Here is a 57671-nt window from a genome sequence, read left to right on the forward strand (position 1 = left end):
TAAGGGGCTGTTTCAGGGCTGTCTTGACGAGTAATGATAAAACGTACTTTTTTGTTTTCACTCATCATTTATTTCCCCCTTTTTTCTTAGAATAGTCGCGCTTACGAGGTGCGATCAAGGATGTATCTACTTCTTCATAATGGAATTCAGGTGAATTCGTTGATGCATTGTATTTTGCCATTGTCGTTTTCAGGAACTCCTCATCATTACGTTCAGGGAATTCCGGCTTATAGTGTGCACCGCGGCTTTCATTACGGTTAAGTGCCCCGATTGTGATGACTCGTGCAAGCTGAAGCATATTCCACAGCTGACGCGTAAACATAGCCCCCTGATTGCTCCACTTAGCCGTATCATTGATATTGATATTTTTATAGCGCTCCATAAGCTCGACAATTTTCGCATCTGTTTCTTTCAGCTTGTCATTATGACGCACAACCGTTACGTTGTCAGTCATCCATTCGCCAAGCTCTTTGTGGATCACATATGCGTTTTCAGTACCGTTCATGGACATAATTTCGTTCCATTTGTCTTCTTCTTGCTTCACATAGCGCTCGAAAACGGATGAAGGTACAGATTCACTTGTTTTTTCCAAACCACTGATATATTTGATCGCATTAGGACCTGCCACCATACCGCCGTAAATGGCTGATAGCAGAGAGTTAGCTCCCAATCGGTTACCGCCGTGCTGGGAGTAATCACACTCACCGGCTGCAAACAGACCAGGAATGTTCGTCATTTGATCATAATCAACCCATAGTCCACCCATTGAATAGTGAACGGCAGGGAAGATTTTCATCGGTACTTTACGTGGGTCATCACCCATGAATTTTTCATAGATTTCAATGATTCCACCAAGTTTGATATCAAGCTCTTTGGAATCTTTATGAGATAAATCAAGGTATACCATGTTTTCCCCGTTGATTCCAAGTTTCTGATTAACGCAGACGTCGAAGATTTCACGCGTCGCGATATCACGTGGTACCAGGTTTCCGTATGCAGGATACTTTTCTTCAAGGAAGTACCACGGCTTACCATCTTTATACGTCCATACACGTCCGCCTTCCCCACGTGCAGATTCACTCATCAGACGCAATTTGTCGTCTCCAGGAATCGCTGTCGGGTGGATTTGGATGAACTCACCGTTTGCATAGTATGCACCTTGCTGATAAACGATCGATGCCGCAGAACCTGTGTTGATGACAGAGTTTGTGGACTTACCGAAGATGATTCCAGGTCCCCCTGTGGCCATGATCACAGCGTCTGCCGCGAACGATTTAATTTCCATTGTTTGAAGGTTTTGCGCTACAATTCCGCGGGCAACTCCCTCGTCATCCACGACCACTCCAAGGAATTCCCATCCTTCGAATTTATTGACAAGACCTGCTACTTCATGACGGCGGACCTGTTCGTCCAATGCATAAAGAAGCTGCTGCCCTGTTGTTGCACCGGCAAACGCAGTACGGTGATGCTGAGTTCCTCCGAAACGTCGGAAATCGAGCAGCCCTTCAGGTGTACGGTTGAACATGACTCCCATACGGTCCAGTAAGTGGATAATACCCGGTGCTGCTTCTGTCATTGCTTTAACCGGAGGCTGGTTCGCTAAGAAATCCCCTCCGTATACAGTATCATCAAAATGTTCCCAAGGAGAATCCCCTTCTCCTTTGGTGTTTACGGCTCCATTAATACCACCTTGAGCACATACAGAGTGGGAGCGTTTAACGGGTACAAGTGAGAATAAATCTACTTCCGCTCCAACTTCTGCTGCTTTGATTGTGGCCATCAAGCCGGCTAATCCGCCGCCGACTACAATGATTTTGCCTTTACTCATCGTGACTCACTCCTTTTCCTACCAAAGTTGCCAGCTGATTTCTATCAGACTTCTATATTTTCGACTCTTATACAAATGCGAAGATTGCGCGCATACCAACAACCGATAACGCTACAAAAATTCCGATCGTTACATATGTAGCTATTAATTGAGAACGTGGCGAAACGGTGATTCCCCAGCTCACACAGAATGACCATAAGCCATTGGCAAAGTGGAAAATCGTTGAAAGTACTCCAATAACATAGAATACAAGCATGAATGGATTAGATAAAATGTTCTCCATCATTTGAAAGTTCACTTCTGCTCCGAATGCAGCAGCAACCCTTGTTTCCCACACATGCCATGTCACAAAGATAAACGTGATTACCCCTGAGACACGCTGAAGCAGGAACATCCAGTTACGGAAATAGCCGTATTTAGTGGCGTTATTCTTAGATGTGAACGCAATGTAGATTCCATAGATCGCATGGAAATACAATGGTAGGAAGATGATAAAGATCTCAAGGAAATAACGGAAAGGCAGACTTTCCATGAAATGTGCCGCTTGATTGAATGATTCTTCCCCGCCTGTTGCAAAATGGTTCACGACTAAATGTTGAGTTAAAAATAATCCAACTGGAATAACACCTAGTAATGAATGAAGCCTGCGATAATTGAATTCTCGATTTCCAGCCATGATTTACCCCCCTTAATCATAAAATATGAGGCCGTTTTCTAATCAACATTTTCATTAGACTACGATACATACTTTATGTTGTAACAATTATGTGACAAGTTTCATTTTACTCCCCTGAAGTGGAAGCGTCAAGAAAACGGATACATAAATTCGACAATATCGCTAAAATATTTTTAATATAAAGATAACAAATAAAACCGACCAAATACGCGTTTAATAGTTAGAAAATTCTCATTATTAAACAAAAACATTATACCACCAAAATATCCCAACTTTCATTTTAGATGTTTGGGATGATAAATCCTCTTTACATGTATATAATAGTTTTATAGAAAGAGGGGATTTACTTGGAACAAAAAAAAGAAGAAATCTATGAACCGACCGTTCCAATTTTTGGCTACGAAATGATAAGGGATATCCTGCTTCCGGATATTTTAGGAAAACACACTCCCGAGATCTTATATTGGGGAGGCAAGCAGCTCTCCAGAAAATTCCCCCTTCAATCAATGGATGAATGCTCATCCTTTTTTGATGAAGCAGGCTGGGGAACACTGACGGTTGTCGAACAAAAGAAAAACGAAATGACCTTTGAATTGCGCGGTTCGTTTGTCGAAAGACGATTATCACTAAAGTCGGACGTTACATTTAAATTGGAAGCCGGTTTTCTTGCAGAGCAAATCCAGCTCCAAAAGAAATGCACCACTGAAGCAGCTGAAGAAATACATAAACGAAATCAATCCGTGAAGATCACGGCCCGCTGGGATGAAAAAGATAAAGTCGAATAGGTGCACGAACGAAATAGATGAATGGGAAAAGGGTTGACTCTGTTGAGGAGTCAACCCTTTGTTTGTTTCTTACAGTGTCACTTCTTCGACTTGGACGGCATCCAATTTGAACGCCGTATGTAAGACTCCGGCAGCTTTCTGTAAATTTTCCTGATCGACCACGGCCGACACCTTGATTTCAGACGTACTGACCATTTTGACTACAATGTCATTTTTGGCAAGGACCTCGAACATCTCAGCAGCCACACCCGGATTTGAAATCATCCCGGATCCGACAATGGATACCTTCGCAAGATCGCGTTCATGTTCGATATGAGTGAAGCCCAGTTCTCCCTGGTTCTTTTCCAATACAGCGAGCGCTTCATCGAGGTCATGCTCCTTGATTGAAAATGATAGATTCGTTGTATTCCGGTCTGTCTGACTTTGGATGATGATGTCTACGTTCAAATGGTTCTTGGCCAGTGTCGTGAACACTGAAGACAGGCCTGTCAGGGCATTTCCGAGTCCGAAGACGGTCACCCGTACAATTTCATCTTCGAATGCGACACCTCTTACCACTAAATTCTGTTCCATGCTTGCTTCCTCCTCAATATACGTACCTTCCACTTTTTCAAGACTTGATCTGACTTCTAATGGGATTTGATAATTTTTTGCAAATTCAACAGCCCTCGGGTGAAGGACCCCTGCACCCAGATTGGCGAGTTCGAGCATTTCATCATACGAAATGGAAGGCAGTTTGCGCGCACCTTCAATATAACGCGGGTCAGACGTATAAACTCCGTCGACATCGGTATAAATATCGCACCGGTCAGCTTTTAATGCAGCTGCGATGGCCACCGCTGTCGTATCGGAACCTCCTCGTCCGAGGGTCGTGATTTCCCCGGATGGTGTCATCCCCTGGAATCCTGCTACAATGACGACTTTTCCGCTTTGAAGCTGTGTTGTCATTTTTTCGGTATGGATATTGGTGATACGTGCATTGCTATGAACGGATTCTGTCTCGATCCCGGCCTGCCATCCAGTATACGAAATGGCCTCCTGACCGGCTTGGAGCAATGCCATCGTCAATAGAGAAATTGTCACCTGTTCGCCTGTTGATAAAAGCATATCCATTTCTCTTTTACTTGGGTGAGAAGTGATTTCCCTTGCTAAACCGACTAGTGTATCAGTTGTTTTACCCATAGCGGACACGACAACCACAACATCATTTCCCCGATTCTTCTCCTCCAAAATCCTTGACGCAACATTTTGAATTTTTTCAACAGAACCTACTGAAGTTCCACCGAATTTTTGAACGATAATACTCACAGCTTCTCCTTCTTTCTCTTTGAGTGTAGAAATTAAATCTTTTTCTGAAGAGAATCATCTGACTGCTGCAAATCCCGCTGCCTGCTGAATGACTTTAACGCCGGCAGTCCCATGCCAAATAATAAAAAAAGCAATGAGACGGATATCTCATTGCTTTATGAACTTAGAGTAAAAAATACTTAATCGTTCATCGGCATTGTGAGATAGCTCTCCAAGATTGATTCATCTTGACAATCCTGCATTTCTTAAACGCAGAACCAGCGGAATTAGTATGAGCCTAATACCACTTCGGCGACTCTCCCCTTTCCAGACATCTCGACGGAGCCCATACTCCTCTTTGCCTGTACTCTTGAAGTTCGCACCTCTATCACCACTATTTAAAGTGATAATGTTTTAAATTATCGATAATTATAGCACACGAAAATAATGGAAGCAATGAGTTTTTTCAGAATTTTTTCAGTTTAAATTTTTTCGTTTATATACCTTCAAATACCGCTTTTGATCTCCGTGCAGGACTTCGCTTTCCGCGGGTGACCCGTGAGCCTCCTCGGCTTCGCCTGCGGGGTCTCACATTGGCCACTTCTCCCGCATGAGACCTTCGTCCTGCACTCCAATCAAAAGCTGGAGCAGGGTAATATTTCAACGTGTACAGTGAACCGCGAAAATCTCCACTGCTATTCCTGCAGTTTCTCGTGCAGTACTTTTGCTACACCTTCCGGAATCCCGATATCCTGAAATTCCTCAACCGTTGCTTCTTTCATTTTCTTCATGGAACCAAAATGTTTAAGAAGCTGCTTTTTCCGCTTGGGTCCGATTCCATCGATTTCATCCAGTATGGACTGGAAGACGCTTTTCCCGCGGAGCTGCCGGTGGAAGGTGATGGCAAAGCGGTGGACTTCGTCCTGGATGCGCTGAAGCAGATAGAATTCCTGACTCCGTTTTTCAAGAGGGACGATCTGCAGCGGATTCCCGTACAGCAGCTCGGATGTCTGATGCTTTTCATCCTTCGCGAGGCCGCCGATGGGTATATCAAGACCCAGTTCATTTTCAATCACATCACGGGCTGCTTCTATCTGTCCTTTCCCGCCGTCAATGATAATGAGATCAGGGAGAGGAAGACCATCCTTCAATACTCTTGAATATCTTCTCCTCACCACTTCCCGCATCGATTCATAATCATCCGGTCCTTTGACGGTTTTTATTTTATACTTTCGATACTCTTTCTTTGCAGGCTTTCCGTCTATGAAGACAATCATGGCCGAGACAGGAGCGGATCCCTGTATGTTCGAGTTATCAAATGCTTCGATTCGGAAGGGCGTATAAATCCCCATTTGTTCCCCTAATCTTTCAATCGCTTTGATGGTTCGCTCCTCGTCCCGCTCAATCAAGGCGAATTTCTCATCAAGCGCCTGTTTGGCATTTTTCTCAGCCAATTTCACCAGCTCTTTTTTCTTTCCCCTCTTCGGTTGTGTGATTTTGACTTCAAGTAATTTTGATGCCATCTCTTCATCGATTTCTTCAGGAAGGAAGATTTCCCGAGGTTTGAAATGGTTCGCTTTTGAATAGAACTGGCCCAAGAACGTAAGAAATTCATCTTCCGGTTCGTTGTAAAGGGGAAACAGCGAAACATCGCGTTCAATGAGTTTTCCCTGTCTTACAAAGAATACCTGTACACACATCCACCCTTTATCGACTGCAAAACCAAACACATCACGGTCGGTAAAATCCGTCATCGTCATCTTCTGCTTTTCCATCGTTGCTTCGATGTGAAGGATTTGATCACGGAATTCCTTGGCGCGCTCAAACTCGAGGTTTTCAGATGCTTCTTTCATCTTTTCGGATAATTCCTTCTTGATTTCTTTGTATCCTCCGTTTAAAAATCTGGCAATTTCATCGGTCATTTCCCTGTACGTATCCTTGCTTACTTCTTTCACACAAGGGGCCAGGCATTGTCCCATGTGATAATATAGACAGACTCTGTCAGGAAGGGTTGTGCATTTTCGTAATGGATAAAGGCGATCCAGGAGCTTTTTCGTCTCGTTTGCCGCGCCTACATTCGGGTAGGGTCCGAAATACTTGCCTTTTCCCCGCTGCACTTTACGAGTCGTGATCAATCGGGGATGTCGTTCATTTGTCAACTTAATGAATGGGTAGCTCTTGTCGTCTTTCAACATCACGTTGTATTTCGGATCATATTTTTTTATCAGATTCATCTCGAGCACAAGTGCTTCCAGGTCCGAAGAAGTCATAATATATTCAAAGTCTTCTATTTCCCCTACCAGCCTCTGTGTTTTGGCATCATGTGAACCTGTAAAATAAGAACGCACACGATTTTTTAATACTTTTGCTTTTCCAACGTAAATAATCGTGCCCTGTCTGTCTTTCATCAAGTAGCAGCCCGGCTGATCGGGCAGCAAAGCCAATTTATTTGTAATGACAGGATTCACGGTCTCTCCCCCTTTTTATCTTCCCACTTATAAACTTTTATCGTTGAGTATACGGGATCCAATATCTCCTGGGAGTGAAATGATTTCACTTCTTTGATCCTGGAGCCGATATCCGCTCCCTGTTGTTTAAATCCGTTTACAACTTGATTCGTTATATATATATCCTTCCCGGTATGTCTAGTATCCTGCAGGAATTGTGAGTAAGTTAAGACACGTTTATGGGAAAAGTCTGCATTTAAATAAGAGAAAACCCTCGTTTCTTCCCAAGTATAGACAATGATCGGCGAATCATCATTTTTCCCGGATAAGTAGTCGGCTGCCTGATAGACTGCCGGAGGCTCTTCATGATACTCATGCAGGATGTTTAATCCTGTCCCCAAATGAATGAACAGCCACAGAATCAATAAGCCTCCGATGGCTTTGGTCATCTTTTTCATCCAGCCGGTAATCAAGAAAAAGGCAAGCAGTACAGCCAAAGGCAGGATATGTCTGGGTTTATCTATATTTTGGGCAAACAGGCCCCAGAAGAAATATGAGAAAAAAGAAACCAGCAGTAAAATTGTGCCCGGATCCAGATTCTTCAATCGCAGGAAGCGCAGATTCTTTATCGTCAGTAAAAATAGCAGTACCGATATGATCATAATCAAAAGGGATTGGGTAAAAAGGCCGTTCCAAAGGATATTCGTCATGATATAGGTACCCAGTCTCTCAACAATAGGTGAACCAGACTCTGCAGTACCACCCCATTCAGTAAAGTGGCCGCCGGTAAAACCGAAGGCAATTTGCAGCAGCGTTGAAAGACTTCCTGTATTTGCAGCCAAAGCAGAAACCCATATTCCTTGGGATAGGATAATCAGAACAAGGTGAAAGCTTATTGCCTTCAACTTGAAAGAAATCTGTTTGTGTTCCCTCCAGAATATATACCAAAAATAGATAAGCCCTATTCCAAATCCAATATAAGACAGCCTTACCCCCATCAATAATGAAAACAAGATAATGGGAAGGATGGCGGAATCTTTCGTACGAAGTGAAACCGCTCGATGAAGGCTCCATAGATACCACCACAGAATGGACACTGCTGCCCCTTCACTCATCGGAAGCACCAGCATGATGCCCGGATAAGAAAGGGAAAATAATAATACAGCGGCAATGACCGCTTTTTCTTTAACGAGATATTGACGGAAAAGCCAGTATACCGGAAGGATGGAGCTGATCCATAAAATTGTATTAAATGCTTGTAGCGAACGGACGGGATCATCTATAACGAAATGCAGCAGCATGCCCCCCAAAATAAAAAATGGGTATCCTGGAAAATGAGGCTGCATTTTTAAAACATCAAAGTCCAGGACCCCATAGGCATAATCGACTTCATCCCAGCTGGATGCATAGGGAGGAAGCAGTAAAAGCCTGAATACAAAATAAAGCAGGAACACACTGACTGATGCGATCATCCATTTTCTAAATTGCTTCTCATTCAACATGATACTATCTCCTATACTGTCCAGTAAAAATAAAAAACCAACTGGATCAGAAACAAGCTTCTTAGCCTATTGTAAGGCTTTCAAAGGATTGTTTCCAATCATTAGTTGGTTTAAAGGGGTCAAGCATTGATTGATTTCATATCATCGGATTTTTTTATCGTTTTTTTCTGTTGTTCGGGTCCCGCGGGAACTGAGGATTTCCGAAAAGGATTGATGATCTTATCGGTCCTGATCAGGTATATCCACAAGAAGACAAATCCGAAGTAGAACCAGTAAGCCAATACCTGTTCAATGGTAGGATTATGGCTGTACCCGAACATCGCTGCCATAAACAGACCAACCTGTCCGCTTATGAGGACTTCCTCACCGGTATCACGTTCGTAATGAAGCTCATCCTGATAATGCTCAGGCATGATTTCTACAATATCATATACAGCAGCCGGCTTGCCTTCTGCCGTTGTATAAAGGGAGCCCATTTTTCCAAGATCCTGGAGTATCCCTACTCCTTGAACAAGTAACCCTGCAGCAATCAGCATGATCAGGACTCCGGTTACATTGAAGAATGTTTTCAGCTTGAACTTCATCGTACCAGAGAAGAAAGCATAACCGAGAACCAGTGCCAATAGCAGCCCGCTCAAAGCTCCATAGCTTGTGAATACTTTGGTGACATCCCCGCCGCTGATAGCCGCAAAGAAGAACACGGTCTCGACACCTTCACGTAAAACGATCAAATAAGAATGAATGATCATGGCCGATACGCTTCCGGCGGTCAGAGCGGCATTGATTTTTTTCTCCATTTCCGTATTGATCCCTTTGGACTGCTTCTTCATCCAGCCGACCATATGTGTCAACAGGAATACCGAAGCAAACATGATTCCGACCTTCAGGTAAACCTCCGCTCCGAAACTTGAGAAGCCGGTAAGGACCACTTGGAATAACAACGCAACGAGAAAGCTCGACACGAGAGCAAGGCCAACCCCTACATATACCCATTTTTTATACTGATCGGCGTTTAGCCTTGTCAGGTATGAAATAATCAATCCAACGATAAGAATCGCTTCTAAACATTCTCTCAATGTAATTAAAAATGCCTGAAAATCCAACTTCCTTCCCCCTTTGTTGCTTCATTACTTTTTATTTTTACGTTTGTTTAAAACAATAAGAACGATTAACAGCAGAATAAGTGCTATTGAGAAAAACAGCCAGAAGCTTGAACTCCCACCTTCACTTAAACCATTCAGCAACCCAAGGTTTTCTTCGTTCAAGTGGCTTTGATCTGCTTCTTCTGAAGGAATCGGAAACAACGGACGCAGTTCATCAATAATGGATTCTACTTCTTTATTGAATGCTTCAGGGTCATTATCTTTACTCCCGATTCCGAATAAACCGGGATTTCCCAATGATTTCAATGCTGTATCGAATGACGCATAGATTTTGTCTGCCCGTTCCTGATTTTCTTCCTCCACTACGTAAGGCTCAAGGACGTTATACGTTCCTCTCGCTTTGGCAAGGAGTAGCTTGGCTTGACCGTAATCATCAAATTGTTCCTGGGCAAAGTGCAGCCTTCTTTCGATATTGAGCATCAAGGCAGCTCTCCAGCACTTTAATAGCAGTTCTTTATCCTTTTCTTCAAAAGCCTTATTTATGTCAGGTTTAACTTTTGAGAAATACAAGTCAAAATCTTTTTCATAGGAATCATATATTTTTTTGGCGCTATCCCAATCGTCATTTTCCAGATTTGTTTCAAGCTCTTTATAGGCTTCTGCAATTTTTTCTTCTCCCGGATCTCCATAGGAGTAGGCTGAAGCCTGCGATGGGATAAATATGTAATTGAGAATAAATATCAACGTAAGACCAAAAAAAAGACTCTTTTTCATATACGGAAATCCTCCTGTCTATTCAATGATAATGATTATCATTATGATTGTCAATACAGTATCAAAGGCTTTCAGCCCCTGATTGTGACACTTTGTGAACGTTTTCTTCCACTTTCACCTTTTCAACCGGTCTCTTCATCTCTTTGATAATGGCCGGAATGACATTGAACATATAGGCCTTGAACTTGATGAATGATTGTCCTTTGGTCCGGACCTTGTACGTGATCGGGACCTCCTTCATCCTGAATCCTTTTCGCATGATGTTTAAGGTAACGACTTGAGCATAATTGTAATCATGGATGATTTCGGCATGCTCCATCACTTGTTTTGAAAAAGCCCTCATACCGGACTGGCCGTCATAGATCCACGTTCTCAGCAAAAGGGATTGTAATAGGGTAAAGCAATAATTACCTAGCCGGCGGTGTATTTTCATCCCGTCAATCGTGCCTTTGAATCTCGAACCCATTGTATAGTCGGCTCTATTATTAAATATGGGCTGGAGGATATCAGGGATTTGATCTGCAGGATATTCCCCGTCCGCATCAATCATGACGCCGATATCAGCTCCCCGGTTCAGCGATTCTTTCAATCCTCTTCTGACAGCAGCCCCAAGACCTGAGTTCCTGTCCATATGTACGATATAATCCGCACCTGCTTCCTTTGCGACGTTGACGGTACTGTCAGTCGATCCGTCATTGATGACCAATACCTCAACCGTCACATCGGGATGAAACGTCCTGGGAATGTCACGGATGACATCCCCTATCGTTTCCTCTTCGTTGTAAGCAGGCAAAAAAACAATCACTTTTTGCTTATTCACGATGCTCTTCCTTTCTTATAAATGCTTCTTCCAAAACGGGCCCGCGCGCATGACTCGGAAAAGGAGCCCCAAGAAGATGCGCAATTGTACTTGCCATGGAAACAAGGCTATGTCTATCCTCTACCTTACGGCCCTTGTGAATGGTAGGGCCATGCATGATAAATGGTACGAATCGTTCACCTTCATCGAGGTGCCCGTGCCCTCCGATTCCATCCGCCTGGCCGTGATCCGCACAAATGATCAACGTTGTATCTTCCATCTTTCCTTCTTCTTTCATCCAGCCGACGAAATCCTCGATCAGACGGTCCGCTTCTTTTATCTTTTGCAAGTATTCGTCATATAACACACCTCGGCTGTGACCGGTCTGGTCCGTACCGATCATTTGTACAATAAACAAATCAGGATCCTGCTCTTTCATGATATGTTTTGCTTTTTTCATAATGGTGGGATCAGCCTTATCATTGTGCATAACGGCAGTATAGGTTTCAACGTCATCCCCCATGGAATCCACGAGGTGGGCGACCCCGAGCAGCCTTCCTTTTTTGCCTGCCTTGCGTAATGAATCAAAAATGCTTTCCACTTTGATCCCGAGCTTCCACACCATATTGGACGTTATGCCATGTTCATGAGGATAGGTCCCTGTGAACATGGAAGAAAAGCAAACGACCGTTCTTGCAGGATAGACGGTTTCCATATTGGTGAATTCGGTTCCTTCTGCTTTCAATGAATCAAGAAAAGGTGTGTCTGCATCCTGAAACCGTTCCTTCCTCATACCATCCACCACGATGACAACTACTTTATCCGTTTGATCTTCGCTGCCCTCCGGGGATTCCTCGGCATAATCCTCATACATCTTGGGCTTCCAGTCAAACAAATACCTGTGAAGGACATAAGTAAATAGGAATAACCCTGCGTAAAAACTGAACATATTTATGACAGGGAGCTGCTGCCCCGTATTTTGAAGAGAAATCGTATATTCCCAGATCGACAGCAGCAGCAGGAACTTAGGCAGCTGCTCCTGGGCATTTCCGCTCGTTGAATCACTGTTTTTCAGCACCAGCTTCCAGAATCGGGTGAAATTTAACCATGACGTACCGATTCGGAGATGATAATATAACGTCCCCCAGAACAGGATCGTAAAGAAGAAATACAACCCTGCCGCAAACAGCATCAAGGACAGATTCCATTCCCAGCCGATAATAGAGAAGGCAACGACCGGGATCCAAAGATAATTCCTTAAAAACAAAGGAAAGTCATAGATGAAATATATGATAAATAGGGGCAGTGTAACCGCCAGGCCAATCAGAAAACTCAGCCAAAATGCCGGTGAAGCAATGTCCCCGATATGAAATAAAAGCATCGCCCCAACTGTGAAAATAGGTGTGAACGGCTTGCCTTCATTCAATAAATTCCAGCAGCGGGCAGCAAATTTTTCAAACTTAGATGCGCTTTTCATTGAAGTCTCTCCTTTCTCTCACTAGCTTCTTCAATTTTTTAAAGGTAATTGGGTAGTTTATCAGTGCATAAATACCTGCCGCATACGAGAACAGGAATTTTATAAGATGTGTCACAATGGCCAGCTGCATTCCTTCTTCCCAAGGAATATCATATCTGTTCAGTCCGAAAGCCATGATTGTTTCATAATTTGCCACACCGCCAGGAGTGATTTGAAAGACTTGTCCGAGAATGGTCAAGCTGTTCACCCATATTGCCTCCAGTATAGAAATATCGACAGCAGCGGCTATACAAACAGAAAGAAGCAAAGCAGCTTCAAGGACCCAGCTCAAAAATACGAGAAAGAAAGAGTAAAAGAGCGTTCTTCCTTTTGACAGGGAAACCAGCACGTTCCATTGCTGCATGAGAAACTCTCGTTTTAATAGAAAAACAGCCGCAACAACAAGGAAGCAGCCCATTCCAGCAACGGCGATGAGCATGGGTGACTTTATGAGAAATGTGGAGGACATCCCTAAAGAAACCAGGATGAAAAGGCTGATGATATCCATCAGCCGGACAATGATGACAGATTGAACAGACACTGATTTACTTACATTTTCCCGCTCAAAGAATATGTAGGAACGGATGATGTCCCCGGCTTTGACGGGTAATAGATGGTTTAAAGCGAGACTGTACCATAGACCAAACATCGCGCTGGAAAGCCGGATGGAACCATGAAGTAATAGCTTTATAGCTGACCCTTTCAAATAGAAAGAAGTGCCATAGAGCACCACCCCTGTCAAAATGATCACCGGGTGCTCAGCCAGCCTTTCAATCAAGACCAGGAATTGTTCTCCATCCCATCCTGTTGCTATGAACCATATAAAGAAGCCTACTATCCCGATTCCCACTGAATATTTAATCAGTTTATATAAAGTCTTCATTGTTCTCAGCCCACTGGATTGTTTTTTTCAACCCCTCTTCAATGGTCGTTTTCGGAGAATAATCAAGGTGATTCTTCGCTTTTGATATATCTGAATGAGTGGATAACACATCGCCTAGACGATAATCAGTAAAATCCAGTTTCATTGAGGGAAAAGAACTCTTCAAAATATCCAATAACCGGAGCATTTTCACCTCACGTCCACTGCCGAGGTTATATGTTTCCCCACCCCTTCCATGAAGCAGCGTCAAGTATATCCCTTCCACGATGTCATCAATGAATGTATAATCCCTCCCGCTGTCGGCGCCAAATATGGAGATTGTTTCCCCGGTGAGGGACTTCTTAATAAACTTTGGAATGGCCATGTCCGGCCTTCCCCAAGGTCCGTATACAGTGAAAAACCTCATGATATTCAAGTGTAAACCGTACATTCCTGCATACATATGACAGAAGCTTTCAGCACTCCATTTAGAGGCTGCATAGGGGGAAACGGTCTTTCCATCCGCGTCTTCCTCTTTTAACGCGGCTCCGGGTTTATCACCGTATACGGAAGAGGAAGAAGCAAAGAGGAATCTGTTTGTCCCTGCTTCACCGCATGCTTCCAATATATTGATTGTTGCCTTAATATCATAATCCACATATGTCAGCGGCTCTTCAATTGAATAAGCGACCCCTGGCAAAGCAGCCAGATGGATGACCGCATCGGGATTTATTTCTTTCATGAGGTCTTTGATTGATTCACGATCCAATAGATCCATTTGATAGAAATCTTTCAGCGGAAAGTTAATGACCTTTAAATGATGTCTCTTTCTTTTTTCTGGGTAATAGGTATGAAGGGAATCAATGATGATGACTCTATGCCCTTCCTTCATCAGCCTGGCGGCCATATGCATACCGATGAACCCCGCTCCGCCTGTCAGTACAATTTTCACATTTATCACACTCGCTTTTACACAATAGCTATAGTTTAGCATAGAAATGAAATAGACAATAAGAATACACAAAAAATAGAGGCTGGCCCCAAGCAAAGGGTCAGCCTCCGTTCAATCTGTCTTAAAGCTGATTCAGGATATCGAGAATAGCTTCACTATGCTGTTTTGCTTCGTCACCTTTTTCAGAAGAAACGGCTTCGAACCATTTTTGTGAGTGATCGAATAACTCTTTGGATTTCTCTTCCCCAAGCTTGTTCTTGATGTTCACTTCGAGCATTTTACTGAACATATTACCTTCCATTGCCTGTTCCTTCGCTGAAGCTACTTCACCTTTATCAAGTGATTCCGTCACTTTCTCATGGTACCCTTTCACTTTTCCTGTAATGGCTTTCGTGTAAAGGCTGTTTACTTTTTCAGCATCGATTGTTGCCGGGTCATTCTCTAAAGAGAAAATGTCATTCAGCTCGGCAGCAGCCGCTTCGTCTCCACCAGATAAGGAACCTTTGATTGCCTGCAGGAATCCATACCCTTCTGCCTGCATGATGGCAAGTTCCTCTGTATTCCCTTCTTCGACTGCCTTGCTGATTTTCTCACCGTAGGAATTAGAAGCCATATAATAGCTTTGATAGATTGATTTATCCGTCACTTGTTTGTATACTGAAAAATCTTCTGCATTTGAATTGGCGATCGCTTCTTCTTGTAAAGAAAGACCATTTTTGATGTTTTCAACCATGCTTGATTCTCCGGATAGCTCATAGTAACTGTCACGCTTTTCCGCAGTTGGGATAAAGACGTTTTCAGCAAGGTATTTTACTTCATCCATTTTCTTTGCTGCATCCTCACCTTTGTCCGCTTTCAGATCTTCAGCCGCTTGCCCTTGAAGGCCTTTTTGCATTTGATAGAAATAAGACTGTGTCACTTTATCGATTATCTGGCGTGCAACGTTTTTGTCGAGATCCCCTGACTGTCCGCCTGAAATAGCGGCTTCAATCGCTTGTGAAAATTCACCATCCACTTCATTTACGTGTGATTGTAAATCAGAAGTGTAGATTTCATTCACTTTATCCCAATCGACTTCTTGATCTTCTTTCATTTTCTCCAATTCTGCTTTCATATCTGAATAAGCTTTAACCTGAGTTTCCGATGTCAGAGCAGCTTCTTCTTTTTGATCTTCATTTGAATTTTCCTTGCTTTCTTCAGCAGACTTTTCTTCTTTCGGCTCGTCTGAAGCACTGGAACATCCTGCCAATACTGAACCCGTTAAAAGAAATGCTCCAAAGATTTTAGCTAATTCTGACTTTCTCATATGTATGTACCCCCAGCAAATAATTGATAATGATTTTCATTCACATTATATCGAGAACGATTCTCATAGTCAACGATTATTTATAAATGTATCTGCTTACATCACCTTTCATACGCCTTCAAACCAAAAACAAATACAGGACAATATAACGATTTACATCCATAAAAAAAAGCCGAGGCTGAATGTAGCCTCGGCTTTTCAATCAATGCTCATTAAGCATGTTTAGTTAATAATTCAGCAAGAGCTTCTTTAGGCTGGAATCCGATTACTTTATCCACTACTTCCCCGTCTTTAAGGACAACTAGTGTCGGGATGCTCATTACACCGTATTTACCAGCAGTTTCTTGGTTTTCATCAACGTCAACTTTGACGATCTTTACTTTGTCTCCCATTTCGCTGTCAAGCTCTTCTAATACTGGAGCGATCATTTTACAAGGTCCACACCAAGGTGCCCAGAAGTCTGCCAATACCAGCCCAGAGTTTGTTTCGTTTACAAAGTTTTGATCAGTAGCATTTGTGATAGCCATTATATATGCCTCCTAATTTCATTAAATCTAACGTAAGTATATCACCGAACTTATTGCTATGCTATAAATCTGCTCGTTGGTAATATACCCTTCAGTGAACGTTCTATTCAAGCCTTCAAAAAAATAAGGAGTAACCATATTGGCTACTTCCTTATTTCATTCTAATATAATTTGTTTACCCGTTCATTCACTATTGAAACTTACTGATTATGAAGAAGCGACTTTAAGCTTCTTGAATTCTTCTGTCAGCATCGGAACCACTTCAAAAAGGTCACCGACAATACCGTAATCAGCAACATTGAAGATATTTGCTTCCGGATCTTTGTTGATGGCAACAATCACTTTGGAGTTAGACATACCCGCTAAATGCTGGATAGCTCCAGAAATTCCGCACGCGATATATAAATCCGGAGTGACAACCTTACCAGTCTGTCCGATTTGTAGAGAGTAATCACAGTAATCCGCGTCGCAGGCACCGCGTGATGCACCTACAGCTCCACCAAGAACGTCTGCCAATTCTTTCAGCGGCTCAAAGCCGTCTTCACTTTTCACTCCGCGTCCGCCCGCAATGATGACTTTCGCTTCAGACAAGTCTACACCTTCACTTGCTTTGCGTACTACTTCCTTAATGATTGTACGTAAGTCTTTCACATCCACAGACAATGAGGAAACATCGCCGGTACGTGACTCATCTTTTGCCAATGGTTCAATATTGTTTGGACGGATTGTAGCAAAGATCAAACCGTCAGTGACGATCTTCTTCTCAAATGCTTTACCGGAGTAGATAGGACGTGTGAAAACAAGGTTTCCTCCCGCTTCCTCCAGGTGCGTCGCATCGGAGATCAGCCCCGTGCTAAGCTTACTGGCAAGCTTTGGTGACAAATCTTTTCCTAATGCAGTGTGACCGAAGATGATTCCTTCCGGTTTCTCCTGCTCGATGACAGCCATCAATGCCTGCGCATACCCATCAGAAGTGTATTGTTCAAGCTTATCGTTTTCAACAACAATCACTTTATCTGCACCATACTGGATCATTTCCTGGCCTAAAGCGCTTACTTCTTTGCCCGCTAAAACACCGATGACTTCGCCGCCTTCTGCAACGGTTTTACCTGCAGCTACCGCTTCAAAAGAAACGTTACGCAATGAACCGTCTCTGACTTCTCCTAGTACCAATACTTTTCTTGCCATGTTAAATACCCCCTGAGTGTTAGTTGATTGTGATTAGATAAGTTTCTAAGGATTTCGATCCGAAATTATACTACTTTCGCTTCGTTGCGAAGAAGCTGTACAAGTTCTGAAACCTGTGCATCCAGCTCGCCTTCCAATACCTTTCCTGCTTCCTTCTTAGGCGGCAGATAGATTTCAATCGTTTTGGTCTTCGCTTCCACGTCATCTTCATCCAGATCTAAATCATCAAGTTCCAATTCTTCAAGAGGCTTTTTCTTAGCCTTCATGATTCCAGGCAGAGATGGGTAACGCGGTTCATTCAATCCTTGCTGCGCAGTCACCAATAAAGGCAGTGAAGTTTCGATCACTTCAGAGTCACCTTCGACATCGCGTGTCACCGTCACTGTTTCACCATCGATTTCCAGTTTTGTGATCGTTGTCACGTATGGGATATCCAATTGCTCTGCTACACGCGGGCCGACCTGGCCTGAACCGCCATCAATCGCCACATTACCAGCAAGGATTAAATCAACTTCCTGATCTTTTAAGTATTGTGATAGAACTGATGCCGTTGTGAATTGATCTCCATAATCAAGATCATCTTCTGTATTGATCAATACAGCTTTATCTGCTCCCATTGCCAAAGCTGTTCTTAATTGCTTTTCACTTTCTTCTCCGCCGACAGTCACGACTGTCACTTCCCCGCCATGGGCATCGCGAACCTGGATCGCTTCTTCCACCGCATACTCATCGTACGGATTTATAATAAATTCAGCCCCATCTTCTGCGATTTGACCGTTTTGGATCGAAATTTTCTCCTCAGTATCAAACGTTCTTTTCAAAAGTACATAGATGTTCATTCCTAAGTCCCTCCTAATAATTAAAACATTCTTTCCCTTAAAAAGATTTTGAAAATTTAACCCCTTTGTAGGGGCAGTGCGAAAAAATGATAACGTTTTCACACTGCCCTTATCTTGATTTTACTATATTAGTAGAATGTTTACTACCCTTTAAATTCAGGTTCTCTTTTTTCTATAAAAGCAGAAATGCCTTCTTTTGCGTCATCCGAAACAAAGACATCTCCGAAAAGATCTGATTCCCTCATGACGCCTTCATAGAAGCGGTCATCTTTTGTATAGCTCAACAGTTCGATTGCCGCTTTCATAGCTCCAGGGCTTTTCTTGGCTATTTTCTGTGCCATTTCATCCGCTTTCGCAAAGAGTTCATCTTCACTGTATGCTTTGTTTGCAAGTCCCCATTGAACCGCTTCCGTACCACTGATCGGTTCGCTGGTCAAAAGCATTTCTGCCGCTTTTGCCCTCCCGACTAGCTTTGGCAAACGCTGCGATCCTGCAAATCCAGGGACAAGTCCCAATTGTAATTCAGGAAGGCCAAGTTTGGCATTTTCACTAACAAGGCGTATATGACAGCCCATCGCAAGCTCCAGGCCGCCACCCAAAGCAGCACCGTGAATGGCCGCGATGATAGGCTTAGGGAAGTTTTCCATGCGCTCAAATACATCCTGTCCTTTTTTCGCGAGCTGTGAGAATTCTTCTCCTGTTTCAATCGTCGTGAATTCTTTAATATCTGCTCCGGCTGAGAAGAAACGGCCTTCGCCTTTCATTAGGATGACCCGGACTTCCGGTTTCCCTTCAAGTTCATCAAGGAGGGCATCAATCTCTCTTATCAGACCGCTTGCCAGTGCATTCGCAGGCGGGCGCTGTATGGTAACATGCGCTACCTTTCCTTCTAGTGTCCAAGATAAATTTTCCATATGTCATCCTCCTATACGTAATCAGTTCCTGCCGCCACACCCATGAAGTAATAGCTTGTGTATAGCAGGGACTTGAGCCACTATATCATATTTTTGATCATTCATAACCCAGGTTGTCACCACTTCGTCGAGTGTTCCGAAAATCATTTGACGGGCAAGGCGTACCTCCAAATCTTTCGGAAGCTCACCGGCCTCTATTCCGCTGATCAGGATTTTATCCACCAATTGAAGATATCCTTTTAACACATCGTTGATCTTTACCCGGATATCCTTATTTGATTGGCGGAGCTCCAACTGAGTGACAATCGCTAAATGATGATCTTCTGATAGAAGCTTGCAGTGATTTTCAACCATCACATATAACTTCTCTGAAACCGTCTGTTTTCCTGCTATAACTTCTTCAATTTTTTCAACAAAGATGGACATCTTCTCTCTGAATAATGAAATGAGTATGTCTTCCTTGTTTTTGAAATAAAGGTAAATGGTGCCATCGGCGACGCCGGCTTGTTTGGCTATCTTCGAAACTTGCGCCTGATGATATCCATTTTCGGCTATAACAACGACGGCAGCATCAATGATTTGTTTGTATTTCGGTTTATTTCGCTTCATAAATAGTTGACCTGCCTTATTAAAATATGAATGAATGGTCATTCATATTTACATAATAAAATGCTTGTGTTTAATTGTCAAGAAAGACCCTTGTCCAATTTTATTAAAAAAGAGAGCGAATCTAAATGAAGATTCCCTAAATTGATTTTAGCTTAATTTCTGTTCTTCTTCTATCTTTTTCCGTTCTTCATCCACAAGCGCTCTCCGTAAGATTTTTCCTACTGCTGTTTTAGGGAGCTCTTTTCTGAATTCATAGATCCTCGGCACTTTATAGGCGGCGAGATATTTACGTGAGAATTCATCCAGCTCTTTTTCTGTGAGGGTCTCCCCTTCTTTAAGCACAACATATGCCTTGACCGTTTCTCCCCTGTATGCATCAGGTACTCCTGCTGTGACCACTTCTTGTATCGCCGGATGTTCATAGAGCACTTCTTCTATCTCCCTTGGATAGATATTGAAGCCTCCTGCTATGATCATATCTTTTTTACGATCCACCACATAGAAATATCCTCTTTCATCCATGTAGCCCAAATCTCCGGTTAACAGCCAGCCGTCTTTTAACGTCTGCTCGGTTTCTTCTGGACGGTTCCAATAACCTTTCATCACTTGCGGTCCTTTGACAGCAATCTCACCAATTTCATTTGGAGGCAGCGGTTCGCCTGTTTCTAGTGAGAATACTGCACTGTCGGTACTCGGCCATGGCAGCCCGATACTTCCTTTGATTCTTTCTTTATCCCAAAGAAAGTTTGCGTGGGTGACAGGAGAGGATTCAGTTAAGCCGTATCCTTCTACCAGTTTCCCGCCGGTGACTTCTTCAAATTTCTGCTGCACTTCGACTGGAAGCGGCGCACTCCCGCTGAGGCATGAATCAATGGATGATAGATCATACTTCTTCAGTTCAGGATGATTCAAAATACCGATGTAAATCGTCGGGGCTCCCGGAAACAATGTCGGCTTCTGCTTATGGATCGTTTTCAGTGTCGTTTCAACATCGAATTTCGGCAGCAGGATCATTTTATATCCCTGCATGATTGAAAGGATCATCACGGCTGTCATCCCGTATACATGGAAGAAAGGAAGGATTCCGAGGATCTTCTCTTCACCTTTTTTACACTTATACAGCCAGGCATCACACATAGCTGCGTTTGCCACCAGATTTTTATGAGTGAGCATGACCCCTTTTGGAAACCCTGTTGTTCCCCCCGTGTATTGCAGAAGGGCAATATCATTCTCAAAATCGAACTCTCCCGGAATCGGTTCAGATGGAGAGGAAGCCATGATGTCCGGGAATAAATGATTCTGCTCGGACGGTTCCACTTTTACGACGATTCCGTACTGCTTCTTTTGAATGAATGGGTAAATCATATTTTTAGGGAATGGAAGATACTCTTTGATAGCGGTTACAATAATATGTTCAAGATCTGTTTCCTTCATGACTTTTGATACTCTAGGGTAAAGAATGTCCAACGTGAGGATCGCTTTTGCACCCGAATCCTTCATTTGATATTCTATTTCCCTTTCCGTATACAGCGGGTTGGTTTGCACCACCACACCCCCGGCATAAAGGACGCCGTAATACGCAATGACTGATTGAGGTGTATTCGGAAGCATGATCGCTACCCGGTCCCCCCGTTCAATTCCCAGCTTTCTCAAGTAATTGCCAAACTTCAATGCAGATTCATAGACTTCCCTATACGTCAGCTCTTTCCCCATGAAATGGATGGCCGATTTGGATCCGTAAAGCCCTGCAGCCTCAGTCAAAAAAGAGTGCAAAGGTTTCTCCGGCAACGTCAACTCTCCGGGAATTTCTTCAGGGTACTCTGCAAGCCAAGGTTTCGTCATTGTAATCCCTCCTCCAGAATTTTTAGAAAATTTAGTTCTTTTCATCATTATAATATAAGGGGACATCAGTTACAATTTGAATTACCTTTCAACCACGACTTAATTCCCACTTCATCGTTTAGTAGTTATTAAGACAAGTTTTTAAAAAGCTTTCTCTTTATAAAGATATGATTGAAGGCTTTTCCCACATGCATGGCTCACGTTTCAGCCATCTCCCCTGCCTAATTACCCACTAAAGCATATGTTCCTGTACCATATGACCGAATATTTAGAAATCAGCTTTTTTTTGCAAACAAACATGTTACACTGTTGGTGAAACGTTTCGATTCCAATTTTGAAAGGGGTTTTGAGTTTGAAAAAGAAAATCAGTCTGTTCACTATTTTTTGTCTGATCACAAGCCTTCTTTATATTCCCGCTGTTTCAGCACAAGGGACAGCTGGCCAGGAAATGGCTTTACGCGCAGAATTGAAAGCGATTGCAAATAAAACGTATACGTACTATGAGGATCACACCGATCCGGAAACTGGACTTACGTTTGATGAAACACGCTACACCGATGAAGGCAAAAAAAATGCGGAACATACTTCGCCTACAAACATCGGTATGTATATGATGAGTACTGTATCTGCCCAGGAAATGGGGATCATTTCAAAAGAAGAAGCGGTCGAACGCATTCAAGTTACGCTGAATACTTTAGAGTCACTGGAAAAATGGAATGGCTTATTTTATAACTGGTACTATACAGAAGACGGTTCACTGAAAAAAGACTGGGGCCAATTCATTTCCCAGGTCGATAATGGATGGCTGTCTGCAGGATTGATCGTGGTTGGACAAGCATATGAAGAACTGAATGACCAAACAAGCCAATTGGTGGAGAATATGAATTATACTACCCTGTATGATCCGGAAGTCGGTCAATTCCGTGGGGGATACGATGTGGCGCAGGGTAAAATGACGGATCACCATTATGGACTTCTCTACACAGAACCACGCGTGGCAAGTTATATTTCAATCGGTAAAGGCGATGTTCCGAGTGAGCATTGGTGGAAAATGGAGCGCACCCTTCCAGCAGAACTGGACTGGCAGTCTCAAATTCCACAGGGAGAATATGACGAATATGACGGAGTCTCCGTCTTCGAGGGACACTATGAATATAATGGCGTGAAATTTGTGCCAAGCTGGGGAGGCAGTATGTTCGAAGGACTGATGCCGGGCATCGTATTAAAAGAAAAAGAACTTGGCAAGCGTGCACTGGGACTGAACAATCAGCGACACGTCGAACTTCAGATCCAGTATGCCAAAGACAAAGGATACAAAGCATGGGGCTTCTCACCAGCTGCAACTCCAGACGGCTACAGTGAATTTGCCGCTACGCCGCTTGGTACTTCCGGCTATAGTGACAAATCAACCGTCACAGCACATGCGACTTTCCTGGCTCTTGATTATGCTCCGGACGAAGTGCGCAAAAACATAAAAGCCTTAAAAGAGATGGACACTTACGGAAAATATGGCTTTTATGATTCCGTCAACGTCGAAACGGGCGAAATCGCGAAAGCCTACCTTGCACTCGATCAAGGGATGATCATGGTTTCCATCGCAAATTATTTAAAAGATGGTGTGATCCGTGATTACTTCCATCAGGATCCGATCGGGAAGAACCCTGAAGAACTGCTGGAGAAGGAAGCTTTCTCCATTCAATAAGTCAGATCAAAGGTGCCGATATCCTTTTAGGGTATTGGCGCTGTTTTTTTGGTTGAATTGAAGAGATTCACGAAGTTAAAAAAGACTGCCTCATCCACTGAGACAGTCTTCCTGCTATGCAAAAAACACCATATAAATGACACCGACCAAGATGAATCCCGCACATAAAACGAGTAAAACCTTCGCTAATGTTTCCATAATTCCTCTCCTTAAGAAATCCCTGCTCCGATGACATACGATAACCCGACTGAAATGACGAGTGAAATGAATCCGACCGCACGATTATCCTTTTCGATTTCTTCATCGATTTTGAACTTGGGGGTTAAAAATTCATAGATGAAATAGCCGATCAGCAGCAGGAAAAAACCGAAGACTCCCCAGCCGATTGTTGTAAGGATGGTCTCATGCTGCTGAATGGAGTAACGGAAAATATTCGCAATCCCGAATATCTTCCCTCCGGTAGCCATTGCAACGGCCAGATTGCCTTTTTTGATTTCTTCCCAGTTTTTATATTTAGTGACCAGTTCAAATATAGTTAAGAAAAGGATGAGACATAGTATGACAACACTATAATTACCTGCCGTTTGAATGTATTCATTCTCCCAAAAATTCTCCATTGCACTGCTCCCTCTTCTTATTTAAACTGCACGACCGTGACACCTGTTCCGCCTTCTCCTGCATCACCAAAACGAATCCCTTTTACCGCACGGTGATTTCTTAAATACTCCTGTACTCCCTGCCTCAAAGCCCCGGTTCCCTTACCATGGATGATCGAAACTTGAGGATAACCAGCAAGCAGTGCATCATCGATATACTTTTCGACCCTGGAGATCGCATTATCGAAACGTTCCCCTCTTAAGTCAAGCTCGACACTGACGTGGAAATCCTTTCCTTTAACCACAGCCAACGGCTTCGTTTCAACCTTTTGCTGCGTTTGAATGAATTCCAGGTCAGACTCTTTTACTTTCATTTTCATGATGCCCATTTGAACCTGCCACTCTTTGTCAGACACCCGTTCAACGATGTGGCCTTTCTGGTCAAAGCTCAGCACCTTAACCTCGTCTCCCGGATGCAGCTCACGTTTCGCGCTCTGTGCAGCCTTACTCTTTTGTCTGGATGACTTAGGAAGGGACGGTGCTGCTTCCTCCAACTGCTTTCTGGCTTCGATCAGTTCGTGCTCCTTGATCTGAGCCGATTTTTCCTTCTGCATTCTTCGTAAGTCTTTGATGACCTGCTCTGCTTCTTCTTTTGCTTTTTCAACGACTGATTCGGCTTTTTGCTGAGCTTTTTCAAACATTTGGTCTTTCTTATCGTAGTATTCCATCATTTGCTTTTGCATGTCTTTATGCATCTTTTCTGCTTGCTTTAACAGCTCGTGGGCTTCTTCCATTTCTTTTTCACCCTGGCGTCTGCTTTCTTCCAGGGAAGCGATCATGTTTTCGACTTCTTTACTGTCTGTACCGATATGTGATTTGGCCCTCTGAATAACAGTTTCGGATAAGCCTAGGCGTTTAGAAATGTCGAACGCGTTACTTCTTCCCGGAACACCCAGAAGCAGTTTATATGTCGGGCTCAATGTTTCAACGTCAAACTCTACACTTGCATTGACAACACCTTCCCGGTTGTAGCCATACGCTTTTAATTCAGGATAGTGGGTGGTCGCCACCACTCTTGCCCCTTTGCCGTGGACTTCATCAAGGATGGAGATGGCGAGTGCGGCACCTTCCTGAGGGTCTGTACCTGCTCCCAGCTCATCAAATAAGACAAGGCTCTCATGGTCCACTTTATTTAAGATCTCGACGATGTTGACCATATGGGAGGAGAACGTACTTAAACTTTGTTCGATCGATTGTTCATCCCCGATATCGGCATAGATGGAACGGAAGATTCCCACCTCTGATCCATCCAGCGCCGGGATCGGGAGGCCTGCCTGTGCCATGATGTTCGTGAGGCCAAGCGTTTTCAGTGTAACCGTTTTACCTCCCGTATTCGGACCTGTGATGACGATGGAGGAAAACTCATTGCCCAATTCGATATCATTGGCCACTGCTTCCTCTATCGGCAATAACGGGTGTCGGGCTTTATTTAATTTAATGCGTCTTTCGTTATTGATGATTGGTTTCGAACCCTTGATTGATTGGCCGAATTTAGCTTTTGTGAACATAAAATCGATATCTGACAAGACACTTACGATTAAAAGCAGTTCTTCTCCTGATTCTTGTACTTTTTGAGAAAGTGCAAGAAGGATTTTTTCAATCTCATTCTGTTCTTTCAACCGCAGCTCACGAAGCTGATTATTTAGTTGAACAATCGCTTCAGGTTCGATAAAGAGGGTCTGGCCGGAAGACGACTGATCATGGATGATCCCTCCATAATGGCCCCTGTACTCCTGCTTTACAGGGATGACATAACGGTCATTACGGATGGTGATGATGGCGTCGGATAACATCTTGGACGCATTTGAAGAACGGATCATCCGTTCGAGCTTTTCCCTGATCCTTCCTTCATTCGCACGCAGCTGCGTACGGATCGTACGCAATGTGTCGCTTGCCGAGTCAAGGATTTCACCGTTATCATCCACGACATTGCGAATCTCCTTTTCCAAATGAGGCAGCGGTATCACCGTATCAAGCTTAGCCTCCAGAAGGGGGATGGAAACGTCATCATCCACCAATTCCTCAACAAACGTTTTTAGCTTCCTGCTCGCACGGATCGTACTTCCTATCTGCACAAATTCACCTGGAGACAGCATGCCGCCAATTCCGGCCCGCTTCACATGGGGACGGATATCAAAGATTCCCCCTAATGGTGCGTGGCCTTTTAATCGGAGGATGGTCATCGCTTCATCTGTTTCTTCATGCATGCCCGTAATTTCATCAAAGTCAATCGATGGGGCCAGGCCTGCAACCCTTGCATGTCCTAGTGCAGATGCAGCAAACTCTTTTAACAATTCCTTTATTTTATCAAATTCCAATGTTTTCAGTACTTTAGAATTCACAGACATTATTCCACCTTTATAGATATGTGTATAAAATGAACTCTTTTAACGAAGGACGTATTCATCATGGCTGTTGATTAGTCGAAGGGAGCATCGGTTTGATACCCGTTCGACACACCAAAGTGCCTTCATGAAAACAGTTCCTGTAACACAATCAATTATTTCGATTCAAAAAGTTCAATAATTCTTCTTTGTCCCATGTATTGATGACGGTCTCTTTCTTGATCCAGCCTTTTCTTGCTGTAGCCACACCTATATTCATGAACTCAAGATGTTCATGGCTGTGTGCATCGGTATTGATAAAAAGTTTCACCCCGTTATCCTGGGCTTTCCGTATATTTTCTGCAGAGAGATCGAGCCTATTGGGATTCGCATTCAGCTCCAGCGCCGTATTCGTTTCTTTCGCCAGCTCTATCAGCATATCCATGTCTACATCGTACCCTTCTCTCCGGCCGATGATTCTGCCCGTCGGATGGGCGATGATATCGACATGGGCACTTTGGAGTGCATTTTTCAGGCGTTCCATGATTTTTTCCTGTGATTGTGAAAAACTTGAATGAATGGAAGCGATGACGACATCGACTTTTTCAAGGATGTCATCACTGTAATCAAGGGAACCGTCTGGAAGAATATCCATTTCAATGCCGGATAAAACCTCAATCTCTTCATATTTCTCATTGATACTCTTGATTTCCTCTATTTGTTTTAAAAAACGTTCATCGGTCAAGCCATTTGCCACACGCAAGTATTTGGAGTGATCGGTGATGGCCATATATTGATAGCCTTTGGCGATGCAAGCCTGTACCATTTCTTCTATTGAATAAGCCCCATCCGACCAAGTGGTATGCATGTGCAGATCACCTTGAATTTGAGAAAGCTCGATCAAATCAAAGTCCTGATGAAAATCGTCGACTTCCTTCCCGTCTTCCCTTACTTCAGGCGGAATGAACGGAAGATTGAAGTGAGCATAAAATTCTTCTTCGGTGTCGAATGTTTTGACCTCTCCGGTTTCACTGTTTTCAACGCCGTACTCACTTATCTTCTCACCGCGTTCCTTTGCCAGCTGCCTCATCCGGACATTATGCTCTTTAGAACCTGTGAAGTGGTGGAGCGTAGTCGCAAACTCTTCTGGCTTTACGATGCGGAAATCGATGCTGACATCCCATTTGTATTGAAGGGTCAGAGAAACCTTTGTCTCACCCGCTGCAATCGTTTCAACAATATTAGGCAGCTTTAATAAGGCGTCCTTTACCTTCTTCGGTTCATCTGTTGAAATGATGAAATCCAAATCTTTGATCGTTTCCCGCATCCTTCTTAAACTTCCCGCTCTTGAGTAGGTGCGGATTTCTTTGATATTGGCTAAATGAGCTTCGATTTCTTCAGCTATGCCGGTCATGAACGCTATAGGCAGACGGTCAGGACGTTTACCGGCCTGAGCGATCGCAGCCAGTATCTTCTCCTCTGTCTTCTTGCCGAACCCGGGAAGTCCCTGGACTTTCTCCGATCGGCAGGCTTCCTCTAAATCTTCAATGCCTTCCACGCCCAGCTCACTATACAGCTTGGCAATCTTCTTGCCTCCGAGCCCCGGAAGCTGAAGAAGGGGGATCAATCCCTCCGGCACTTCTGACTTCAGTTCCTCAAGTACAGAAGACGAACCATCTTTTATGTATTCTTCGATGACGCCTGCGGTCCCTTTGCCGATTCCGCTCAGTTTGGTAAAATCACTGATATCACTCAGACTACGGTCGTCATTTTCGAGCGCAAGTGCCGCTTTTCGGTATGCCGATATTTTAAAAGAGTTCTCACCCTTAAGTTCCATATAAATCGCAATCGTTTCCAATAACTTGATAATATCCTTCTTATTCATCCCATTCACCTGCTTCTCTCTATATCAATAGATAATTCCGTCATACTTCTCTTCTTATATAGTAGCAAAATCACCAAAAAAAGAAAGCGATGCACCCGGAATCCATTTGATTTTTGGCTTATTCCGTCAGTATGGAAAGAACCTAAAGCACAAATGCATTTGTGCTTTAGGTTCTTTCCATACTGACGGCTTTTCAGCAAAGCTGAAAAGCGAATGAAACTTTGGTTTCAATCGATAAGCCAAAAATCAGGACACGACTCCTAATAAAAAAGGCTGACTTTTCAAGGAAAAGCGATTACCTGTTAAGTCAATCCACCTTAACATCAATCATTCCATCCTCTTCAAGTCAGCCTTTTTAGATCAAGCCCCGTTTTCAATCCACCAGTCTTTTACCAGTTCTGAGAATACTGGCGTATGCTTGACCATCGCCTGTGCAATAAATGAATCGTTTATAAAAGACTGTACCGTATCGATTGGCAGCAGTACGGCAATAAATAATAGTATAAAAATGATCAGATACGTTTCGATCAATCCCAAAAGCCCTCCGCCAATGACATTCAATTGCTTCAGGATGGGAAGATGTGCTACGAAGTCTAGCATCGATCCAAAAACATGAACGATGATCTTGACCGCGAAGAAAATCATGGCAAATGCAATGACACGGTAATACGCCTGATCCATATTGGTCATTTCAAAGATCATATTCAATTTCGATTGTTCATCAAGGACCGGATACGGAATCCATAGAGTAAGTTTTGGCGCAAGCTGATCATAATATATGTATGCTACAATAAAAGAAATGATAAAACCTGTCATATGGACAGCCTGCAGGATAAAACCGCGTTGCAGACCAGTGAAGAATCCCGCTAACAGGATAATCAGTAAAACTAAATCAAGCATGTCATTTTCAACCCTTTAAGCGTTTAATTTCTCTTTCCAGCTCCTCAAACTGCTCTTTCAGTTTGATATAGTCATTGACAGCATTAACGGCTGTCAGCACAGCGAGCTTACCAGTATCAAGAGATGGATTCATAGATTTGATTTCTCTCATTTTGTCATCGACTTTCGAACAAACAAATCGAATTTGACTTGTCGACTCAGAACCGACAATAGTATATTGTTGACCATATATGTCTACAGTGGTGCGATTTTTTTGTTCATCTGACAATCCGAGTACCCCCTATTCATAAGAATCCTAAACAATATCATACCATGAAATCTTTTTGATTTGAAAAGAAATTGTCAATTATAGTCTAATTTTTTGTTATTACATAGAATGTTGTCACAAGGGAGAGGTTAATATGGCGAATACTGTCATTCAAGCAAACAGTGCATTAACAACCAAGATGAAAGATTACTATAAAGATACACTTGTCAGCAAGCTGCCCCCAGGTGCGGTTTTTTCTGCGAAACCAGCCGGCTGCACCGTGACGGCTTATAAATCCGGTAAAGTCCTGTTTCAAGGAGCAAATGGGGAAACAGAAGCAAAGAAATGGGGCAGCGCTCAAGAACCAAAGGTGAAATCACCTCCCAAAGGAACGACGACGCTGCCTGAAAACTTTGCAGATTGGTCGGTGATAGGTTCGGATGAGGTGGGGACAGGCGACTTCTTTGGCCCCATCACAGTCGTAAGTGCCTATGTGAAGAAAGAGCAAATTCCTTTAATGAAAGAGCTTGGCGTAAAGGATTCCAAGAATCTGAACGATTCACAGATCATCTCCATTGCGAAAGATCTGGTTAAGACCATACCATATAGCTTATTGGTCCTGCATAATGAAAAATACAATTCCCTTCAAAGCGGAGGAATGACCCAAGGAAAGATGAAAGCCATCCTGCATAACCAAGCCATCCTTCATTTACTGGAAAAAATGGCACCGGAAGAGCCTGAAGGCATTCTGATCGACCAGTTTGTCGAGAAGAACACATACTTCAAGCATATCAGCGCACAAAAGAAGATCCAGCGTGACCGTGTCTACTTCAGTACCAAAGGGGAAAGCATCCATATCGCGGTCGCTGCCGCATCCATCATTGCAAGGTACGCCTTCCTGAAGGAGATGGACAAGCTCAGTGCCAAAGCAGGCGTGGACATTCCCAAAGGTGCAGGCAAGCAGGTGGATGTTGCCGCTGCTAAAATCATTAAGCGTAAAGGGATTGAAGAGTTGAAGTCGATGACGAAGTGGCATTTCGCGAATAGTGAAAAGGCGATCCGGCTGGCAGGAAAGTAGAAGGGAACCTCTACCGCGTTTGTGCGGTGGGGGTTTTTGTTTGTATTAAAATGAGAGATGGAATAAAAAAAAGATGCCAGACCATTTCCCAGGTCTGACACCTCATCAAATTTCTTCTTTATTACCCTCTTAGTTCTGCTCCGGCTTTCTCCTTCACTGCAGCAAGGACGCCGTCATGTACCTTAACGACCTCTTCATCAGTCAGTGTCTTTGCAGGATCGAAGTATTTCAGCGAGAATGCAAGTGATTTCTTGCCAGGTTCCATATGTTCGCCTTCATAAAGGTCGAATACGGATACCTCTTTAAGAAGTTTGCCTCCAGCCTCTTTGATCACAGACTTCAGTTCACCTGCTTTTACCTCCGTATCTACAACAAGAGCGATGTCCCTCGTGATGGACGGGTGGCGCGGAATCGGTGAGTAGCTCAATGCCGGCTTTTCATAATGGAAGACCGGCTTCGCTTTCAGTTCAAATACATAGGTCTCGTTCAGATCGAGGTCTTTTTCAACCTCTGGATGGATCGCTCCGATCATCCCGATGACCTCATCGCCCAAGAGGATTTCAGCTGTTCTTCCAGGGTGCAGGCCGTCTACTGCTGCCTGACGGAATGATACAGCTTCTGTCACACCCAGTTCTTCGAATAATCCTTCAAGAATGCCTTTAGCCACATAGAAGTCGACAGCTTTCTTTTCTCCCTGCCATGGGTGCATATGCCATAAGCCTGTCAGCGCCCCCGCGATGTGCTCCTCTTCAGATGGAAGCTCTTCCCCGTCTTCCTTCAAGAACACGGATCCCACTTCATAGAAAGCAAGGGAATCATTTTGGCGTGCTTTATTATAGGAGACTACCTCAAGAAGTTGAGGAATGATGCTTAAACGCAGGTTGCTGCGTTCTTCACTCATCGGCATCAGGAGACGGACCGGTTCTTTCAAATGGAGTGCATATTTCGTCGCCTTATCGTCGTTCGTCAATGAATAAGTGATGGCCTGAAGAAGTCCCGCACCTTCCAAATAACGGCGAACCGTACGGCGTTTCAGCTGGTGGTTGTTCAATCCTCCCGGAGTGCTTTCTCCTTTAGGCAGAGTAAGCGGAAGGTTGTCATAGCCGAATAAACGGGCAACCTCCTCGAGCAGATCTTCAGGGATGGTGATGTCTCCCCTTCTCGTTGGAGCCGTGACAGTAATTGTCGTTCCATCCACACTTACTTCAAATTGAAGGCGGCGGAAAATGTCTTTCACCTCTTCAACGGTGATCGAAGTTCCCAATGAAGAATTGATTTTTTCAAGCGTGATTTCCACGACTGCAGGCTCAACGCTCAGTTCATCGAATAGAACCGTTCCTTCAAGGACTTCGCCGCCTGCGTATTCTGCCATCAGTTCAGCTGCACGCTCCCCTGCTTTCAGGACGCGGTCCGGATCTACTCCTTTTTCAAAACGGGTACTCGCTTCACTTCGCAGACCGTGATCCTTGGACGCCCCCCTCACAATCGCACCTGTGAAGTATGCCGCTTCCAGAAGGACAGTCGTCGTATCATGTTGAACTTCGGAATTCGCTCCGCCCATTACCCCTGCAAGGGCAACCGGCTCTTTTCCGTTCGTGATCACCAATTGACTTGAAGATAAGGTTCTCTCCGCATCATCAAGCGTGACGAATGTTTCACCGTCTTTTGCACGGCGGACAAGGATTTCTTTAGATCCGAGGCGGTCGTAATCAAACGCGTGAAGAGGCTGACCGTACTCCAATAGAATATAGTTCGTGATATCCACCACGTTATTGTGAGGACGGATTCCGGCAGCGATCAGTGCATTCTGCATCCACATCGGTGAAGGACCCACTTTTACATTTTTAATGATTTTTGCACCGTAAAGCGGGTTATCTTCTTTTGCTTCGACATTCACTGTGATGTAATCGGATGCCTTTTCATTTCCTTCTGCCCCATTGACTTCCGGAAGCTTGACTTCACGGTCTAGAATAGCAGCCACTTCATACGCAACGCCGAGCATGCTCAAGCAGTCAGAACGGTTTGGCGTCAAGCCAAGTTCAAGAATGGCATCGTCCAGGTTCAATAACTCCACGGCATCGCGGCCGACCTCTGCATCATCGGAGAAGACATAGATCCCTTCCGCATGCTCTTTTGGAACGAGCTTTCCTTCGACGCCTAACTCCTGAAGTGAACAGATCATCCCATGAGATGCCTCTCCTCGAAGTTTTGCTTTTTTGATTTTAAAATTACCCGGGAGTACCGCGCCAACTTTAGCGACAGCCACTTTTTGGCCCTTTGCGACATTCGGGGCACCGCAGATGATCTGAACCGGCTCTCCTTCACCAACGTCAACCTGGCACTTATTTAATTTATCTGCGTCCGGGTGCGGTTCGCACTCGAGCACATGCCCGACAACGACGTTCTTGATTTCTTCACCGATTCTTTCGACGCCTTCAACCTCGATCCCGCTTCTTGTGATTTTTTCAGCCAGATCTTCTGGAGTGACTCCTGACAGATCCACATAGTTCTCTAACCATTTATATGAAACAAACATGTTTTTACCTCCGCTCGATAATAGTGTTGCCTTACTCTGTCACTTTGAATTGTGTTACAAAACGGGTATCGTTCGTGTAGAAGTGACGGATGTCATCTATTCCGTATTTCAGCATCGCGATACGTTCAGGTCCCATACCGAATGCGAAACCTGTATATTCGTTCGGATCGAATCCTGCCATCTCAAGAACGTTCGGGTGAACCATCCCCGCTCCAAGAATCTCGATCCAGCCCGTTCCTTTACATACACGGCAGCCTTCTCCCCCGCAGATTTTACAAGAGATATCCATCTCTACTGAAGGTTCCGTGAATGGGAAGAAACTTGGGCGCAGACGGATTTCACGGTCTTCGCCGAACATTTTCTTCGCGAATACATTCAGCGTCCCTTTCAGGTCACTCATGCGGATATCTTTATCCACGACAAGTCCTTCGATTTGCATGAACTGATGAGAATGCGTCGCATCATCTGTATCACGGCGGTATACTTTACCAGGGCAGATGATTTTAATCGGGCCATTGCCTTTTGCAAGTTCCATCGTTCTTGCCTGAACCGGTGATGTATGGGTTCTGAGCAATGTTTCTTCTGTGATATAGAATGAATCCTGCATATCTCGGGCAGGGTGTCCTTTCGGTAGGTTCAGGGCTTCGAAGTTGTAGTAATCCTTTTCGACTTCAGGACCTTCTGCAACGGTATATCCCATTCCAATGAATAAGTCTTCAATTTCTTCAATGATCATCGTAAGTGGATGATGATTCCCTTTTCTGACAGGTCTGCCCGGCAGTGTCACATCGATTGTTTCTGATTGAAGCTTTTTCTCGACGGCTTCTTTTTCAAGCTTTTCCTGTTTCGCTTCGATTTTCTCGGTGATTGCACCGCGCACTTCATTCGCTAGTGCACCCATTTTAGGGCGTTCTTCCGCTGAAAGTTTCCCCATTCCTTTTAATACTTCGGTTACAGGACCTTTCTTTCCTAAGTAGGCAACACGAATGTCATTCAATTCTTTTAAGTCCTGTGCTTCGTTGATTTTTTCAATTGCTTCGGTCTGAAGGGATCGTAATTTATCCTCCATGTTTCTTCCTCCTTTATGGTCGTGAATCAGGCAGCTTTATAAAAAACAAAAAAACCCCATCCCTGGAAAGGGACGAGGTTGTGATCGCGGTACCACCCTTATAAGCATATCAAATAACGATACACTCACTTGATTCGGATAACGGCTTTGCCGGTGCATCTTTACATTTCATTGATGAAATGGTCCCGATGCCAACTCGAGAGGTGAAATGTTCACGCCACGTGTTTCTTAAGAATGCTTTCAGTCTGATGGCATTCTCTCCCTTGAAGAATCTTCATGTACGCTACTTTCCTCTGTCTTCGTTTTTAAAAAGTATATGTGCATAATTATAGTGAATTATTCTCGATAATTCAAACCATTTAAGAAAAATTATTGCCCATTTTTAAAATAATATAACAAGATACCTGCCGCAATCGCGACATTCAGCGATTCGCTTTTCCCGTAAATGGGAATATACAGATTCTGATCGGTTTGAGAAAGGGTTTCAGTACTCATTCCGTTTCCTTCATTTCCTACGATCAGCGCGTATGAATCCCTTGGTTTGACAGTCGTATATTCTTCCCCGTTCTCCAACGCCGTACCATAGACGGGGACCCCTTTTTCTTTGAGGACAGAAATGAATTCTGAAAGATCACCTTTTATGATCGGCAAGTGAAAATGACTTCCCTGTGCGGATCTGAGCACCTTCGGGTTATACAGATCTACCGTACCTTTCCCGAGGATAATGGCATCGATACCGGAAGCTTCTGCCGTACGGATGATCGTTCCGATATTTCCTGGATCCTGGAGGCCGTCAAGCAGTAAAAATGTCTTGCTCTCATCAATGGATGCCGTTTCTTTCTGCCTGCATACCGCAAATACTCCCTGAGTCGTTTCTGTATCAGCCAGTGCTTTTCCCGCTTCCTCAGAAACCTGTATCAACTCGACGCCAACGAGATTCCATGTTTTTGGCAGCTCGGTGCCTTCGACGAGAATCAGCTCAATCACGATATCGCCCTGCTTCAATGCTTCTTCAACGAGATGAAAGCCTTCTACAATATATGTAAGGGACTGGTCTCTGCCCTTTTTGGTCAATAACTTTTTCCACTGTTTCACGACAGGGTTTTTAGAGGATTGAATAACCTTCAATCATACCCGCTCCTTCATTTTACATTTCAGGTTTTCATTATACCTTAACTTATATACATAATAAATTCAATTTGAGACAAGATAACAATGAATTCCTCATCCTAAGCAAAAGGAGAAATGCGTAATGAATCTTAACTTGAGAAAAGCGATTATACACAACGTATCCGGTAACAGCCAGGACGAATTAAAGGATACAATCGTCGATGCCATTCAAGGTGGAGAAGAAAAAACACTTCCCGGTTTAGGCGTCCTGCTTGAAGTCTTCTGGCAAAATGCTGACCCACAAGAACAGCAGATGCTGCTTGAAACGTTAGAAGAGTCATTACAGCAACAACAGCAATAAGGAAGCGGGTGACCCAAAAGGGTTACCCGTTTTTTTAAGGCTGTTTTACCTTGTACACTTTTGTGGTAAAGAGAAAAATGACCCCACGGGAATGGGCCATCGGACATTTATTTTCATTTACGGACGAAACATTGGATTTGCGGACATTTTTTTCAACATACGGACATTTTTAAAGCAGTTACCGACAATTCGACAAGCCTCGTCATTTTTCACAACCAAGACCACACCCAAAAAGTACAGGTTGAGTTCACAATGGAAAGGAGGACGTTTCGTTGAGAAACAAAAAAGCGCTGCTGATCATCGACATGATCAATACGTTTGATTTCAACGGCGGAGACGCATTACTTTCAAATACAAGGGACATCATCGAGCCCATCAGGGAGTTAAAGAAAAAGGCTAAAAAAGCAGACATCCCTGTCATTTATGTAAATGACAATTATGGATTATGGCAGGATAATATGCAAAATATCATCGATAAGTGCAAAGACGGAAAGGGCAGGTCCATCATCGAAAAGATCCATCCGGATGATGATGACTACTTCATTGTTAAACCGAAGCATTCCTGCTTCTTCGGTACCCAGCTTGAAATCCTCCTTCATCAGTTGGATGTGAATCATTTGATATTGACTGGAATCGCCGGTGATATCTGTGTCCTGTTCACAGCAAACGATGCCTATATGAGGGAATACGAGGTAACCATCCCTAGTGACTGTATCGCATCCGAAAGCAGGGAGGATAATGACAGCGCAATTCATATCATCAATAAAACGATCGATGCCGATATGTCAGAATCAGCCGAGATCGTGTTATAATCCAATACAAAAAAGACCCTGCATGGAAACAGGGTCTTTTTTCTGATCAATCAAATGTGATTTTGGCAACTGTATCTTTATCTAACTTCTTAATCACTTCTGTTATCAATTTAACTGCATTTTCGTAGTCATCACGATGCAGCATTGCAGCGTGAGAGTGAATGTAGCGAGTGGCGATCGTGATGGAAAGTGCAGGTACACCGTTTGCCGTTAAGTGAATGGCACCAGAATCCGTTCCGCCGCCTGCAATCGCATCGAACTGATATGGGATATTGTGCTCATCTGCCGTATCTGTCACAAAATCACGAAGCCCTTTATGCGAAACCATGGATGCATCGTATAGGATGATCTGCGGACCTTCACCCATTTTGCTTTGAGCCTCTTTTTCTGAGATACCAGGCGTATCACCGGCGATTCCAACATCGACACCGAATGCGATATCAGGCTGAATTTTGGCTGCAGACGTTCTCGCTCCGCGAAGGCCTACTTCTTCCTGCACCGTACCCACACCGTAAACGACGTTTGGATGCTGCTCATTTTTAAGGTTTTTCAGTACGTCGATGGCAATCGCACATCCAATTCGGTTATCCCAAGCTTTTGCAAGGAGCATCTTTTCGTTGTTCATCACAGTGAATTCGAAATACGGAACGACCATATCCCCCGGCTTCACGCCCCACTCCTGTGCTTCTTCTCTGCTTGATGCGCCGATATCAATGAACATATCTTTAATATCAACAGGTTTTTTGCGTGCTTCTGCAGGAAGGATATGAGGAGGCTTTGAACCGATCACACCCGTTACTTCCCCTTTGCTTGTCACGATTGTTACACGCTGGGCCAGCATGACCTGGGACCACCAGCCGCCAACTGTTTGGAAGCGCAGGAAGCCTCTGTTATCGATTTGGGTCACCATGAAACCGACTTCATCAAGATGGCCGGCCACCATGATTTTAGGTCCGTTTTCATCCCCTACTTTTTTCGCGATGAGACTGCCTAAGTTATCGGTCGTGATTTCATCTGCAAATGGCTCTATGTATCGTTTCATTACGTCCCTTGCTTCTTTTTCATTACCAGGAACACCTTTTGCATCTGTCAGATCTTTCAGCATGGTTAATGTTTCATCTAATTTTGTCATTCTTTCGACCCCCTAAATGTTTAAACTATTCCCATTATACTAAAATCTTACCAATACTTCAAAATAAGCTTGTGAACCTTAATATCCTTCTTTTTGACGTTCATAATTCACGTTGTTTTTCTCCACATACGCATCAAATACGTCTCCGCTGGAAAAGCCGAGTATTTCCCCAAGTGATAAATAATGATGGAACAACGTGAAAAAGTGCCGGACCGAGCGCTCTTGCCTTAAATCGATTATCGCTTTGTATACGTGAAGAAACTGCTCATTCAAGTCGGCACTGCCAGTATGATTTTCATCCAAATTAATCTCCTTCAGACCCATTTCAAGGCCTAGGGACAGGATGAAATGGATACCATCGACGTATTCTTCCAAAATGACTTCCTTTGCCGAAGGTGACTTCTTACTCCAGAATTTGAAGCTTCTCGTCTCATTCGCCAGCTCCCCCGTTTCCACCAATAAAGCCAATATCTTTTTATCGACTAGATCCTCATGCTCCAGTCCATGCTCGCTTTCAATATGTTGATCCAGCTTCTTTTGCATATGTAACAGCTTTTCAATATTCATGATGATCTCCTCCACTTTCATTTTCTGGTCTCCAGTTTAGTATGACAAACTTTTTCACTTTTTTTAAATAAAAATGAAACCTTTTTATTTTTATGCCGTAAATAATAATAGAAGATCTATGCCTATGGAGGTAATTTACATGCTATGGCTCATCCGGTTATTCATTCTTGTCCTTATCATCTACCTTTTTTACCGCAGCATTAAATATATCATCGATCCGAAACGAAAGCTGGAGCTAGCCCAGGAGCAAAAGCGCTTCTATTTCCTTGATGACCAGGAAAACGTCAGAAAGAACTTTTATGTAACGTATAAAGGCGTATTATTTGAAGGTGAAAAATATCTTGGAACAACGGAAAGGTCGTTTGAAGTAGTATCGATTTTCGTTTGGGCCAATAATGTTTCTTCATTAAAAGGTCTTGGATATGAAGATTTTCATTACGTCCAGAATGAAATCAAAGAACGCTACCCTAATGCAAAAATTGACTGGAAGAGTCCAATTCACGAGTTTATGAGAAAATCGGGGGAATGAATTGAAACGCTGCCGGCATGAATGCTGCAGACAACGGTGAAGATATGCACAAAAAAGGAACCCTGACAGGTTCCTTTTTTGCATGCGTTGCTGGCTACTCACCGATATGTTGATTACAAGCGGCTGCGCTCAGGAAAAAATTCATTCCACCCGATGACTCTGACTTTCTCTCTTAACAGATAAAAAAGGACAACCAAAGCCAGCAGGATCATGACAAGGATGGGCGGGGAAAATTGCTTGATATATTGGCCGAACACCGTGTAGAAAAAAGCGAGAGGGATATTGGAAATGATGGTGGCGCGAACGAAAGGCTTGAACTGTGGATTTTTCTGCATCAAACAAAGATTGAGCAATTGGTAGTGTATAAAGGGAATCAGCCGTAAAACCGCAATTTGCCCCGTTGTCAGATCGGCACTTTTCCCGAACCACTTTTCTTTCAATCTCAGCAGGCGTTCATAAAATGAAGTGAAACTTTTTATGGCAAAGTAAAAAATGATGGATAAAAGCGTTAATCCGATCAGCGAGTACACTGTACCGAGAATACTGCCGAAAAGGATACCTCCAGCCATACACACCAGGGCGACAGGAATGAAAAGAAACTGCCTCAACACATGAAACAATATAAACAGAACAGGAGCGATATACCCACTAGCTTCCATGATGGCGAATGCTGCTACTAATCGGTCGTCCATAGCTAATGCAGACCTCCTTCTGTTACCTCTATTCTCTACAGTTTATACATACAGTCTACACTGTATGACAAATGGAGAATATTTATGGCAGACGGGGGCTTGTCCACCACAGGAATGGATGACAGAAGGAAACGAGCTTTTCCTGTTCATTACAACCCTTGATTGACCCATATAAACAAGACACTGTGAACGATGACAAGGAATGGGAAGCCCATCGCAAATAATCTGTGCTTCGTTTTATGTCTATAAGTCTTCATGGCGATATAAGAGCCGATGCTTCCTCCTATGATGGCAACGGTCCATAATGTCTGCTCCTTGATCCTATATTCATGTCTCTCTGCTTTCTTCTTGTCGCTCCTCATGAGACTGAAGCCGATGATATTGATGATCAGGATATAAACATAAAGAACACTCAAAAATGATTCCATGTTCAACAACTCCTTTTATAGATTCGTACAAATTATAAAGAAAGGACTGACCCATCAGGCCAGTCCTTTTAATCTGCTTGCACGAATGCAATCAGATATTACTTGTTAAGTTGAGCTTTAGCAGCTTCTGCTAATTGGTTGAATGCTTTTTCGTCAGCAATCGCAAGCTCAGCAAGCATTTTGCGGTTTACTTCGATACCAGCAAGCTTCAAACCGTGCATTAAACGGCTGTAAGAAAGACCGTTCATACGAGCAGCCGCATTGATACGTGTGATCCATAATTTACGGAAATCACGTTTCTTTTGGCGACGGTCACGATAAGCATACATGTATGATTTCATGACTTGTTGGTTTGCTACTTTATATAAAGTGTGTTTTGAACCGAAATAACCTTTTGCTAACTTAAGAACTTTTTTACGACGTCTGCGTGTTACTGTTCCGCCTTTTACGCGTGGCATAATAATTCCCTCCTATTTCTTACGTGCTTTTTATTTTAGGTTGTCAAGCATATGACGAATGCGTTTGAAATCTCCTTTAGAGACAACAGCTGCTTTACGAAGTTTACGCTTCGCTTTAGTAGATTTGTTTGCGAATAAGTGGCTTGTGTAAGCGTGAGAACGTTTAAGTTTACCAGAACCTGTTTTCTTGAAACGCTTAGCTGAGCCGCGGTGAGTTTTCATTTTTGGCATGTGCTTTTCCTCCTCGGGTCCTTTATTTTTCGTTAACTGGTGCTAGCACCAAGAACATGCTGCGACCATCCATTTTAGGCTTTGATTCAACAGTTGCAAGATCTTTGCACTCATCTGAGAAACGATCCAGTACACGTTGACCAATTTCTTTGTGCGTGATCGCACGGCCTTTAAATCGGATTGACGCCTTTACTTTGTCTCCTTTTTCAAGGAACTTGCGGGCGTTGCGAAGCTTGGTATTGAAATCATGCTCATCAATCGTAGGGCTTAAGCGCACCTCTTTAAGGTTGATGATCTTCTGATTTTTACGTGCTTCTTTTTCTTTCTTTTGCTGTTCAAATTTAAACTTTCCGTAGTCCATGATACGGGCAACGGGTGGTTTGGCATTTGGAGCAACAAGAACAAGATCAAGATTTACACGTTCAGCGATTTCAAGGGCTTCATTCTTGGATTTGATTCCAAGCTGCTCGCCATTTTGATCGATAAGACGTACTTCACGGGCACGAATGGTTTCGTTTAAGATCATGTCTTTGCTAATAATTAGCCACCTCCAAGGTTTATTAAAAGAATACAACGGCTTTGGTCTCAGGCACCCGCACGTTTTTGTTTGCACAAAAAAAGATGCGAGTGTCGAAACACCCGCATCTGATTATAAAGCATATATAAAAAAAGCTTTAATAGTCATTATCATACCTGGTAACTGCCGATCGGCGTCATTCAGGTGAGAAGCGGGTAGCTTCTTCTTGTACCAAACTGTATTCAATTCACCTTAGATACTATATCATATGACATAAGTGATGTCAAACAATCGTTTCTGATGTCACAACGTTTCTTATAATATCAGACATCTTACGGTTGTGCAATAGTTTTTTTGAATTGTTGGTTTATACGGGGGTTTTTGACCCCAACGTGTATTTAAGAGGGGGTGGGGGTCGAAGTGGAAGAATAATGGTAAATCTTTCGGTTCTTCATGAGAATCTTTCAGTTTTCCCTTGGAATCTTCGAGTTAAGAGCATTAATCTTTTACTTTTCACTGAAAATCTTTTAGTTTTCAACGATAATCTTCCAAATCACATTATCACGACACGACCAATCCATGCAGGCATGGTTCCCTGTACAACTCAACCCGGTTCAAACACAACATTAATCGTAACAAAACAAAGAACGGACCCAAAATCAGGTCCGTCCACACAATCATTTATTATCTTTTTGCTTCTTTCACAATTTCTTCAACAAATTGATCCAATGAAATTGTTTCAGACTTTTGCTCTCCGTATTTACGGACGTTCACGGCACGGTCTGTAATTTCATTGTCACCCAATACAAGCATGTATGGCACTTTGCTCATTTGGGCTTCACGGATCTTATAGCCCATTTTTTCATTGCGGTCATCGATTTCTACACGAAGTCCTTCTGCTTGAAGGCGCTCTTTCACTTCTTTCGCGTAGTCGAAGTGGATCTCAGGGGATACAGGGATCAGCTGCACCTGAGTAGGAGCGAGCCAAGTAGGGAATGCCCCTTTGTATTCTTCGATGAGGAATGCCACGAAACGCTCCATTGTCGATACGACACCGCGGTGGATGACGACTGGACGATGCTGTTTGCCATCTTCCCCTACATAAGTCAGATCAAAGCGCTCGGGTAGAAGGAAGTCAAGCTGGACAGTTGATAACGTTTCTTCTTTACCAAGAGCTGTCTTCACCTGTACATCAAGCTTCGGTCCGTAGAATGCAGCTTCTCCTTCTGCTTCGAAATACTCAACATCAAGCTCATCCATTGCTTCCTTGATCATGCCTTGTGCACGGTTCCACATCTCATCATCATCGAAGTACTTCTCTGTATCTTCCGGGTCACGGTATGATAAGCGGAATGAATAATCCTTCAAGTCGAAGTCTTTGTATACTTCCTGAACCAAACGGACCACACGCTTGAATTCTTCCTTGATCTGATCAGGGCGTACGAAGATATGTGCATCATTCAATGTCATTCCACGTACACGCTGCAGGCCTGAAAGTGCCCCGGACATTTCGTAACGGTGCATCAAACCAAGCTCTGCGATACGGATCGGCAGTTCACGGTAGCTGTGGATATCATTTTTATAAATCATCATATGGTGCGGACAGTTCATTGGACGGAGAACAAGATCCTCGTTGTCCATTTCCATCACAGGGAACATGTTTTCCTGATAGTGATCCCAGTGTCCGCTTGTTTTATAAAGGTCTACACTTCCCATAACTGGAGTGTACACATGATCGTAACCCAGGCGTTCTTCTTTATCAACGATATATCGCTCGATGATGCGGCGTATAGTCGCTCCTTTTGGAAGCCACATCGGAAGGCCCTGACCTACTTTTTGTGAATTCATAAACAGGTTCAGTTCTTTACCGATTTTACGGTGATCACGCTCTTTCGCTTCTTCCAAGATGCGGAGATGCTCGTCCAGATCCGCTTTCTTGAAGAAAGCAGTTCCATAAATACGCTGGAGCATCTTATTGTCGCTGTTTCCGCGCCAGTAGGCACCTGCAATGCTCAACAGCTTGAATTCTTTGATTTTATTTGTGGATGGGATATGGATACCACGGCAAAGATCAAAGAACTCTCCTTGTTCATAAATCGAAACCTGTTCACCTTCAGGAATCGCTTCAAGAAGTTCGAGTTTGTATTCATCTCCGACTTCTTCATAGATCTTCTTCGCTTCATCTCGGCTTACTTCTTTTCTAATCACTTCAAGATTTTCACCTGTGAGCTTCTTCATTTCCTTTTCGATAAGAGGAAGGTCTTCAGGCGTAAATGTATGTTCGGAATCAACATCATAGTAGAAGCCGCCCTCAATGACAGGACCGATTCCAAGCTTAGTGTTAGGATACAGGCGTTTGATTGCCTGAGCCATCAAGTGAGCGGTACTGTGACGAAGGATTTCGAGTGCCTCGGCGCTGTCCGGCATGATGATTTCAATCTTCCCATCTTCCATGATTCCTGTACGCAAATCGATCAATTCGTCATTTATCTTACCTGCAATCGCCTTTTTCTTTAAGCCTGGGCTGATCGATGCAGCTATGTCCTCAGTACTTGTTCCTTTGGGAAACTCCTTCACATTTCCGTCCGGGAACGTAATGTTAATCTGTTCAGACATGTGTGTTCACTCCTTTAAATTTTCTCATTTATTTTTTGCAAAGATGTGGGTTTTACAAGCATTCAATAGAACCAGTAAAAATAAATTCGAGCTTGCTCCAGCTGTTGATTGGAGTGCAAGACGAAGACTCCTATCAGAAAAGCGGAAGGGCTTTGCCGAGAGGCGGGTGGCATAAGACAAATCGTCCATGAAGGCGCGCTCTTTGCCTTCTTGGTCGGTTTGTCTTATGACATGTGCCTCTAAGCCCTGCAGCTGGACAGTTAAGTCCACTTCAAGGCTTGCCTCAGGAGGCTCATCAACCGCCCGCGGAAAGCGAAGTCTTGAACGGAAATCAACAGCGGTGTTTAGAGCCAAAACAAAAAACCCCGCCCCTTCATAACTGAAGGGACGAGGTTTATAGATATACTCGTGGTTCCACCCAACTTCTCATCCTCTGCACAATGCAAAGAATGACTTCATTGAAAACGAATAACGACATTTAGCCGTCAACCCTTAATGTGGCAATCTGCGCCTTTTCAGGATCGAAGTTCAGAGGTGGTAAATATTACTGTCGAATTAGGAAGCTTGCAGCCATGACTCCCCTCTCTGTGAATCGAATAGGAATATTATTGTCCTCTTCATAACCTTTACTTTATTGACTTATTATGTAGGTATTATAATCGGTTATGCTGTCAAAAGCAAGGCCAAAAGGTAAAATGTAACTTCCTATTCATTTGCGATATCGATCGATGGATAAAGGAGTGTTTCCGGAAAATAATGGAGGGGAAGAAGATCAATCCGCTCCTCAAAAATATTTTGAAGTGTTCTTACCAGGTTATGCTCCCCGCTCCCATAGACATATATTTTTTCAGGGGCCATGGACAACAGCGGTGCAATCGTATATGAATCCACATAAAGAGGATGATTGGTCAAGAGCCGCTTATCAATGAATTTGCTGAGTTCTTCTCTTGATACTTCCTTCATATTTTCATCAAAAAATCGAAATCCGAATTCCGTCGAGTAAAGGTGAATCGTATCCAGCTTCTTCTCCCTCAAGGCTAAATATTCCCTGAGCATATGAATGAACATTTGATATTCCTGTTCCATTTTATATTCATCAATTGCCAGTTCCACCATTTCTGTAATCCTGAGCTGCAGCTTTTTCAATCTGAATGTACTGAAGGAATCAAATGATACAGGTGTATGTCCATCCAGTAACAAATCCAGGCTCTCACTGACAAAGGACGGTTCGTCCCAATTTTCAAGCAACTGATCCAGTTCGGGCCGTTCTCCCATCCTCATGTCGGTAACAATTTCGAGGATTTGTTCAATCTCATGGGCATCTTCGTAATAAAATTGGTTCCTCAGAATTTCTTCTGCCCAATCGATGCACTTATCAAAAAGGATGAACTCTGCTGTTCCTTTAGTCAGTCTTTCTTTTCCGTTATACGAAGTTGAAATATCTATAGTAAGGTTATAGTGGGTTTTATGTTGAAATAGCGTTTCATGGAACCATGATTGCAAATCATATTTGGTCAGGCATTGTTGAAGCTTTAATGCATCATTTTTCTGTCTGAAAATGAATTCGATCAAACTTGCTCCCCTCCTTAAAGCCGGAATCCCTGCTTTATATATATGGGGGGCTTGTATGAATTAGAAGTTTGATTGTGAATTAATTGATAATGTTTTAATTGTTCTGATATCACCGCTTTTGATTTCCGTGCAAGACTTCGCTTTCCGCGGGTGACCCGTGAGCCTCCTCGGCTTCGCCTGCGGGTAGAAATGCGGAGGGGCTTTGCTCAGAGGCGTGTGGCATAAGGCGACCCGTCCACGAAGGCGCTTTTTGCCTTCATGGACGGGTTGACTTATGACATGTGCCTCTAAGCCCCGCAGCTGGACTGGTCTCACATTGGCCACTACTCCCGCAGGAGTCTTCGTCTTGCACTCCAATCAACCGCTGGATAGAGTCAAATACACTAGTTCTTTTTATGTGAATTCACATTCAAACTTAAAAGCATTCACTATTTCAGTTAATTAAATAAAAAAGAAAAGGCAATCACACCTTTTCTTTTTTTCAACCATTCTATTCTCTTCTGTTCCGGCCGTCGATGAGGACAGGTTTGGCTAGGTATTTTATTCTTTCCATGATTCTTGCAGCTTTCAGTTTCTCTTCTTCCCCACGTTGAGTGTACGTCAAATGATGAGTCAACTCGTCAAAATTAAAGTTTGATGTGAAGAATGTAGGCAGGTTTTCAAGCATTCTGTACTGCAGGATGGTTCCGAGGATTTCATCCCTTCCCCAGCTCGACATTGTTTCTGCACCGATATCATCAAGCATTAAAACAGGCGCTGATTTGACGGCATCAAGTTTCTCATTAAGAGTCTGATCTCCAAGTGATTGCTTGATTTCACGGAAAAACTCCGGAACATATACAATCATGGAAGCCACTTTATTCTCGGCGAGCTCATTTGCGATCGCCCCGAGTATATAGGACTTCCCAACACCAAACTTCCCGTAAAAGTAATACCCTTTCATCCGTTCATCAGCTGAATAATTTTCCACGAAATTCTTCGCCAGACGTACGGCTTCCAATCTGCTCTTCGAATCAAGTTCGAGTGTCGAGAAAGAAGCTTGAAGAATATCTTTCGGTACATATAGGCTCTTAATCAGTTTTTGAGAACTTGTCCGTTCGTCATGCACCACTTTTCGCGGGCACCGGTGATATTCGATATCGATTGTGTTCCCCCGGATGACCAGGTGAGGATCGTATCCCTGCATCATATTTTTACATTCCTCCAGAGATGGACATCCCCTGCACTCCTTACTTTGAGAAATGTATTCATATAGTTTCATCAGGCTTTCATTCACCATGTCGGATGTGACTTGATCACGATGCTTGCTGATGAAGTCTCTCACATCCTGATTTTCCAGGATTTCTTTTTTCATTTTTTCATAGCGCTGCTGAAATGAACTAGAAGCCGCCAGTTTTTTTAGTGTATTATTTATTTTTTCCACCTTGTCATTCACCTACTTCCTGAAATTCTTCAATTCTTCTTCAAGCTTTTTCTTCTCTGCTTCAAAGTCGTAATCATCATTCTCGGAAGGAGGGATTTTTTCATCCGTGCTTCCTCCCTCCTGGAACCACTCCGGCAGTTTTTCTGTACGGATTGGTTTCCTTCTTCTCGATTTGTTTTCTTTTTTCCCCTGAGCCCAATCAAGGTATTGCTGGTGCTCTCTTTTAGCGAGATCCATTGCTTGTCCGGCTGTCGTCACTTTCTTGCGCGCCCAGTGGGAAGCAATTTTCTCCATATACCCTTTTGTGAGCTTCATATCGGTTTTTAAGAGAACATACTGGATAAGAACATTCATGACACCTATCGGAAGCTTCTGTGACATCAATACTTCCTCCACAGCTTGAAGATCGGACTTGGAAGGATTGCTTCCGTTTGATATATCCGCCAATACATCCTTAGGTGACGTGGTTTCAAGATATTCCAGGAGCTCATCTTCCTTTGTAAGCGGCTTGTCCGTCTTTTTAACCTCTCTCTGAGACGAGACGCGTGCTGCCAAGTCAGGCAGCTGGTCCCCAGTTTGGAGCTGATACCAATCCCTCGCTGCTTTCCTTAACATTTCAAGGTCAATTTCGTCTTCAGAATCCATTGAGCTTAACACGAGGTTTTTCATTTGCAGGGGGTTGATACCGTATAAATAGCTTAATTTAATGACCGTTTCTTTTACATTCACAGTGAATGCTTTTCTTGGTACCATAGCCTCTGATAGGCCCGAGAGCAGTAACTGAAAATCAAAATCCACCTTATCCAGGGGCAGTTCGGATCCTTTCTCATATTGAATGAACTGCCTTCCGGAGCCAGTTCCCGAATCAGCATTTGCATCATGCTGCAGGAAGTTGATGTTCTGTTCTGAAGTGAAAACATCCTGAAATGAGCGGGTGATTTCACTGTACTGATCCTTTTCTACAGCCTGATCGGTAAAGAAATTTTTCAAACGTATATAATGGGTCCTGCCGATTTTCTGATAAAGATACACATTCAGCATGCCATCATGAAAGAATTCCTGGGGTGAGAGCGGTCTCTGTAATTCATAAACAAATCTGCGCTCCCCGTCGTTTTTCTTCTCATATACCTTCAATAGCCCGATGCCTTCAAGCTTCAACCTTGCCTCATACACTTCCTGCAGGTTTAACGAAAGAACGTTCATCAAATGATAATGGGCAGATTCCATGGACCATAACCTGTTTTCCTCGACTTCCCCCCATAAGCTCATGAACAGGCTGTAGGGGACAGCACCGATTAACGGCTGATATAGAAATGTAATGATCTTCCGGTCATATTCCTGAAGCATCCCATGTGTCGCAACGGTGTATTGATCGATCGGCTGTATTTCATTCCAATGCTTCTTCATCGTCTGATTCTACCTTTCAAAATTATAAGCTGTTTACTCTCGTACTTGGACAAGAGGTTGAATTTTTAACTCTACCAAGACGAAGCAAGGTTCGTTCATTTGAAAATACCAAAACTCCGGTAACTTCATGTGGTTAAAAAGACAACACATACGTAAAGAGCGAAATAATAACGAGAAAAAGAGCTAAAGAATGTCTCTTCAGCTCACCTCTTTACTCTTTTTTTATTAATTCTTTTAATTCATCTATAAACACATTGATATCCTTGAACTGTCGATAAACAGATGCAAACCGTACATACGCTACTTCATCAACCTTTGCGAGCTCATCCATCACCATTTCGCCGATTTTGACAGATTCCACTTCTGACGCACCCTGGTTTCTGAGCTCCTTCTCAATATCCATAGAGATTTTCTCCAAGCTTTCCAGAGGGACAGGTCTCTTTTCACACGCCTTGATTAATCCCCTGAGGATCTTTTCGCGGCTGAATTCCTCACGAACGCCTTCTTTTTTCACGACAATCAATGGAAGCTCCTCCACTTTTTCGAATGTCGTAAATCGGAAATTGCACTCTTCGCATTCTCTTCGTCTTCTGATCGAGCGTCCTTCGTCAGCGGGACGGGAATCGACTACTCGGGTCCCATTATGCTGGCATGACGGGCATTTCATAATATCAGCTCCGTTTTAACAAACTATTACTTTTATCATATTAAAAAGCTGTCATTTAAACAAGCTTATTACGGAATTACCGTTATTTTACCTTTGTCAATTGACTATTCAGCCTTCCATAGTAATGTCTGATCTGAGCTTTCAACACTGTATATGTACCAAAAATCTTTCCTTTATCTGCACTTACCTTGAAGTCGACCGCTGTTTCAAGGGGGCGGACAGTGATCACGGTTGCGACGATAAAAAGACGCGGCGTCCCATTTTTCCTTACCGTAATTTCTCCTCGTTCCTTAGATTCTGAGATGACCTCATATTCTGAAGAAGAAAATAAGTCAAGAACGGCATTATATGCAGCTCCATGCATTGATTTATAATAGTGAGAACGCAGATCCGGATCTTCATGTTTATCCGATGTCTCACATTCTGATTGAAATCTTTTTAATAGGGTTTTTAATCCACTCATTTAACTGCCTCCCTTTATTTACCCTTATTTTACACGAAAAATGGTGAGTTGGAAATTGGTGATGGTGAATGGCGGACCCTTTTGGGAGTTTGGATGTGAGTGTGGGGAAGAGCAGGTTGCGAATTTCGGAAAGTGATTCGCGAAATTGTCGTATTTTGAAGAATGGCAGATATATTGAATTTTTGGCAGATAAAACATCTTTTTGGACGATAAACAAAAATAATGGCAGATAAAATGAAAAAACGGCAGATATCCCACCTACGAAGGTTTCAGCTGCATACAAAGCCCCAGCTTTTCATTTCAAGCACCTTCCAAGTCGCATTTAACGCTACTAGCAAGACCAATCCTCAGTAAAACACATCAAAAAAGAGATGCACCATCATGCATCTCTTTACGTTATCGCTATTAAAGTGCTTGAGCCTGTGATTTTTTCACTTGAACAGGACCCATTCCACGAGGCAGCTCGATTGTTTCGCGAGTGTCTGCACCAAGAGCTTCTGCAATATAATCAGCAGCAATATTAGGGTCTAAATCACCGCACGTGTATACATCGATACTTGCATAACCATGTTCAGGAAAACTGTGAATGGTTAAGTGTGATTCAGAAATAATCACAACACCGCTCACACCTTGAGGAGCAAATTTGTGAAAGGCTACCTCACGGACTTCAGCACCTGATTTAAGTGCAGCATCTACAAACGTTTTTTCAATTCCTACAACATCATTAAGCTTTTCGAAATCACAGCCCCAAAGTTCTGCGATTACATGACGACCCATTGTTTCCATTGATCGTTTCCCCCTTTGACATAATTTTTTTCGTCAAAATGAACGAATCCCTTAGCAAAATCTTAACTACCACGGGGGAAAGTTAGTCCGAAGAGGTCCTAACCCTTTAAGTAGCTAAATCAGTATTCATCTGCCATTAAGAAGTTCACGAAAAATAGTATACTTTGTTTGATATTCTTTTGCAATAAATTTTTTAAAAGTTTTTTATGGTTCTTAATGCCGCTGTTGATTTCCGTGGAAGACTTCGCTTTCCGCGGGCGGTTGGTGAGCCTCCTCGGCTTCGCCTGCGGGGTCTCACCTAACTCGCTTTTCCCGCAGGAGTCTTCGTCTTCCACTCCAATCAACAGCTGGATATACCTAATCCAAAATCCTTAACAAATGCTCCATCTAACACCTATCTTTCATGGCTTTAGATCATTGATTTGGAAATATTTTCTCAAAAGAAAAGAACGCCCCGGAGGACGTTCGAATGATCTTCCTTATTGTTTTTCTCGATTCTTTCAAACATTCACTTCTGTTTTGACATCCATTTTTGCCGCTACATATTTAGCAAGGTCGACGACTCGGCAGGAATAACCCCACTCATTGTCATACCATGCAAGCACCTTTACTTTACGGTCGCCCATCACCATCGTCGATAATCCGTCAATGATGGCAGAGTGCGGGTTTGTGTTGAAGTCGATTGATACTAATGGTTCAGTTGTATACTCCAAAATTCCTTGCAATGAGCCCAAAGATGCAGTGATGAATGCTTCATTGATTTCTTCTGCCGTTACGTCTCTTTTCACGTCTACCACTAAGTCAACAAGTGACACATTTGGAGTCGGCACCCGAAGAGCCATTCCGTGCAGCTTTCCTTGTAATTGCGGAAGCACGAGTGATAACGCTTTCGCAGCACCTGTAGTAGTAGGAATGATCGACTGGCCGCAGGCTCTGGCTCTGCGAAGGTCTTTATGTGGATTATCGATATTCTTCTGATCATTTGTGTAGGCATGTACGGTTGTCATCAGTCCATTTTCAATCCCGAACTGTTCATCCAGCACCTTGGCTACAGGAGCCAGGCAGTTAGTCGTACAAGATGCATTGGAAATAATTGAATGCTCCTCGATATTTAATGCGCTTTCATTTACTCCCATGACAATCGTCACATCTTCATTTTTCCCTGGAGCTGTAAGGATCACTTTTTTCGCGCCGGCTTCCAGGTGAAGACTCGCTTTTTCCTTGGAATTGAATTTCCCGGTTGCTTCGATGACAATATCGATGTCCAATTCGTTCCAAGGCAATGCTTTTGGATCACGATCACTTAATAATTGAACTCTCTTTCCATTTACGATGATGGCATCATCTTCAGTCAGTACTTCGGCATCGAATGTGCCATGATTTGTGTCATACTTAATTAAATGTGCCAGTGTCGCAGCGGGGTAACTTGCGTTAATTGCCACAACCTCTAAGTTTTCTTCCAATATCGCTTTTCTGAAAACCATTCTTCCAATACGTCCAAAACCGTTAATCGCAATTTTCGCCTTCATAAATCCGGCTCCCCTCTATATTAATGTTATACTTATATGTTCATTAACTAAAAATAGTATAACATATTTAGAGAAATAGTTAATAAGTAATTTGCGGATTTTAAATGTTTTATTATTCTGACAAATATATATTCTTTTTCTCCCCCAAAAATGAACTTTTATAAAAATTATGGAACCTATTCAACCGAGTCCGTTGATTTCCGCTCCAGGCACTCGCTTTCCGCGGGCGGTCCGGGAGCCTCCTCGTCGCTATGCTCCTGCGGGGTCTCCCTAGACTCGCTTTTCCCGCAGGAGTCGAGTGCCTGGAGCTCCAATCAACTATGTAATAAAATCTCCAATATTCTCTAATTGAGAGAATAAAATAACAATAACTAAAAAACCGACAAGAATAAAATTCCTGTCGGCTTTCGTTAAGTATTATGGTCTCAAATCCCATTCATTAATCATCTTTTCGAGCTGCTTTTCTGTTTCTTCTATTGTTCCATTGTTGTCTATGACGGCATCGGCGAGTCCGACTTTGTCTTTAAGCGGGAATTGGGAAGCGATTCTCGATGAAGCTTCTTGTTCGGTGAATTGATTCCGTTTCATAAGTCGGGATAATTGGGTTTCTTTGTTTACATATACGACGATTGTCCTGTCGACCATCCATGTCAAGTCACTTTCATATAGAAGCGGGATATCCATGATGATCGTGTTTTTCCCTGATTCTACGGCCTGCTCCTTTTCTGAAAGCATCAGGCCGCGCACTGCCGGATGGACGATGCCATTCAATTTCCTTCTTGATTCTTCGTTATGAAACACAATATTGCCGAGTTTTGCACGGTCGATTGTTTCGTCTTCCTCTTGGAGGATGCTTTTGCCGAACTCCTCGACTATTGCGAGGTAAGCCGGCTGTCCGACCTCCACCACCTTGCGTGCAGCAAGATCGGCATCGATCACAGTGTACCCTTTTTCCTTAAGCATATTTGATACGGTACTTTTGCCGCTCGCGATACCGCCTGTTAAACCTAGAATAATTGCCATGACTATCTACACGTCCTATCTTCTTAAAAACGTAGAATTCCAATAAGTATCAACAAAACACCCGGCAGGAAAGAGACCCGGTGGATCCACTTCAAGTGGGAAAAGAATTGCCCCATCTTCAAGCCGGAAGATAAGAAAATAAAGCTCATACAAAGTATCGCCACGGCTAATAGAAGAGGGGAGAAATCTAATAGAGCCGCTCCGATGCCAGCTCCGAATGCATCCAGCGAAAGCGCGATCCCCAGCATGAACGCTTCGATTCCGGTAATCGTCCCTGAACGGTCAAAGTCCGCTGTCAATGGTCTCCTCAGAATTTGAATGACTAACCCGATGGACTTGATTTCAAAATTGATCAATGTTTTCTCTTCTGATGGGTGATGGTCCGCCGCTTTTTCTGGTCTGAAAAACTGATACAGGACAGCTGCACCAATGGCGACAAGGATGAGCCCTCCTATTCTGCCGGCCCAAACCGGGGTGATGATGGATTGAATCGCCCCGCCGACCATCATGGCCGCTAGAAGAGAACTTGCCGAACAGACAGAAATGATACTGATTGACTTTAACGGAATTCTTACTTTTCGTAATCCGTAAGTTAAACCTGTGCTAAAGCTATCAAGACTTACAGCAAATGCAAGCAGTAACAAGGAGAATATTTCAGTCATCTAAAAGCCCTCCCAAAAATCATTACAATACTATATGGCAAGGGCTTATCAGATGTTAAATGTCTTTAGGCTTATTTAGCTTTCTGGCATCGGGGACAATAGTGGGTCCCTCTGCCAGCAGAAACCTTCTTTTCGATGGGGGTACCGCATACTCTGCAATCTTCGTCTTTTCTGCTGTATACAAACAGGTTCTGCTGAAACATCCCCATTTGTCCCTGTGAGTTCACATAAGACCTGATTGTGCTGCCGCCCATCTCTACAGCTTCTCCCAGCGTCTCGATGATGCAGCGGTGGAGTTCATTCATTTCTTTCCTGGTAAGCGATTTTGCTTTTCGATCGGGATGAATACCCGCCCGGAACAATGCTTCATCCACATAAATATTCCCGAGACCCACCAGTACTGATTGGTCCAATAAGGCAGCTTTTACGATTCGATCGGTCTTCTTCAGTTTCTGATGAAGATATTGAGGGGTAAACTCTTCGTCAAAAGGTTCCGCCCCCAATTGAATCAGGGGTCGATGGAGAAGTTCTTCCCCTTTTTTAAAAAGATGCATGGTACCGAATTTACGGACATCCCGATACCTGAGCTCTGTTCCATCGGTAAAATGGAATATCACATGGGTATGTTTTTCAACGGGATCCTGCTCATCATAGAGCCCATACTTACCTTCCATTCTCAAATGGGAAACCAGGGACACTTCGTTCAAATAGAAGATTAAAAATTTTCCCCTTCGCCTCATTTCAAGTATTTCCTGTCCCTTGAGAGCATGGATGAATTCTTCAGTATCTTCGGGATGTTTGATCATTTTAGGCCAGAAGACAGACACGTTCTTTATCTTTTTTCCGAGAACAAGCATCTCCAGCGTCTTTCTGACGGTTTCGACTTCAGGAAGCTCAGGCATGCCGGGCACCTCCTCTAGACTCAGTTATTTGGCATCGTACCAGGTAGGTCCATAAGAATAATCGACCTTGAGGGGAACCTCCAGTTCCATCGCGTTCTCCATCACTTCCGGTACAATTTTCTTCAGTGTTTCAATTTCTTCTTCCGGTGCTTCAAAAATCAATTCATCGTGCACCTGCAATAATAGACGTGATTGAAGGTTTTCTTCCTTCAGACGGGCTGCCATATCAATCATCGCTTTCTTGATGATATCAGCTGCACTGCCCTGAATCGGTGTATTCATGGCTGTCCGCTCTGCAAAGCTTCTCAAATTGAAGTTTCTGCTCGTGATTTCGGGAAGGTAGCGGCGGCGGTTCAGCAGCGTCGTAACAAACCCCTTCTGCTTCGCTTCCTGAACGATATCATCCATGTACTCTTTGACACCCGGGAAGCTTTCTAAGTATTTCTTAATGAATTCCCCTGCTTCCTTACGGGTGATATCAAGGCTCTGTGAGAGTCCGTAGTCACTGATGCCATATACAATCCCGAAATTGACCGCTTTCGCATGGCGCCTCATATTGGATGTCACTTCGTCCTTCGTTACGCCGAAAACATCCATAGCTGTTTTCGTATGGATATCCATGTCATTCCGGAACGCTTCGATGAGTTTTTCGTCTCCCGCGATATGAGCAAGCACCCTGAGCTCGATTTGAGAATAATCGGCTGCGAACATCACCCAGCCTTTTTCTGAAGGGATGAATGCCTGGCGGATCTTTCTTCCTTCCTCAAGTCTGATCGGAATGTTTTGCAGATTCGGATCGATTGAACTTAGTCTGCCTGTTTGTGTCAGTGCCTGATTGAAACGTGTATGAATTTTGCTTGAGTCTTCATGTACCACTTTCAATAGACCTTCCAGGTAAGTGGACTGAAGCTTTCCTAATTGACGGTAGTGCAGAATGTAGTCAATGATTTCATGCTTTGATTGGAGTTTCTCCAGTACATCCGCGGATGTTGAATATCCTGTCTTGGTTTTCTTGACGACAGGCAGTCCCAGTTTCTCAAAGAGGATGACTCCAAGCTGCTTAGGAGAATTGATATTAAAACGTTCACCGGCCAACTCATGGATTTTCTTCTCAAGCTCTTCAATCCGGTTTCCGAGTTCTTCTTTCATGTCGGTCAGTCGCTGCTGATCGACCTTTACTCCCGTATGTTCCATTTCAGCAAGGATCAACGCCAAAGGAAGCTCAAGCTCCGTGATCAGTTCGGATTGATTGTTCTCCTCAAGCTCCTTCGTACACACTGATTTCAGTTCAAAGAGAGCCTCCGCTTTCCTCGCTAAGTGCTCTGAAAGGACGTCTTCTGACGGCACTTTCTGTTTAGCTCCTTTACCGTATACCGCTTCATCGGTATCCACCGCAGGAAGGCCGTGGGCTTTCGCGATTGCAGCAAAGTCGTCACCTGAAGCGGATGGATTCAGGATATAGGAAGTCAATAATAAATCGAATTCGATCCCTTTCACATCGATGCCGTGTCTTTTTAATGAAACGATGGTCTGTTTCGAATCGTAAACATATTTGATGTTTTCATCGCTTTCCGCCCATTTTTTAAAGTCTTCCGATTCCAGTGCTGCATCCAATGAAAAGTAGAATGTACCTTTATCGTTGTGCAGACTCAATCCAATGATGGATCCGAGATGGTAATTGTCTTCGAGCATCTCGATGTATAATGAACTTTCTTTTGCTAGGTGTTTTTCTTCCACTTTTTGAAGGGTTTCAAAGGAGATCGCTTCCAGATCCTGTGCTTCTTCCTGAGGCGTTTCCCCCATTTTTTCGAGCAGTGAATTGAAGCCTAAATCTTTGAATACTTCTTTCAGCTTGGATGTATCCATACCGGTGAAATCCAGCTCGTCCACTTTGATCTCGATCGGGGCTTCCCTGAGAATGGTAGCCAGTTCCTTACTCATGACGGCTGATTCTTTATTTTCCTCCAGCTTTTCCTTCAATTTTTTCCCGCTTACCTTGTCTATTGATTCAAGAAGGTTTTCAACCGAGCCGAATTCCTTCAGGAGTTTGATTGCTGTCTTCTCCCCGACACCGGGAACGCCTGGAATATTATCGGAGCTGTCCCCCATCAGTCCTTTCATATCGATGATTTGATCAGGCGAGATCTCCCACTTTTCCTTGATATGATCAGGGGTATAGACTTCAAGATCCGTGATCCCTTTTCTCGTGATGCATACGGTCGTTTTATCCGTGCTGAGCTGAGTGAGGTCTTTATCTCCAGAGAAGATCTTCACTTCATAGCCGTCTGATTCGGCTTGGAGGGAGAGCGTCCCAATGATGTCATCAGCCTCATAATTTTCTTTTTCGTAGCGTTTGATGCCATAAGCATCAAGGAGTTCCCTTATATATGGGAATTGCTCTGACAGCTCAGGCGGAGTTTTCTGCCTTCCGCCTTTGTATTCTTTGAATGTCTTATGTCTGAACGTGGTTTTGCCCGCATCGAAGGCAACCAGGATATGAGTGGGCTTTTCGTCTTCCAGCACCTTTTGCAGCATGGTGGTGAACCCGTACACTGCATTTGTATGTACACCTTTATCATTATTCAGTAAGGGCAGGGCAAAAAATGCCCGGTAAGCGATACTGTTTCCATCGATCAATACTAACTTCTTCGTCATAAACGAACCTCCTCTAAAAGGGTTGAGTACACTTTAACTTTTTATTTATGCCGTCCTGAAATGGAACAAATTTATTCTATGTCATCCTCTTTCATTCTATCATGTCGGAGGGAGAAAGGAAAAAGCGGGTGACACTCAGGAAAAAAATAAGCCCTTCCGGGGAGTACTCTCCGGAAGGGCTTATTGATCATTCCGTATAGCCCATCAGCAATCTGGCATACGGTGAATCTGAAGGGAGGATGATAACCGTTTTATCATCTACCGTCTTCTTGTAGGTTTCCAATGTCTTAAATAAGTCATAGAAACTTGGATCTTTCGAGAAGGAATTGTTGTAAATCTTGGCTGCCTCCGATTCTCCCTCGGCACGGATGACATTCGCATCCGCACTAGCCTTGGCGAGCAGCTCTTTTACTTCCCTGTCGGTATCGGCTGTGATTCTCTGTTTCTCTGCGTCTCCCATCGAAAGATATTCCTGGGATTTTGATTCACGCTCGGATATCATACGGGTATAAACAGAGTTTTCATTGGCTTCAGGCAGATCGGTCCTTTTCATGCGGACATCTTTAACGACGATTCCGTATCCATCCTTTGCGAGCAATTCATTTACTTTCTTGGTGATTTGATCGTTCAGGCTTCCCCTCGATGACTTTTCATCATCGATGATCTGATCATATTTCAAGCGGCCAAGCTCTGCACGGACTACCGAATAAATGAACTCTTCCATCTTCGTTTCAGCGTTGACCACTGTTCTTGCGTTCTTGATCATTTTCAGTGGATCTTCTATACGCCATACAGCATAATTATCAATCAAGATCCGCTTTTTATCTTTCGTGTTGATTTCTGCTTCGGTTACATCATAGGTCATCTGATGTTTTGGCAGAGTCGTGACTGATTGAATAAATGGGATCTTCACCTTTAAGCCTGGATCCTTATCGATTCTCACTACCTCTCCAAATTGCCTTACCACCTTATATTC

At 43.4% G+C, this 57671-nt stretch carries 54 protein-coding genes, 1 riboswitch and 1 other annotated feature (2 of these 56 running past the window's edge); of the genes, 6 read left to right on the forward strand and 48 right to left on the reverse strand.

Translation table 11 applies throughout. The features are described 5' to 3' along the window. The 3 genes from sdhB to ACUXV2_RS14180 form a co-directional block, all read right to left on the reverse strand. On the reverse strand, positions 1-65 hold the start of the coding sequence (sdhB, locus tag ACUXV2_RS14170) for a succinate dehydrogenase iron-sulfur subunit (RefSeq protein ID WP_446243829.1). It extends 703 nt beyond the left edge of the window; the window shows 65 of its 768 coding nt (coding positions 1-65); the start codon lies at positions 63-65; its stop codon lies off the left edge, out of view. Continuing rightward, the gene (gene sdhA / locus ACUXV2_RS14175; protein ID WP_446243830.1) at positions 65-1828 is read right to left on the reverse strand and encodes a succinate dehydrogenase flavoprotein subunit; all 1764 of its coding nucleotides are present in this window, start codon (positions 1826-1828) and stop codon (positions 65-67) included. The genes sdhB and sdhA overlap by 1 nt, the downstream gene beginning before the upstream one ends. A gap of 67 nt (positions 1829-1895) precedes the next feature. Next, positions 1896-2504 carry a succinate dehydrogenase cytochrome b558 subunit gene (locus ACUXV2_RS14180; protein ID WP_446243831.1) on the reverse strand — a complete coding sequence of 203 codons (609 nt, stop codon included), beginning with the start codon at positions 2502-2504 and terminating at the stop codon, positions 1896-1898. Positions 2505-2851: 347 nt separating this feature from the next. On the opposite strand from ACUXV2_RS14180, the gene ACUXV2_RS14185 reads away from it, so the two are divergent. Continuing rightward, entirely contained in the window at positions 2852-3289 is a 438-nt protein-coding gene (locus tag ACUXV2_RS14185; protein WP_446243832.1) for a YslB family protein, read from the forward strand. A gap of 69 nt (positions 3290-3358) precedes the next feature. On the opposite strand, the gene ACUXV2_RS14190 is transcribed toward ACUXV2_RS14185, so the two are convergent. The 16 genes from ACUXV2_RS14190 to ACUXV2_RS14265 form a co-directional block, all read right to left on the reverse strand. After that, complete coding sequence (locus ACUXV2_RS14190; RefSeq protein ID WP_446243833.1) at positions 3359-4597, reverse strand: aspartate kinase; 1239 nt, start codon at positions 4595-4597, stop codon at positions 3359-3361. A gap of 196 nt (positions 4598-4793) precedes the next feature. Continuing rightward, a riboswitch (Lysine riboswitch) is annotated at positions 4794-4972 on the reverse strand. A 299-nt stretch (positions 4973-5271) separates the two neighbouring features. Continuing rightward, positions 5272-7044 (reverse strand): excinuclease ABC subunit UvrC, encoded by a 1773-nt coding sequence (gene uvrC, locus ACUXV2_RS14195; RefSeq protein WP_446243834.1) that lies wholly within the window; start codon positions 7042-7044, stop codon positions 5272-5274. Beyond that, entirely contained in the window at positions 7041-8525 is a 1485-nt protein-coding gene (locus ACUXV2_RS14200; protein ID WP_446243835.1) for a hypothetical protein, read from the reverse strand. The genes uvrC and ACUXV2_RS14200 overlap by 4 nt, the downstream gene beginning before the upstream one ends. Positions 8526-8644: 119 nt before the next feature. After that, the gene (locus ACUXV2_RS14205) at positions 8645-9628 is read right to left on the reverse strand and encodes an FTR1 family iron permease (protein WP_446243836.1); all 984 of its coding nucleotides are present in this window, start codon (positions 9626-9628) and stop codon (positions 8645-8647) included. 24 nt (positions 9629-9652) lie between these two features. Beyond that, on the reverse strand, positions 9653-10402 hold the full coding sequence (locus tag ACUXV2_RS14210) for a hypothetical protein (RefSeq protein WP_446243837.1): 750 nt from the start codon (positions 10400-10402) through the stop codon (positions 9653-9655). Positions 10403-10463: 61 nt separating this feature from the next. Next, a complete protein-coding gene (locus ACUXV2_RS14215; RefSeq protein ID WP_446243838.1) occupies positions 10464-11222 on the reverse strand; it encodes a glycosyltransferase family 2 protein in 759 nt (252 codons plus the stop codon). Continuing rightward, complete coding sequence (locus ACUXV2_RS14220) at positions 11215-12678, reverse strand: alkaline phosphatase family protein (protein ID WP_446243839.1); 1464 nt, start codon at positions 12676-12678, stop codon at positions 11215-11217. The genes ACUXV2_RS14215 and ACUXV2_RS14220 overlap by 8 nt, the downstream gene beginning before the upstream one ends. Then, complete coding sequence (locus tag ACUXV2_RS14225) at positions 12662-13600, reverse strand: lysylphosphatidylglycerol synthase transmembrane domain-containing protein (RefSeq protein WP_446243840.1); 939 nt, start codon at positions 13598-13600, stop codon at positions 12662-12664. Before ACUXV2_RS14225 ends, ACUXV2_RS14220 begins: the two co-directional genes overlap by 17 nt. Next, positions 13584-14531: an NAD-dependent epimerase/dehydratase family protein gene (locus ACUXV2_RS14230; RefSeq protein ID WP_446243841.1), complete on the reverse strand. Its 948-nt coding sequence runs from the start codon at positions 14529-14531 to the stop codon at positions 13584-13586. The genes ACUXV2_RS14225 and ACUXV2_RS14230 overlap by 17 nt, the downstream gene beginning before the upstream one ends. A gap of 121 nt (positions 14532-14652) precedes the next feature. Further along, on the reverse strand, positions 14653-15837 hold the full coding sequence (locus tag ACUXV2_RS14235) for a hypothetical protein (protein WP_446243842.1): 1185 nt from the start codon (positions 15835-15837) through the stop codon (positions 14653-14655). Between the two features lie 212 nt (positions 15838-16049). Beyond that, positions 16050-16364, reverse strand: a complete 315-nt coding sequence (trxA, locus tag ACUXV2_RS14240) for a thioredoxin (protein ID WP_446243843.1) — start codon at positions 16362-16364, stop codon at positions 16050-16052. Between the two features lie 207 nt (positions 16365-16571). Then, positions 16572-17552 carry an electron transfer flavoprotein subunit alpha/FixB family protein gene (locus ACUXV2_RS14245; protein ID WP_446243844.1) on the reverse strand — a complete coding sequence of 327 codons (981 nt, stop codon included), beginning with the start codon at positions 17550-17552 and terminating at the stop codon, positions 16572-16574. A gap of 65 nt (positions 17553-17617) precedes the next feature. Beyond that, entirely contained in the window at positions 17618-18391 is a 774-nt protein-coding gene (locus ACUXV2_RS14250; protein ID WP_446243845.1) for an electron transfer flavoprotein subunit beta/FixA family protein, read from the reverse strand. A gap of 143 nt (positions 18392-18534) precedes the next feature. Continuing rightward, positions 18535-19305 (reverse strand): enoyl-CoA hydratase, encoded by a 771-nt coding sequence (locus tag ACUXV2_RS14255; protein ID WP_446243846.1) that lies wholly within the window; start codon positions 19303-19305, stop codon positions 18535-18537. 21 nt (positions 19306-19326) lie between these two features. Beyond that, positions 19327-19914 (reverse strand): TetR/AcrR family transcriptional regulator, encoded by a 588-nt coding sequence (locus tag ACUXV2_RS14260; protein WP_446243847.1) that lies wholly within the window; start codon positions 19912-19914, stop codon positions 19327-19329. Positions 19915-20061: 147 nt separating this feature from the next. Continuing rightward, positions 20062-21756, reverse strand: coding sequence for an AMP-binding protein (locus tag ACUXV2_RS14265; protein WP_446243848.1), 1695 nt, complete (start codon positions 21754-21756; stop codon positions 20062-20064). A gap of 352 nt (positions 21757-22108) precedes the next feature. Here ACUXV2_RS14265 and ACUXV2_RS14270 point away from each other — a divergent pair, with 352 nt between their 5' ends. Then, positions 22109-23458, forward strand: a complete 1350-nt coding sequence (locus tag ACUXV2_RS14270) for a glucoamylase family protein (RefSeq protein WP_446243849.1) — start codon at positions 22109-22111, stop codon at positions 23456-23458. A 209-nt stretch (positions 23459-23667) separates the two neighbouring features. On the opposite strand, the gene ACUXV2_RS14275 is transcribed toward ACUXV2_RS14270, so the two are convergent. The 5 genes from ACUXV2_RS14275 to zapA all read right to left on the reverse strand — a co-directional run bounded on the left by ACUXV2_RS14275 (position 23668) and on the right by zapA (position 29491). Beyond that, positions 23668-24075 carry a DUF350 domain-containing protein gene (locus ACUXV2_RS14275; protein ID WP_446243850.1) on the reverse strand — a complete coding sequence of 136 codons (408 nt, stop codon included), beginning with the start codon at positions 24073-24075 and terminating at the stop codon, positions 23668-23670. Between the two features lie 17 nt (positions 24076-24092). Then, complete coding sequence (locus ACUXV2_RS14280) at positions 24093-26456, reverse strand: endonuclease MutS2 (RefSeq protein WP_446243851.1); 2364 nt, start codon at positions 26454-26456, stop codon at positions 24093-24095. Between the two features lie 154 nt (positions 26457-26610). Beyond that, positions 26611-28323: a DNA polymerase/3'-5' exonuclease PolX gene (gene polX, locus ACUXV2_RS14285; protein WP_446243852.1), complete on the reverse strand. Its 1713-nt coding sequence runs from the start codon at positions 28321-28323 to the stop codon at positions 26611-26613. A 360-nt stretch (positions 28324-28683) separates the two neighbouring features. Continuing rightward, positions 28684-29223 (reverse strand): CvpA family protein, encoded by a 540-nt coding sequence (locus ACUXV2_RS14290; protein ID WP_446243853.1) that lies wholly within the window; start codon positions 29221-29223, stop codon positions 28684-28686. A gap of 7 nt (positions 29224-29230) precedes the next feature. Then, the gene (zapA, locus tag ACUXV2_RS14295; RefSeq protein WP_446243854.1) at positions 29231-29491 is read right to left on the reverse strand and encodes a cell division protein ZapA; all 261 of its coding nucleotides are present in this window, start codon (positions 29489-29491) and stop codon (positions 29231-29233) included. Between the two features lie 133 nt (positions 29492-29624). Here zapA and rnhC point away from each other — a divergent pair, with 133 nt between their 5' ends. Continuing rightward, positions 29625-30548, forward strand: coding sequence for a ribonuclease HIII (gene rnhC / locus ACUXV2_RS14300; RefSeq protein WP_446243855.1), 924 nt, complete (start codon positions 29625-29627; stop codon positions 30546-30548). A gap of 121 nt (positions 30549-30669) precedes the next feature. On the opposite strand, the gene pheT is transcribed toward rnhC, so the two are convergent. From pheT to ACUXV2_RS14315, 3 genes are all read right to left on the reverse strand, one after another. After that, complete coding sequence (pheT, locus tag ACUXV2_RS14305) at positions 30670-33084, reverse strand: phenylalanine--tRNA ligase subunit beta (protein ID WP_446243856.1); 2415 nt, start codon at positions 33082-33084, stop codon at positions 30670-30672. Positions 33085-33115: 31 nt separating this feature from the next. Beyond that, the gene (gene pheS / locus ACUXV2_RS14310; RefSeq protein ID WP_446243857.1) at positions 33116-34153 is read right to left on the reverse strand and encodes a phenylalanine--tRNA ligase subunit alpha; all 1038 of its coding nucleotides are present in this window, start codon (positions 34151-34153) and stop codon (positions 33116-33118) included. Between the two features lie 369 nt (positions 34154-34522). After that, positions 34523-35281: a TrmH family RNA methyltransferase gene (locus ACUXV2_RS14315; RefSeq protein WP_446243858.1), complete on the reverse strand. Its 759-nt coding sequence runs from the start codon at positions 35279-35281 to the stop codon at positions 34523-34525. Between the two features lie 124 nt (positions 35282-35405). Here ACUXV2_RS14315 and sspI point away from each other — a divergent pair, with 124 nt between their 5' ends. Both sspI and ACUXV2_RS14325 read left to right on the forward strand, forming a co-directional pair. Beyond that, on the forward strand, positions 35406-35624 hold the full coding sequence (gene sspI / locus ACUXV2_RS14320) for a small acid-soluble spore protein SspI (protein ID WP_446243859.1): 219 nt from the start codon (positions 35406-35408) through the stop codon (positions 35622-35624). Between the two features lie 272 nt (positions 35625-35896). Beyond that, positions 35897-36436: a cysteine hydrolase family protein gene (locus tag ACUXV2_RS14325; protein WP_446243860.1), complete on the forward strand. Its 540-nt coding sequence runs from the start codon at positions 35897-35899 to the stop codon at positions 36434-36436. 46 nt (positions 36437-36482) lie between these two features. On the opposite strand, the gene ACUXV2_RS14330 is transcribed toward ACUXV2_RS14325, so the two are convergent. Both ACUXV2_RS14330 and ACUXV2_RS14335 read right to left on the reverse strand, forming a co-directional pair. Further along, complete coding sequence (locus ACUXV2_RS14330; RefSeq protein WP_446243861.1) at positions 36483-37568, reverse strand: M42 family metallopeptidase; 1086 nt, start codon at positions 37566-37568, stop codon at positions 36483-36485. Positions 37569-37646: 78 nt separating this feature from the next. After that, positions 37647-38156 (reverse strand): dUTP diphosphatase, encoded by a 510-nt coding sequence (locus ACUXV2_RS14335; protein WP_446243862.1) that lies wholly within the window; start codon positions 38154-38156, stop codon positions 37647-37649. A gap of 118 nt (positions 38157-38274) precedes the next feature. Here ACUXV2_RS14335 and ACUXV2_RS14340 point away from each other — a divergent pair, with 118 nt between their 5' ends. Further along, a complete protein-coding gene (locus ACUXV2_RS14340) occupies positions 38275-38664 on the forward strand; it encodes a sigma-w pathway protein ysdB (RefSeq protein ID WP_446243863.1) in 390 nt (129 codons plus the stop codon). A 113-nt stretch (positions 38665-38777) separates the two neighbouring features. On the opposite strand, the gene ACUXV2_RS14345 is transcribed toward ACUXV2_RS14340, so the two are convergent. The 19 genes from ACUXV2_RS14345 to hflC form a co-directional block, all read right to left on the reverse strand. Then, positions 38778-39356, reverse strand: a complete 579-nt coding sequence (locus ACUXV2_RS14345) for a TVP38/TMEM64 family protein (protein ID WP_446243864.1) — start codon at positions 39354-39356, stop codon at positions 38778-38780. Between the two features lie 149 nt (positions 39357-39505). Beyond that, the gene (locus ACUXV2_RS14350) at positions 39506-39784 is read right to left on the reverse strand and encodes a DUF1294 domain-containing protein (RefSeq protein WP_446243865.1); all 279 of its coding nucleotides are present in this window, start codon (positions 39782-39784) and stop codon (positions 39506-39508) included. 98 nt (positions 39785-39882) lie between these two features. Further along, on the reverse strand, positions 39883-40242 hold the full coding sequence (gene rplT, locus ACUXV2_RS14355) for a 50S ribosomal protein L20 (protein ID WP_032087388.1): 360 nt from the start codon (positions 40240-40242) through the stop codon (positions 39883-39885). Between the two features lie 30 nt (positions 40243-40272). Further along, entirely contained in the window at positions 40273-40473 is a 201-nt protein-coding gene (gene rpmI, locus ACUXV2_RS14360; protein ID WP_032087387.1) for a 50S ribosomal protein L35, read from the reverse strand. Between the two features lie 22 nt (positions 40474-40495). Continuing rightward, positions 40496-40999 carry a translation initiation factor IF-3 gene (gene infC, locus ACUXV2_RS14365; RefSeq protein ID WP_341986306.1) on the reverse strand — a complete coding sequence of 168 codons (504 nt, stop codon included), beginning with the start codon at positions 40997-40999 and terminating at the stop codon, positions 40496-40498. A gap of 83 nt (positions 41000-41082) precedes the next feature. Further along, positions 41083-41224, reverse strand: a sequence feature (ribosomal protein L20 leader region). A gap of 450 nt (positions 41225-41674) precedes the next feature. Beyond that, the gene (thrS, locus tag ACUXV2_RS14370; RefSeq protein WP_446243866.1) at positions 41675-43606 is read right to left on the reverse strand and encodes a threonine--tRNA ligase; all 1932 of its coding nucleotides are present in this window, start codon (positions 43604-43606) and stop codon (positions 41675-41677) included. Between the two features lie 24 nt (positions 43607-43630). After that, positions 43631-43960: a hypothetical protein gene (locus ACUXV2_RS14375; RefSeq protein WP_446243867.1), complete on the reverse strand. Its 330-nt coding sequence runs from the start codon at positions 43958-43960 to the stop codon at positions 43631-43633. 351 nt (positions 43961-44311) lie between these two features. Beyond that, entirely contained in the window at positions 44312-45178 is an 867-nt protein-coding gene (locus ACUXV2_RS14380; RefSeq protein ID WP_446243868.1) for a putative sporulation protein YtxC, read from the reverse strand. Positions 45179-45668: 490 nt separating this feature from the next. Beyond that, complete coding sequence (gene dnaI, locus ACUXV2_RS14385) at positions 45669-46601, reverse strand: primosomal protein DnaI (RefSeq protein WP_446243869.1); 933 nt, start codon at positions 46599-46601, stop codon at positions 45669-45671. A 12-nt stretch (positions 46602-46613) separates the two neighbouring features. After that, a complete protein-coding gene (locus ACUXV2_RS14390) occupies positions 46614-48008 on the reverse strand; it encodes a replication initiation and membrane attachment family protein (RefSeq protein ID WP_446243870.1) in 1395 nt (464 codons plus the stop codon). 211 nt (positions 48009-48219) lie between these two features. Further along, positions 48220-48675: a transcriptional regulator NrdR gene (gene nrdR / locus ACUXV2_RS14395; protein ID WP_446243871.1), complete on the reverse strand. Its 456-nt coding sequence runs from the start codon at positions 48673-48675 to the stop codon at positions 48220-48222. An 82-nt stretch (positions 48676-48757) separates the two neighbouring features. Continuing rightward, entirely contained in the window at positions 48758-49138 is a 381-nt protein-coding gene (locus ACUXV2_RS14400; protein WP_446243872.1) for a cytosolic protein, read from the reverse strand. Positions 49139-49543: 405 nt separating this feature from the next. After that, positions 49544-49924 carry an adenosylmethionine decarboxylase gene (gene speD / locus ACUXV2_RS14405; protein ID WP_446243873.1) on the reverse strand — a complete coding sequence of 127 codons (381 nt, stop codon included), beginning with the start codon at positions 49922-49924 and terminating at the stop codon, positions 49544-49546. A 500-nt stretch (positions 49925-50424) separates the two neighbouring features. Further along, positions 50425-51453, reverse strand: a complete 1029-nt coding sequence (locus tag ACUXV2_RS14410) for a glyceraldehyde-3-phosphate dehydrogenase (RefSeq protein ID WP_446243874.1) — start codon at positions 51451-51453, stop codon at positions 50425-50427. Between the two features lie 417 nt (positions 51454-51870). Then, the gene (coaE, locus tag ACUXV2_RS14415) at positions 51871-52476 is read right to left on the reverse strand and encodes a dephospho-CoA kinase (RefSeq protein ID WP_446243875.1); all 606 of its coding nucleotides are present in this window, start codon (positions 52474-52476) and stop codon (positions 51871-51873) included. A 23-nt stretch (positions 52477-52499) separates the two neighbouring features. After that, the gene (gene ytaF, locus ACUXV2_RS14420) at positions 52500-53138 is read right to left on the reverse strand and encodes a sporulation membrane protein YtaF (RefSeq protein WP_446243876.1); all 639 of its coding nucleotides are present in this window, start codon (positions 53136-53138) and stop codon (positions 52500-52502) included. A gap of 71 nt (positions 53139-53209) precedes the next feature. Next, positions 53210-54040, reverse strand: a complete 831-nt coding sequence (mutM, locus tag ACUXV2_RS14425) for a DNA-formamidopyrimidine glycosylase (RefSeq protein WP_446243877.1) — start codon at positions 54038-54040, stop codon at positions 53210-53212. Positions 54041-54064: 24 nt separating this feature from the next. Continuing rightward, the gene (gene polA / locus ACUXV2_RS14430) at positions 54065-56695 is read right to left on the reverse strand and encodes a DNA polymerase I (RefSeq protein ID WP_446243878.1); all 2631 of its coding nucleotides are present in this window, start codon (positions 56693-56695) and stop codon (positions 54065-54067) included. Between the two features lie 187 nt (positions 56696-56882). Beyond that, positions 56883-57671, reverse strand: partial view of a protease modulator HflC gene (hflC, locus tag ACUXV2_RS14435; RefSeq protein ID WP_446243879.1) — the 3' portion only. 147 nt of this gene lie beyond the right edge of the window; 789 of the gene's 936 nt are visible here — the last part of the coding sequence; the start codon falls outside the window, past its right edge; its stop codon occupies positions 56883-56885.

It is taken from the genome of Rossellomorea sp. NS-SX7, assembly GCF_052828565.1.

Excerpts from the sequence above, each read along its gene's own strand:
- sdhA (WP_446243830.1), bottom strand. The coding sequence starts at position 1,828 with ATGAGTAAAGGCAAAATCATTGTAGTCGGCGGCGGATTAGCCGGCTTG.
- ACUXV2_RS14180 (WP_446243831.1), bottom strand. The coding sequence starts at position 2,504 with ATGGCTGGAAATCGAGAATTCAATTATCGCAGGCTTCATTCATTACTA.
- ACUXV2_RS14200 (WP_446243835.1), bottom strand. The coding sequence starts at position 8,525 with ATGTTGAATGAGAAGCAATTTAGAAAATGGATGATCGCATCAGTCAGT.
- ACUXV2_RS14210 (WP_446243837.1), bottom strand. The coding sequence starts at position 10,402 with ATGAAAAAGAGTCTTTTTTTTGGTCTTACGTTGATATTTATTCTCAAT.
- ACUXV2_RS14220 (WP_446243839.1), bottom strand. The coding sequence starts at position 12,678 with ATGAAAAGCGCATCTAAGTTTGAAAAATTTGCTGCCCGCTGCTGGAAT.
- ACUXV2_RS14225 (WP_446243840.1), bottom strand. The coding sequence starts at position 13,600 with ATGAAGACTTTATATAAACTGATTAAATATTCAGTGGGAATCGGGATA.
- ACUXV2_RS14235 (WP_446243842.1), bottom strand. The coding sequence starts at position 15,837 with ATGAGAAAGTCAGAATTAGCTAAAATCTTTGGAGCATTTCTTTTAACG.
- trxA (WP_446243843.1), bottom strand. The coding sequence starts at position 16,364 with ATGGCTATCACAAATGCTACTGATCAAAACTTTGTAAACGAAACAAAC.
- ACUXV2_RS14245 (WP_446243844.1), bottom strand. The coding sequence starts at position 17,552 with ATGGCAAGAAAAGTATTGGTACTAGGAGAAGTCAGAGACGGTTCATTG.
- ACUXV2_RS14250 (WP_446243845.1), bottom strand. The coding sequence starts at position 18,391 with ATGAACATCTATGTACTTTTGAAAAGAACGTTTGATACTGAGGAGAAA.
- ACUXV2_RS14255 (WP_446243846.1), bottom strand. The coding sequence starts at position 19,305 with ATGGAAAATTTATCTTGGACACTAGAAGGAAAGGTAGCGCATGTTACC.
- ACUXV2_RS14260 (WP_446243847.1), bottom strand. The coding sequence starts at position 19,914 with ATGAAGCGAAATAAACCGAAATACAAACAAATCATTGATGCTGCCGTC.
- ACUXV2_RS14265 (WP_446243848.1), bottom strand. The coding sequence starts at position 21,756 with ATGACGAAACCTTGGCTTGCAGAGTACCCTGAAGAAATTCCCGGAGAG.
- ACUXV2_RS14275 (WP_446243850.1), bottom strand. The coding sequence starts at position 24,075 with ATGGAGAATTTTTGGGAGAATGAATACATTCAAACGGCAGGTAATTAT.
- polX (WP_446243852.1), bottom strand. The coding sequence starts at position 28,323 with ATGAATAAGAAGGATATTATCAAGTTATTGGAAACGATTGCGATTTAT.
- ACUXV2_RS14290 (WP_446243853.1), bottom strand. The coding sequence starts at position 29,223 with ATGCTTGATTTAGTTTTACTGATTATCCTGTTAGCGGGATTCTTCACT.
- rnhC (WP_446243855.1), top strand. The coding sequence starts at position 29,625 with ATGGCGAATACTGTCATTCAAGCAAACAGTGCATTAACAACCAAGATG.
- pheT (WP_446243856.1), bottom strand. The coding sequence starts at position 33,084 with ATGTTTGTTTCATATAAATGGTTAGAGAACTATGTGGATCTGTCAGGA.
- pheS (WP_446243857.1), bottom strand. The coding sequence starts at position 34,153 with ATGGAGGATAAATTACGATCCCTTCAGACCGAAGCAATTGAAAAAATC.
- sspI (WP_446243859.1), top strand. The coding sequence starts at position 35,406 with ATGAATCTTAACTTGAGAAAAGCGATTATACACAACGTATCCGGTAAC.
- ACUXV2_RS14330 (WP_446243861.1), bottom strand. The coding sequence starts at position 37,568 with ATGACAAAATTAGATGAAACATTAACCATGCTGAAAGATCTGACAGAT.
- ACUXV2_RS14335 (WP_446243862.1), bottom strand. The coding sequence starts at position 38,156 with ATGAAAGTGGAGGAGATCATCATGAATATTGAAAAGCTGTTACATATG.
- ACUXV2_RS14340 (WP_446243863.1), top strand. The coding sequence starts at position 38,275 with ATGCTATGGCTCATCCGGTTATTCATTCTTGTCCTTATCATCTACCTT.
- ACUXV2_RS14345 (WP_446243864.1), bottom strand. The coding sequence starts at position 39,356 with ATGGACGACCGATTAGTAGCAGCATTCGCCATCATGGAAGCTAGTGGG.
- ACUXV2_RS14350 (WP_446243865.1), bottom strand. The coding sequence starts at position 39,784 with ATGGAATCATTTTTGAGTGTTCTTTATGTTTATATCCTGATCATCAAT.
- rplT (WP_032087388.1), bottom strand. The coding sequence starts at position 40,242 with ATGCCACGCGTAAAAGGCGGAACAGTAACACGCAGACGTCGTAAAAAA.
- rpmI (WP_032087387.1), bottom strand. The coding sequence starts at position 40,473 with ATGCCAAAAATGAAAACTCACCGCGGCTCAGCTAAGCGTTTCAAGAAA.
- infC (WP_341986306.1), bottom strand. The coding sequence starts at position 40,999 with ATGATCTTAAACGAAACCATTCGTGCCCGTGAAGTACGTCTTATCGAT.
- thrS (WP_446243866.1), bottom strand. The coding sequence starts at position 43,606 with ATGTCTGAACAGATTAACATTACGTTCCCGGACGGAAATGTGAAGGAG.
- ACUXV2_RS14390 (WP_446243870.1), bottom strand. The coding sequence starts at position 48,008 with ATGAAGAAGCATTGGAATGAAATACAGCCGATCGATCAATACACCGTT.
- nrdR (WP_446243871.1), bottom strand. The coding sequence starts at position 48,675 with ATGAAATGCCCGTCATGCCAGCATAATGGGACCCGAGTAGTCGATTCC.
- ACUXV2_RS14400 (WP_446243872.1), bottom strand. The coding sequence starts at position 49,138 with ATGAGTGGATTAAAAACCCTATTAAAAAGATTTCAATCAGAATGTGAG.
- speD (WP_446243873.1), bottom strand. The coding sequence starts at position 49,924 with ATGGAAACAATGGGTCGTCATGTAATCGCAGAACTTTGGGGCTGTGAT.
- ACUXV2_RS14410 (WP_446243874.1), bottom strand. The coding sequence starts at position 51,453 with ATGAAGGCGAAAATTGCGATTAACGGTTTTGGACGTATTGGAAGAATG.
- coaE (WP_446243875.1), bottom strand. The coding sequence starts at position 52,476 with ATGGCAATTATTCTAGGTTTAACAGGCGGTATCGCGAGCGGCAAAAGT.
- ytaF (WP_446243876.1), bottom strand. The coding sequence starts at position 53,138 with ATGACTGAAATATTCTCCTTGTTACTGCTTGCATTTGCTGTAAGTCTT.
- mutM (WP_446243877.1), bottom strand. The coding sequence starts at position 54,040 with ATGCCTGAGCTTCCTGAAGTCGAAACCGTCAGAAAGACGCTGGAGATG.
- polA (WP_446243878.1), bottom strand. The coding sequence starts at position 56,695 with ATGACGAAGAAGTTAGTATTGATCGATGGAAACAGTATCGCTTACCGG.